This window comes from Yinghuangia soli (assembly GCF_021502675.1).
GTDB lineage: Bacteria > Actinomycetota > Actinomycetes > Streptomycetales > Streptomycetaceae > Yinghuangia > Yinghuangia soli.
The window spans coordinates 57,672-115,342 of sequence record NZ_JAKFHA010000021.1 but is presented as its reverse complement, the minus strand read 5'-3'; the positions used below and the strand labels follow the sequence as shown (position 1 = coordinate 115,342).

The 57,671-nt window shown below is 68.7% G+C and carries 44 protein-coding genes and 2 pseudogenes (2 of these 46 cut by a window edge); 10 read left to right on the top strand and 36 right to left on the bottom strand.

The genetic code is table 11. The features are described from left to right. From LZ495_RS28670 to LZ495_RS28625, 10 genes are all read right to left on the bottom strand, one after another. On the bottom strand, nucleotides 1-1,326 hold the 5' portion of the coding sequence (locus tag LZ495_RS28670) for an AfsR/SARP family transcriptional regulator (protein ID WP_235055832.1). Its footprint begins 1,437 nt before the window's first position; 1,326 of the gene's 2,763 nt are visible here — the first part of the coding sequence; the start codon lies at nucleotides 1,324-1,326; the stop codon falls past the left edge of the window. A 2-nt stretch (nucleotides 1,327-1,328) separates the two neighbouring features. Next, nucleotides 1,329-1,736: a pilus assembly protein TadG-related protein gene (locus LZ495_RS28665; protein ID WP_235055831.1), complete on the bottom strand. Its 408-nt coding sequence runs from the start codon at nucleotides 1,734-1,736 to the stop codon at nucleotides 1,329-1,331. 65 nt (nucleotides 1,737-1,801) lie between these two features. Continuing rightward, entirely contained in the window at nucleotides 1,802-2,266 is a 465-nt protein-coding gene (locus LZ495_RS28660; RefSeq protein ID WP_308268654.1) for a TadE/TadG family type IV pilus assembly protein, read from the bottom strand. 40 nt (nucleotides 2,267-2,306) lie between these two features. Beyond that, nucleotides 2,307-2,747: a TadE/TadG family type IV pilus assembly protein gene (locus tag LZ495_RS28655; RefSeq protein WP_372498657.1), complete on the bottom strand. Its 441-nt coding sequence runs from the start codon at nucleotides 2,745-2,747 to the stop codon at nucleotides 2,307-2,309. A gap of 9 nt (nucleotides 2,748-2,756) precedes the next feature. Next, nucleotides 2,757-3,014 (bottom strand): hypothetical protein, encoded by a 258-nt coding sequence (locus LZ495_RS28650; RefSeq protein WP_235055829.1) that lies wholly within the window; start codon nucleotides 3,012-3,014, stop codon nucleotides 2,757-2,759. 12 nt (nucleotides 3,015-3,026) lie between these two features. Continuing rightward, nucleotides 3,027-3,923: a type II secretion system F family protein gene (locus LZ495_RS28645; protein ID WP_235055828.1), complete on the bottom strand. Its 897-nt coding sequence runs from the start codon at nucleotides 3,921-3,923 to the stop codon at nucleotides 3,027-3,029. Beyond that, complete coding sequence (locus LZ495_RS28640; RefSeq protein ID WP_235055827.1) at nucleotides 3,914-4,663, bottom strand: type II secretion system F family protein; 750 nt, start codon at nucleotides 4,661-4,663, stop codon at nucleotides 3,914-3,916. Before LZ495_RS28640 ends, LZ495_RS28645 begins: the two co-directional genes overlap by 10 nt. A 134-nt stretch (nucleotides 4,664-4,797) precedes the next feature. Next, complete coding sequence (locus tag LZ495_RS28635) at nucleotides 4,798-6,168, bottom strand: TadA family conjugal transfer-associated ATPase (protein WP_235055826.1); 1,371 nt, start codon at nucleotides 6,166-6,168, stop codon at nucleotides 4,798-4,800. Between the two features lie 802 nt (nucleotides 6,169-6,970). Next, nucleotides 6,971-7,684 (bottom strand): SAF domain-containing protein, encoded by a 714-nt coding sequence (locus LZ495_RS28630; protein ID WP_235055825.1) that lies wholly within the window; start codon nucleotides 7,682-7,684, stop codon nucleotides 6,971-6,973. Between the two features lie 904 nt (nucleotides 7,685-8,588). After that, nucleotides 8,589-8,963: a hypothetical protein gene (locus LZ495_RS28625; protein WP_235055824.1), complete on the bottom strand. Its 375-nt coding sequence runs from the start codon at nucleotides 8,961-8,963 to the stop codon at nucleotides 8,589-8,591. A 607-nt stretch (nucleotides 8,964-9,570) separates the two neighbouring features. Here LZ495_RS28625 and LZ495_RS28620 point away from each other — a divergent pair. Beyond that, nucleotides 9,571-10,353, top strand: a complete 783-nt coding sequence (locus LZ495_RS28620) for a helix-turn-helix domain-containing protein (protein ID WP_235055860.1) — start codon at nucleotides 9,571-9,573, stop codon at nucleotides 10,351-10,353. An 87-nt stretch (nucleotides 10,354-10,440) separates the two neighbouring features. After that, nucleotides 10,441-10,773: pseudogene (locus LZ495_RS45385) on the top strand (prepilin peptidase); the annotation flags it as partial. 18 nt (nucleotides 10,774-10,791) lie between these two features. Here LZ495_RS45385 and LZ495_RS28615 read toward each other — a convergent pair. The 8 genes and pseudogenes from LZ495_RS28615 to LZ495_RS28585 form a co-directional block, all read right to left on the bottom strand. After that, on the bottom strand, nucleotides 10,792-12,171 hold the full coding sequence (locus LZ495_RS28615; RefSeq protein ID WP_235055823.1) for a hypothetical protein: 1,380 nt from the start codon (nucleotides 12,169-12,171) through the stop codon (nucleotides 10,792-10,794). Nucleotide 12,172: 1 nt separating this feature from the next. Further along, complete coding sequence (gene fxlM, locus LZ495_RS28610; RefSeq protein ID WP_235055822.1) at nucleotides 12,173-14,305, bottom strand: methyltransferase, FxLD system; 2,133 nt, start codon at nucleotides 14,303-14,305, stop codon at nucleotides 12,173-12,175. Nucleotides 14,306-14,332: 27 nt separating this feature from the next. After that, a complete protein-coding gene (locus LZ495_RS28605) occupies nucleotides 14,333-15,580 on the bottom strand; it encodes a lanthionine synthetase C family protein (protein WP_235055859.1) in 1,248 nt (415 codons plus the stop codon). A 5-nt stretch (nucleotides 15,581-15,585) separates the two neighbouring features. Next, nucleotides 15,586-18,681 (bottom strand): lantibiotic dehydratase, encoded by a 3,096-nt coding sequence (locus LZ495_RS28600; protein WP_235055821.1) that lies wholly within the window; start codon nucleotides 18,679-18,681, stop codon nucleotides 15,586-15,588. 105 nt (nucleotides 18,682-18,786) lie between these two features. Then, nucleotides 18,787-18,939 carry an FxLD family lanthipeptide gene (locus LZ495_RS28595; protein ID WP_235055820.1) on the bottom strand — a complete coding sequence of 51 codons (153 nt, stop codon included), beginning with the start codon at nucleotides 18,937-18,939 and terminating at the stop codon, nucleotides 18,787-18,789. Between the two features lie 314 nt (nucleotides 18,940-19,253). Then, complete coding sequence (locus LZ495_RS28590) at nucleotides 19,254-19,799, bottom strand: hypothetical protein (protein WP_235055819.1); 546 nt, start codon at nucleotides 19,797-19,799, stop codon at nucleotides 19,254-19,256. Between the two features lie 109 nt (nucleotides 19,800-19,908). Beyond that, nucleotides 19,909-20,319 (bottom strand): annotated as a pseudogene (locus LZ495_RS45380) (ATP-binding protein); the annotation flags it as partial. Then, the gene (locus LZ495_RS28585; RefSeq protein WP_235055818.1) at nucleotides 20,316-20,927 is read right to left on the bottom strand and encodes a bifunctional DNA primase/polymerase; all 612 of its coding nucleotides are present in this window, start codon (nucleotides 20,925-20,927) and stop codon (nucleotides 20,316-20,318) included. The pseudogene LZ495_RS45380 and the gene LZ495_RS28585, both read right to left, overlap by 4 nt. A gap of 182 nt (nucleotides 20,928-21,109) precedes the next feature. On the opposite strand from LZ495_RS28585, the gene LZ495_RS28580 reads away from it, so the two are divergent. Continuing rightward, nucleotides 21,110-22,477, top strand: a complete 1,368-nt coding sequence (locus LZ495_RS28580) for an NsdA family TPR-like regulatory protein (protein ID WP_235055817.1) — start codon at nucleotides 21,110-21,112, stop codon at nucleotides 22,475-22,477. 7 nt (nucleotides 22,478-22,484) lie between these two features. On the opposite strand, the gene LZ495_RS28575 is transcribed toward LZ495_RS28580, so the two are convergent. From LZ495_RS28575 to xylA, 3 genes are all read right to left on the bottom strand, one after another. Next, nucleotides 22,485-23,396: a phosphotransferase family protein gene (locus tag LZ495_RS28575; protein WP_235055816.1), complete on the bottom strand. Its 912-nt coding sequence runs from the start codon at nucleotides 23,394-23,396 to the stop codon at nucleotides 22,485-22,487. Nucleotides 23,397-23,856: 460 nt separating this feature from the next. Continuing rightward, the gene (gene xylB / locus LZ495_RS28570; RefSeq protein WP_235055815.1) at nucleotides 23,857-25,299 is read right to left on the bottom strand and encodes a xylulokinase; all 1,443 of its coding nucleotides are present in this window, start codon (nucleotides 25,297-25,299) and stop codon (nucleotides 23,857-23,859) included. Between the two features lies 1 nt (nucleotide 25,300). Then, nucleotides 25,301-26,458, bottom strand: coding sequence for a xylose isomerase (xylA, locus tag LZ495_RS28565; protein WP_235055814.1), 1,158 nt, complete (start codon nucleotides 26,456-26,458; stop codon nucleotides 25,301-25,303). Between the two features lie 128 nt (nucleotides 26,459-26,586). Here xylA and LZ495_RS28560 point away from each other — a divergent pair, with 128 nt between their 5' ends. Next, entirely contained in the window at nucleotides 26,587-27,786 is a 1,200-nt protein-coding gene (locus LZ495_RS28560; RefSeq protein WP_235055813.1) for an ROK family transcriptional regulator, read from the top strand. Nucleotides 27,787-27,832: 46 nt separating this feature from the next. On the opposite strand, the gene LZ495_RS28555 is transcribed toward LZ495_RS28560, so the two are convergent. Genes LZ495_RS28555 through LZ495_RS28535 form a run of 5 tightly spaced genes read right to left on the bottom strand, consistent with a single transcriptional unit; the run spans nucleotide 27,833 to nucleotide 32,706 of the window. Then, nucleotides 27,833-28,681, bottom strand: coding sequence for an SMP-30/gluconolactonase/LRE family protein (locus tag LZ495_RS28555; protein WP_235055812.1), 849 nt, complete (start codon nucleotides 28,679-28,681; stop codon nucleotides 27,833-27,835). Next, the gene (locus LZ495_RS28550; RefSeq protein ID WP_235055811.1) at nucleotides 28,678-29,448 is read right to left on the bottom strand and encodes an IclR family transcriptional regulator; all 771 of its coding nucleotides are present in this window, start codon (nucleotides 29,446-29,448) and stop codon (nucleotides 28,678-28,680) included. The genes LZ495_RS28555 and LZ495_RS28550 overlap by 4 nt, the downstream gene beginning before the upstream one ends. Continuing rightward, nucleotides 29,448-30,440: a hypothetical protein gene (locus LZ495_RS28545; protein ID WP_235055810.1), complete on the bottom strand. Its 993-nt coding sequence runs from the start codon at nucleotides 30,438-30,440 to the stop codon at nucleotides 29,448-29,450. The genes LZ495_RS28550 and LZ495_RS28545 overlap by 1 nt, the downstream gene beginning before the upstream one ends. 59 nt (nucleotides 30,441-30,499) lie before the next feature. Continuing rightward, complete coding sequence (locus LZ495_RS28540) at nucleotides 30,500-31,552, bottom strand: zinc-dependent alcohol dehydrogenase (RefSeq protein ID WP_235055809.1); 1,053 nt, start codon at nucleotides 31,550-31,552, stop codon at nucleotides 30,500-30,502. Next, entirely contained in the window at nucleotides 31,549-32,706 is a 1,158-nt protein-coding gene (locus LZ495_RS28535) for a mandelate racemase/muconate lactonizing enzyme family protein (RefSeq protein WP_235055808.1), read from the bottom strand. The genes LZ495_RS28540 and LZ495_RS28535 overlap by 4 nt, the downstream gene beginning before the upstream one ends. A gap of 116 nt (nucleotides 32,707-32,822) precedes the next feature. Here LZ495_RS28535 and LZ495_RS28530 point away from each other — a divergent pair, with 116 nt between their 5' ends. Further along, the gene (locus LZ495_RS28530) at nucleotides 32,823-34,352 is read left to right on the top strand and encodes an aldehyde dehydrogenase (NADP(+)) (RefSeq protein WP_235055807.1); all 1,530 of its coding nucleotides are present in this window, start codon (nucleotides 32,823-32,825) and stop codon (nucleotides 34,350-34,352) included. Nucleotides 34,353-34,409: 57 nt separating this feature from the next. On the opposite strand, the gene LZ495_RS28525 is transcribed toward LZ495_RS28530, so the two are convergent. From LZ495_RS28525 to LZ495_RS28505, 5 genes are all read right to left on the bottom strand, one after another. Continuing rightward, a complete protein-coding gene (locus LZ495_RS28525; protein WP_235055806.1) occupies nucleotides 34,410-35,204 on the bottom strand; it encodes an SDR family NAD(P)-dependent oxidoreductase in 795 nt (264 codons plus the stop codon). A gap of 29 nt (nucleotides 35,205-35,233) precedes the next feature. Beyond that, entirely contained in the window at nucleotides 35,234-36,043 is an 810-nt protein-coding gene (locus LZ495_RS28520) for an SDR family NAD(P)-dependent oxidoreductase (RefSeq protein ID WP_235055805.1), read from the bottom strand. An 86-nt stretch (nucleotides 36,044-36,129) separates the two neighbouring features. Next, nucleotides 36,130-37,335 carry a DegT/DnrJ/EryC1/StrS family aminotransferase gene (locus LZ495_RS28515; protein WP_235055804.1) on the bottom strand — a complete coding sequence of 402 codons (1,206 nt, stop codon included), beginning with the start codon at nucleotides 37,333-37,335 and terminating at the stop codon, nucleotides 36,130-36,132. Nucleotides 37,336-37,715: 380 nt separating this feature from the next. Continuing rightward, entirely contained in the window at nucleotides 37,716-39,020 is a 1,305-nt protein-coding gene (locus LZ495_RS28510; RefSeq protein ID WP_235055803.1) for an ABC transporter substrate-binding protein, read from the bottom strand. 440 nt (nucleotides 39,021-39,460) lie between these two features. Then, complete coding sequence (locus LZ495_RS28505; RefSeq protein ID WP_235055802.1) at nucleotides 39,461-42,115, bottom strand: glycoside hydrolase family 78 protein; 2,655 nt, start codon at nucleotides 42,113-42,115, stop codon at nucleotides 39,461-39,463. Between the two features lie 202 nt (nucleotides 42,116-42,317). Between LZ495_RS28505 and LZ495_RS28500 the strand changes: the two genes are divergently transcribed. Further along, nucleotides 42,318-43,457 carry an SGNH/GDSL hydrolase family protein gene (locus tag LZ495_RS28500; protein ID WP_235055801.1) on the top strand — a complete coding sequence of 380 codons (1,140 nt, stop codon included), beginning with the start codon at nucleotides 42,318-42,320 and terminating at the stop codon, nucleotides 43,455-43,457. A 187-nt stretch (nucleotides 43,458-43,644) separates the two neighbouring features. After that, nucleotides 43,645-45,069, top strand: coding sequence for a family 43 glycosylhydrolase (locus LZ495_RS28495; protein WP_235055800.1), 1,425 nt, complete (start codon nucleotides 43,645-43,647; stop codon nucleotides 45,067-45,069). Between the two features lie 125 nt (nucleotides 45,070-45,194). On the opposite strand, the gene LZ495_RS28490 is transcribed toward LZ495_RS28495, so the two are convergent. After that, the gene (locus tag LZ495_RS28490) at nucleotides 45,195-46,064 is read right to left on the bottom strand and encodes a sugar phosphate isomerase/epimerase family protein (RefSeq protein WP_235055799.1); all 870 of its coding nucleotides are present in this window, start codon (nucleotides 46,062-46,064) and stop codon (nucleotides 45,195-45,197) included. A 63-nt stretch (nucleotides 46,065-46,127) separates the two neighbouring features. Then, nucleotides 46,128-47,600 carry a glycoside hydrolase family 43 protein gene (locus LZ495_RS28485; protein ID WP_235055798.1) on the bottom strand — a complete coding sequence of 491 codons (1,473 nt, stop codon included), beginning with the start codon at nucleotides 47,598-47,600 and terminating at the stop codon, nucleotides 46,128-46,130. A 362-nt stretch (nucleotides 47,601-47,962) separates the two neighbouring features. Here LZ495_RS28485 and LZ495_RS28480 point away from each other — a divergent pair, with 362 nt between their 5' ends. The 3 genes from LZ495_RS28480 to LZ495_RS28470 all read left to right on the top strand — a co-directional run bounded on the left by LZ495_RS28480 (nucleotide 47,963) and on the right by LZ495_RS28470 (nucleotide 52,613). After that, the gene (locus tag LZ495_RS28480) at nucleotides 47,963-50,386 is read left to right on the top strand and encodes a glycoside hydrolase family 2 TIM barrel-domain containing protein (protein WP_235055797.1); all 2,424 of its coding nucleotides are present in this window, start codon (nucleotides 47,963-47,965) and stop codon (nucleotides 50,384-50,386) included. A 47-nt stretch (nucleotides 50,387-50,433) separates the two neighbouring features. Next, nucleotides 50,434-51,432, top strand: a complete 999-nt coding sequence (locus LZ495_RS28475; protein WP_235055796.1) for an alpha/beta hydrolase — start codon at nucleotides 50,434-50,436, stop codon at nucleotides 51,430-51,432. Between the two features lie 134 nt (nucleotides 51,433-51,566). After that, complete coding sequence (locus LZ495_RS28470) at nucleotides 51,567-52,613, top strand: hypothetical protein (RefSeq protein WP_235055795.1); 1,047 nt, start codon at nucleotides 51,567-51,569, stop codon at nucleotides 52,611-52,613. A gap of 138 nt (nucleotides 52,614-52,751) precedes the next feature. Here the strand turns inward: LZ495_RS28470 and LZ495_RS28465 are convergent, their stop codons facing one another. The 3 genes from LZ495_RS28465 to LZ495_RS28455 all read right to left on the bottom strand — a co-directional run. After that, entirely contained in the window at nucleotides 52,752-55,391 is a 2,640-nt protein-coding gene (locus LZ495_RS28465; protein ID WP_235055794.1) for a beta-glucosidase family protein, read from the bottom strand. Between the two features lie 187 nt (nucleotides 55,392-55,578). Further along, nucleotides 55,579-56,961 (bottom strand): ABC transporter substrate-binding protein, encoded by a 1,383-nt coding sequence (locus tag LZ495_RS28460; RefSeq protein ID WP_235055793.1) that lies wholly within the window; start codon nucleotides 56,959-56,961, stop codon nucleotides 55,579-55,581. Next, nucleotides 56,958-57,671, bottom strand: the 3' end of a protein-coding gene (locus tag LZ495_RS28455; RefSeq protein WP_235055792.1) for an ABC transporter permease subunit. Its footprint extends 2,157 nt past the window's final position; only the last 714 of its 2,871 coding nucleotides appear in the window; its start codon lies beyond the right edge, outside the window; it ends in the stop codon at nucleotides 56,958-56,960. The genes LZ495_RS28460 and LZ495_RS28455 overlap by 4 nt, the downstream gene beginning before the upstream one ends.

The following is a 57,671-nucleotide window of genomic DNA, read 5'->3' as shown; positions in this document are numbered from 1 at the left end:
AAGCAGCGCACGGATCGCGTCATGAGCGCCGGGCCCCAGGACGCTCAGGCCGCTCCTACGGGCGATGGTGAGGGCTTCTGAGCGGCCGTCGAGGATGCCTAGTGCCAGGCCAACCTGCGACTCGGTCTGAGCAAGGGTTGCCGTGGCGCGCGCACCACTCGCGACCTGAGGGTCCTGGGAGCGCGCCTTGGCGGCATCCCCCGCTCCGACAGGGCCTGTCGGTGAACTGGCCAGACTGTGAGTGCCAATCATGGCGCGGACGATGGGTTCCATCGCGAGGTCGTCTCGTTTGCCGCTGCCCGGCTTGTACCTGCGGCGGCGTCTGAGTCGTACCGTTGCCGCTGCTGCCGCAACGGCTGCAACAAGTCCAAGACCGACGTAGGCGCCGCCGGGAAGTTCGAACCCGTGGTCGGCCGCGGAAGGTGGTGCGGCCGGCGCCGACGGTGCCGAGGGAGCGGCAGACGGGGCTGAACTGGGCGGGACGAAGGGTTGTGGGACGTTCGGCGGTGGCACGGGCGGCGTCGTTGCTTCCGGTGGTTCGACGGGAGAATCGACCGATGGTGGTGGGTCAGTGGCTGGATCTGCCTGGGGCGTCGGCAAATGGAGTGTCCACCCCGGATAGATCAGGTCCGGATTACGCAGTCGGCTGCCGTCGGGTTGCGTGACTTCCTTGCTGGCTTGGTAGATCTCCGGCCAGCGCCACGGATCCCCAAGTTCTTGCTTGGCGATGTCCCAGAGTGTGTCTCCTCGCTGGACGACGTATGGGGTTGTTGCCGAGGTCGGAGCTGTGCCGCGCCCCTCGAATGACAACTCCGGAGTTCCTGCGTACGCCGTGGAGACGGCGGTGCGCACCACTCCCGGCGCGCGCATCGGTCCGTCCACCGGCATTGCCGATGCACTGCTGGACCGCAGCAGGGTGAGGACCATGCCCCCGACAAGCATCGCGACCATGCTCCGCACTGCGGACAGGCCCTCGACATGCGCCTCATGCGCAGAGCGAGTACCGACTCGACGCGCCAAGTTCGGCATGTGCACGGCGTACCAAGCGAGTTCGCGGAGAACGTTGACGACAATGCCGATCCAGCAGACCCAGGCGACAGCGGCGAGCAGATAGATAAGAGTTGCATCGCCAAGTGGTTGGGAGAGCTGCGCCCATGCGTCTCCAGCTGAGTGCGATCGGTCGAAGGCAGCGATCGGATTCCCGACGAAGTACACCAGCGCCCACGGGATGCCCAGCACGACCAACGCCAGCGCGACAGCTCGCAGCAGGAGGCCGCCGGCGGCCAGTAGGCAGCGAACCGAAGCTCGAACGAGTCTTGTGAACACGATTAACCCCCGCCTTGTGTGCTCGTGGTCACTCCACGCTGGGCCTCGGCAGTGGCGACAGCAGTCACCTGAATGGTTCGTATGCCGGCCAGCGACAGCAGCTGTGTCCGCTGTTCGTGCGTCACTCGCACTGTGACGCGCAGGCCGACTACGTTGACCGTGCCTTGGTAACCCGCGGCTGTCAGCGAGGCGATCGCTGCCTGGCGCGCCTTCGCAGGCTCCAGCGCGAAGGGTGCCGATCCGCGCAGCCCCCGCGGATCGACCGGCTGGGTGCCCGCGCGCGCGGCCTCCTGCGCCGCGTCCATCGCGTCCACCTTGGCGGCGAGAGCCAGCCCTCCGTCCAGCACCAGGCCCGCACACAGGATCAGCGTGCTGACGAGGGCGACGACGAACGCGGTGACCTGGCCCACTTCGTTCCCAAGGGCTGAGCGGATCCGCTGCGGGGTCTCCAGTCCAGCCCAGCGCCACCTACGGATCATCTGCTGTCTCCAGGTTGTCCTGAAGCAATCCCCACGGCGCCTCGATAGGCGTCAACGGGTGAAGTAGCACTGGCGCTAAGCCTCCGCGAGCCAGGCATGCCTGGGACCAATCCGTGGAGCGCCACCTCGCACGAGACCTGGACGTGCACGGTCCCGCCGGGGCGGAAGCGGCTGACGTCCGTCACGACTGTCACTCGCTGGCACGACACCCCCGCGGATGACAGGGCAGCCCGGGCGATGTCACCGGCACGCCGCTGGGCAGATGCCGGATCGCGGGTAGTGGAGGCCGCGCGCGCTGCCTGATGCGCGGCGTCGTGCAACTCCTGCCGATTCCCGGCAAGCCGACTGGAAGCGACGACAAGGAGGAGAACGAGCACCATCAGTGGTGCGACTATTACGAACTCGGCTGCAGCTGACCCAACTTCGGATCGCTCGCGCAGCTGAGCGAAGCGCGTGTGCACTCTCGGGAGGACCCGTTCCGGCGCGGTTGAGCACACGTCATCACCACCCTGCCTCTGATCCGGGGATGCGCGTCCGGGATGCGGCGGTGAACGTGCGGGAGTCCGGCCTGAACTTCTCGACGGGTCCCACAGCGATCGCCTTCACGGACAGGCGGACGCCGGGTACGACCTCGATTGCGGTACCCGTGATCTCGACGCGGACCTGGTCGGCGTCGCGTACGACCGAGACCTTGGTGTTCTTCAGGACTCCACTGCCGAGCGCCTGCAAGATGGCCTCGGCCCGAGCCTGACCGTCATCGCCGCTGCTGCGATCCGCTCGGGCAGCTGCCAACGCCCGCGAAGCGGCCGACTGCGCGATGTGCTGGGCATGGGCGGCCAGAGCGAACTGCACGACGAACATCGCAGTCAGAATCAGCAGCGGCATCACAACGACGAGCGCAGCCGAGACGGCCCCGGATTCATCGCGAAGCAAGCGTCGCATGGCAACCGTCTAGAGCATCGCGACGAGTGCCGACGCTGCTGCCTGCACGCCCTCGAGGACGGGGTGACCCATTCCGAGGTTGAGGCCGTTCACCTTCGCGACGAGCTTCGTCCGGAAGATAGCGAGGACGGCGATGGCGATCGCCACCAGAATCGCGGTCACGACGATGGTCTCCGTCGTGTAGCCCGAATCGTCCCGAGCAACGGCCGTTAGCCGTTGTTTGAGCGACAACCAGCGACGTCTTTGCCGTGTATCGGTGGTAGACACTGCGACACCTTCTTAGAGCCCGGTCATGACGTGGGACAGCGCGGGATAGCCGATGAAGATCAGGAACGCCAGGAACAACATCGCCAACGGCAGCGCCATACGTTCCGTGGCTGCGACGGCCTCTGCCTGGGCCTCCGACTGCAGACGTTCCCTGAGTCCTGCCGCCTTGGCCGAGAGGGACTCCCGGACCCTCGCGCCTTCGGAACCGGCCAGTGCGATTGTGGCGGCGAACTCCTGCAACTCCGTGACGTCCAATTCGTCACCAAGTCGCGCCAGGGCTCCCCACGGAGGGGTGCGGCTCAGGCTGGCGGTGTCCAGGGCCCGCCGGATCTGCGTAGCCGCCCAGCCCTTGGTCACGGCGGAAGCGTCAGCAAGCGACTGCTCGACGCCGGCTCCGCCGGCGAGGGCAACGACGGCAAGGTCGAGAAGCGCTGACAGCGTGTGCCGCATTTCCCGGCGGCGCTCTGCTGCCTCGCGACGGACAGCAGCGTCGGGCAGAACGAACATCGCGAGTCCACACAGCAAGACCACCGCAAGCGGTGCAGCCATTCCGAGGTCTGCAGCACCCATGCCTTGCAACGAGAAGAGCAGCATGGAGGGGATCAGCAGCCCGGCTGCGCCCGCAGCTACCTTCTCGGCGAGATGACGATCGACGTCCCGTCCCAGAGTCTGCAGATCTCGGCGCAGGCGCCCGCCGGGCAGGCCTGTGCTGCGAAGGAGCGGTACTGCGAACCTGCCGACCCGGGACAGCCAACGAGCCTCGCCCTGTTCGGCGATCGGCGCTGGAACGGGCGGACGGTGAAGCGCCGCCAGCGCATCGGCAAGCGACATTCTGGGAGGGAAGAGTCCGCGGACGATCACGACGATTCCGAGGCCGAAGCCCGCTCCCGTCAGCGCAATCAGGACCATGGTCGGCCGACCTCCGCCTCGGCTCGATCCGCGGCGAGAACGCGCACGTTGCCGCGCAGCCGGGCAATGCGCGCCATCCAGGCGAAGGCAGCAGCGAACAAGCTGCCCACAAGCGCCAGGGCGACCTGACCGCCCGCGCTGTCGAACGGCTCCAGGTACGGCCGGTTGAGCAGGACGAGACCGACTGCCATGGACAGCGTGACGGCGATGACCACACGTACTGATGTGCGGACGCGGGCACGTTCGGCATCGATCTTCAAGCGCGCCGCGACCTGGGCGCGCGCGGCCTCAGCCAGGGCCCCGAGGAGTTGACGGAGTTGTCCGGCCTGACGTTCGGCAGCCATGACGAGTGCCGCAGCCACCAGGTCTCCGGTGGCATCGTCGAGTTCGTCGGCGAAGTCGCGAAGCGCATCGGCCAGCCGATCGCCGTGCTCCAAACGAGCGACCAGGTGGGCAACCTCTGAGGCCACTGCCGGCGGAGGGCTGATCGCAGAGGCGCGTAGCGCCTGCTCGATCCCCGCGGCAGCTGCCAGCGTGTCCCGCAGAGCTTCCGTCCAGGCAGCGATTGCTTCGAGCCGTTCAGTTCGTGTGCGGGTAGACCTCTCGGGGCGAAGTACTTGGGGCAAGAGCAAGACGGCGAACCCGGCCAACAGGGCTCCGACCGGCCAGTGGGTCACGATGCCGGTCGTGATTGCCGCAGCGACAGCGCCGAGGACCAAATACTGCTGGTCGAACAACAAGCGAAGGCGCCTTGCCCACCGTTCGGTCCTACGGCTGTCACCTGGTTCAGGGAGCCCCCGCCAGCCGACCATGACCAAGGCCATGCCCAGTCCGGCGCCCGACCCGAGCAATGCGGCGAGCATCGTCGTGGAGGTCACGGGGACCGCCCCCACCAGGCTTGGCGGATGAGTTGCTCGTCGAGGCCTGCCGTGACCAGTTCACCCATGAGCTCGGCCCTGGGCGGTGTGGCGGGAACAGCTCGGCCATCGGGTCCAGGGCGATAGACCTCGTTGGAGATGACCTGGGTTCCGTCGGCTCCGACGACCTCGCGTACGGAATCGACCACGCGCACTCGGTCCGCGGACCAGGCGAGGTGCACCACGACGTCCAGCGCGGCAGCGACCAGGAGGTTTGTTGCCTCCAGCGAGAGCCGTTCCGGGGATTGCGCAGCGTAGGCGGCCAACTTGGCGAAGGTGCCGCTGCTTGTCGACGCATGGATCGTGGACAAGGAGCCATCGCTGCCCTGGCTCATCGCGTTGCACATGGGAACGACCTCAGAGCCCCTGATCTCCCCGACGATCACACGATCGGGCGCCATGCGAAGCCCCCATCGGACCAGCACGTCCTGGTCGATGGCGCCGACACCTTCGATGTTCGCTTCGCGGGCCTGCATCGCCACTACGTCGGGGTGCGCCTCGGGATCCCTGTCGAGGCCGAGTTCGAAAGTGTCCTCGATGGTGATCAGCCGTTCCTTCGCGGGGATTTCGGAGGCAAGTGCGCGGAGCATGGTGGTCTTGCCGACGTTCGGCCCGCCGGCCACGATCACGTTCTTGCGCGCCCGTACGAGTGCCGCGAGGAAAGCGGTGAGGCCCGGATCACACACCCCCAGCCGCTGCAGCTCGCCGAGCGTCACTCGCGGATGTCGATGCCGCCGAATGGAGATCGATACCCGCCCGGTCACCGACATCACGGCGAAGAGTCGACTCCCATCGGGGAGTTGGACGTTCAGTCGAGGTACAGCTCGATCAAAGCGCCGCTCTTCCAGCCCGGAACGCGCGGCAACTGTCCTGACCAGTTCGATCAGGTCGGCATCAGAATCGGCCACGGGCGCCACTTGGTGCTTGGTGCCGTCGGCGTAGCGGACGAAAACCTGGTCATGGCCATTGACGTTGATGTTCTCGACGCGCTGGTCGTCGAGTAGCCGCTGCAGGCCCCCGAGGCCGAGTAGGCCATCGAACACGGTGCGGGCTATTCGTCGGCTCGCCATGATGTCAAGAGGCTTTGCCGTGCTGCCGAGTCGACTGGCCGTCTCCATAGCGAGTTCTTCTTCGACCAGGGCCTCGACCATCTCCCGGAACCGGGTGGACGTCTGCGGCGGCAAGCCTGCGGCGGTGAGGCTCTCCGCGTGGTTTGCCGCCCGTTCGCTCACACGAAGACGCACGCGCGCAGCGAGTTCCTGCTCACCAGAACGATCCGGATCAATGCCCTGGGGCCAAGGCAGGCCTGCAGGGTCTACGGATCCCATGCAGCACCTCCCTCACGGCTCGCTGTCACCGGCGCGGGGTCAGCAGACAGCCCGGGGGCAACAACCTCCGATCTCCTCAGGTCGAGTCGACGTTCGAGATCCCCCACCAGGGCATCAATCGACGTCAACCAACCCGAGCGCCGTTGTCGCCTGCCTGTGCGGAGGGCCAGCGACAACGCCTTCGGGGTACTCGATGGCTCCGAGGGCAGGCGGTGCACCCAGCCCAGCCCGAGTGTCCGGGCTATCTCGCCGACCGGAAAGGGACACGGTCCAACCGTGATCAACCCCAGCCAGTGGTGCTTCGGCCGTAGCAACTCGACTTCGGCCGCAGCATGGGACAGGGAGTCGACGCCGCCGCGGCAGACAATGAGGACTACATCCGCGATCTCCACCAGTTGCTGCGTGCTCGGGTCCAGGCGTCCCACATCGACGAAAGTCACTCCCGTGCTTGTCGCGGGGCCGCGCAGCATGAGTCGGCTGTCGTACTGGTTCAGCATGTCAAGCGCTGCTCGGCACTGCGCAGCGGCCGCAGGAGCTGGCACAAGGATGACGCCGTTCGGCAGAGGCTGGCCACCCAGCACGAGGTGGTCGCGAGTGGACCCAAGCCGGGACGATGCAGCGACCTCGAGTAACCCTGGAGTGTCCGAAGCGCCCAGCCATGCTGATAGATCACCTCCGGCCGGATCTGCCTCCACCAGCACTACGTCCTCTTGCCGTTCGGACCATCGAGCGGATAGCGCCAGCGCAATCGTCGTCACGCCAGGAGACCCCTTCGCTGACGCGATCACCACGACGTTCCTGGTCATGGCGCCTCGCCGCCGGACGGAGACAGAACGGCCAGATGCGGCTCGCGAAGTACGGCGAGGGTGCGCGTGGCCGCGGTGTCGACGAGCAGAGTCACGATGGTGCTGCCGCTGGAATCGGGAACCGCGTCGACACGGACGACCTCGCCCACGACCACGGCAGGAGGTGGGCCAGGACTTGCCGGAGTGCTGACCGCAGGTCCTTCGAGTACGGCCGCACGCTGGCCCTCCCGTACGGCAGGCGGTGCCGCTCCCGGCTTGAGCACGATCGCGATCTCGGCCTTCCCGGCGGGCGGGTACTGGGCAGCGGCTTCGGTGTCGCCAGGTTGCAGCAACTGTCCCGAGACGAGATTGCGCGTAGTGGCCTGACCCGTCACGGACGACCGTTCCGAGCCCAGGACCACGCTTACGTCGGAGCCGACACCGACTCGGGCAACACGAAGGTCGCCCGACTGCAGGGCTTCGCCGCGCGGTACGTCACGCGTGAGTACGAGGACGTCGCGACGATCGTCGAGCTGCCGAGCGAACAGGACGAAGGCGAGTGCGGACAGCACCGCGAGCGCGAGCCCGGCCCAGACCAGGCCGGTGCGGCGACGTCGGCTGCCAGGTGGATTCGGACGACTGGCGGCGTTGCTGCCGCGACTTGTGGCCAGCGGGCGCCCAGAGCGCGAGGTGGCAGGGCCACCGGTCAGCCGCGCGCTGGGGGATGTCATCGGGGGCTCACCTAACCTCCGTTGCCCGGAACGACGACTCCCTGGACCTCGCCGACCCGCACCTGGATTTGCGCTGCGGTCTGCAGACCTGGGAACGCGCCGGACTGTCCGGCACCTGCCCAGGAGACGGTCCAAGTCACCGTCGCGACGACTGAGTAGACGTGACCTGGCCGCGAAGCCGACGACCGGACGTAGGTGTGCCCGCAGTCAGGGGATGAGCCGGCCGGGTCCGCCGCGGCCGAGTAGGGAGTACCGGCACCGCGACAGGTCACGGTCGTCCCGTCTCCCATTGACCAGTCGACCTTCTGCGGCACTGCGGTCGCCGTCACCGACACGCCTGGGACTGACGCAGTGCCGGACACCGGTTGCCACAAAGCAGCCTGGATCCAGAGCCATGTCGGGAAGTTCACCGTCTGCTCGCCGGCTGGGTTCGTGCCGATGCGAGGCGCGGGCAGGCTCAGCCTCGACACGGCCTGGAGCGCCAGCTCGGCGGGGGTCACCACAGGAGCAACGCCGGCAGGAAGGGGGGCTTGGTCGCGGCCAAAGTTCGGAAACCCTGGGAGGTACCAGTTGGGACCGTTCTCGGTGAGGCGGTAGATCGGCCCCGGGCCCGAAGCGAGCAGGAGCTCCAGGAATGAGACCTCGGACACGCCACCGCTCCCAGGCGCTACGGGACGCGTCGCTGTGCCGGCTGAACCAGCGGGGCGGCTCGGGCCGGCGGTGCTCGGGTTCCGCCCCGGGCTGGTTGCCGTAATTGTGCAGAACTGGCCAGAACAGACGACCGGTTCCGGTTTGTCGCCGCCGGGGTCGCCGGCACCGCGGGCTACGGAGAGGGATCCGAGGGTGAGTAGGGCGGCGAGTCCTACCCCGTTGGCAAACCGATGCAACGGCGACCGAAAGAGCGTCAGCATGTGCCGGCTCCGTCCACCCGAAGCTGCGTGATCTTCCAGAGCCCGTCTGCGAGCGTTGCTACTGCTTCGGCATGGTGCTTGGACCCGGGAATGTTGTCCTTCAAGGAGCCGTCGGCCTTGTACTTGAGCCACTGAGTGTCGTCCAAGCAGTCATTGATAGTTGCGGTCGTCCCCGAGGTCAGCGTCGCTTGTGCCGAGATGTGCAGGGGCCCCTTGGTCGTGAGCCCGTTCTGTTGGTCGACGGTGAGTGAGTAACGAAGTTTGGCGAGAGCCTCACCAGCAGCGAAGCGCTCCAGGTCGGCGAATGTCGGGTCCGACGTGAGTGCCGCAGTGAGCATCGCAGCCCACATCTGGCGGTAGGCAGCCAACGGCGCGTCCTCGGGTGCGCTCGGAGTAGACGGTGGACTGACGGGCGGACTGGCCGGGGTGCTCCGTGTCTCGGAAGGTCCGGACGGTGGAGCGGTGCTGCCGATCAACGGCGAGGTGACTGTCGGGCTTGCCTGTTGCTTCTCTGAGCCAGAGCCATTGCACGCCGGAACCGCGAGCAAGCACACGGCCAGCAGAACGGCGGGCGGTCGCCGTAGCTGACGACTCACTCGGCTTCACCCCATCCCGTGAGGGCATGCTGGCGTCCGTCGATTGCCGGCCGTGTGCGGCACGGCCACGTCGCCCATGCTGGTGTGAATCCCAACCATTAGTAAGGCGACATCTGTTCATGCATCCCGAGTTCATGCATGCTGCTGTCCTGAACTCGGGCCTCCGGCGACTTCGCCGCCCGGTGCGGCACCCCGACACTCGGGAGCCCGAAGAGCCCGACACGATGCCGCGGCGACCCTCCGTCGAGCATCGACCGCCGGGTGCGGCAAGGCTTGCGGACACCTCACGCGAGCCTGCCACTGTCCCGCCTCGGTCGGCGCGGCGTACCGCAGGTCCCGGCTTCGTACGTCGCCTCACCGCAACTTCACGGGGGTGGAGATGTACGAGGAAATTCGAAAAGAGAGCCTCAAAACCCTGCTCAGGTCCTGCCGGAAAGGGCTTGAGCCCCAAAGAATGGGCCTTCCGCCCAAGCAGCACCGACGCTCCGAAGGCCTCAGCCAGGAGGATGCCGCGCATCTGGCCGGAGTGTCCGTTCGATGGTGGTCGGATCTCGAGAACGGCTTGCAGACGCCGCATCCGGAGATGCTCGACGCCGTCGCGACCGCGCTGCGCATGAGTACAGACCAGCGCGCCGACTTGTACTTCCTCGCGGTCGGCCACACGACGACGGCTATCTCAACGGCGCCCGTACAGGCCGAACCTCAGGACCACGAACTGGTCCTGAGAGCTCATCCATTGCCGGCGATCGTTACGGACCACGTCGGCAATGTGCTCGCCCGCAACACGGCCGCGGTCGCCTATTTCCCCGACCTGGAGAACTCCCACGACACCCCGAACATCACGTTGTGCCTCTTCGAACCCGAAGCCGCCGAGCGGATCCTGAATCTGGGAGAACTCCGTGCGCTGAGAATCGCCCACCTGAAAGCGATGTTCCTGCGCCACGGCGCCGGTCCTACCGCGGTGGACGTGATCCAACGAGTACTTGCCCTGCCCGAAGCGGCCCTCCACTGGAAGACCGAGCGGGCCACCGTGAACCACACCGTGTTCACGACACACGTCCGGACCGCTGAGGGAGCTGTCGAAGAACTCACCTGGGCCATCGCCGAGTTCACCAACGGCAAGCAATTCTTGATCGGATTCCCGCCGCGCGCCCTGAGTTGAGCCAGGCGCGGTGCCGACGCAACAGGAGGTGCACTCACGATCCGGGGGACAGACGAAGGCCGTCGATCGCTGGCCATAGCTGCGCTAGTGGCTGTCGGTGCTGCGCTCAGCGGTGGCGTCGTTCTCTGCCGCGGCTGGAACCCTTGGCTGGGACCGCAGTTGGTGATCGTGGCCGTCGCACCGGCTCTCACCTACACGGACGTCACGGCGCGCAGGCTCCCGAATCGGATCCTGGCTCCTGCAGGAGGCGCGAGTCTCATGCTGCTCGCTTCGGCAGCCGTGTGCTCTGGTTCGGCGACGCGCATGGTGACTTCGTCCATCATCGGGATGTTCGTCCTGCTGGTGTTCGCATTGATCGCAGTCTTCGGCGACCTCGGAGGCGGAGACGCAAAGTTGGCAGGTCTCATCGCGCTGTGCCTTGGACCACTCGGATGGCGTTCAGCTTTGGGGGCTCTGTTGCTCGGCTTCGTATTTGCCGCTTCCGGGGTAGCACTGCTGGCCGTCAGCTCCTTCCTGCGAAGACGGCCCAGGCCTCGAACCATCGCTCTGGGGCCGTTCTTGCTCGCAGGCGCGCTGGCAGCGGTGATGCTGATTCCGGCCGCATAGCAAACGGAGCTCACAACTTTGCGGTTGCGTGCTTCTTCGACCAGCGGTGCTGTTGCCTGCCAGAGTGTCCGAGTTCGTGGCGACGTTCGGTTGGCGGTCCTCCTCAACGCCACGGCCAAGTAGCCCCCGCAGGTGGCATTCGGCCAATTCCACTGCAGCGATCAGCCTGTTGTGGAACGGGACGGCGATTGCCCTGGTGTCGAATCCGGCAGCTTGGCAGACCGTGGCCAGGTTGAGCCTTTGGTCGGCCGTCAGTGCTGTGTGCAGGTGCGGATGCCCGAGTACATCGCGCGCGGTGTAGGCGTCGTTCGAGGCAGCGGTGATCAGTGCGTCGCGCACTTGGTTTGTCAGCGGGCCATCGATGGCGTCGCTGAGGGCAAGTGCGGTAAGGGCGACCCGAGTGCGGAAGACGGCCGTCGCGGGTGCGTGCTCCTGAAGCAGCGTGTGCGCGGCGTAGAGCATCCGCTGTGCGTTGGGCTGGGTTGTGCCTCCGGCCATCCTCTGACAGAAGATGTGGAGCAGGCCCTGGACGGCGTGTTCCCAGGGCTCGGTGATGGCGCTCTGTTCCAACAAGGCGGCGGCCAAGTCGAGTTGCTTGTCGTAGGCCAGCGCCAAGATGGTGACTTGTCGGCCGTCGAGGAGCCGTGCACCGACTCCCTTGAAGATTGCTGCGTGTGTGGCCGCATCGTGCCAGCGGCCGGCTGCCGCGAGGGCGCGGGTGCCGTCTGCCAACAGGACCGTCCAAAGCCACCGGCAGAGGGTCTGGTGGTCTTGGTCTGTGGCGGTGAGGTCGTGGAAGGACAGCCGTCGGCTGTCGATCGTTGCCGCGGTTCGGGCTCGGACGGCGCGGGCAAGCGCGTCGAGCAGTTGGTAAGCATCATCGCCGTCGCCATTGCGGATCCGCAGGCGGGCGAGGTTGACCAGGGGCTCGAGGGCGCAGCGGGCCTGCTGCGCGCCCAGAGGCTGGGCGCGCAGGAAGATTTCGGCTTGGCGCCAGCACAGCGAGCGGGCCAGTTCGGGCATCCCGCAGTCGCTCGCGATTAACGCTGCCTTGTTGTGAGTGGCCGCGGCACGCGCCAGGGCGTCGCCACCAGCGGTTGCCGCGGAGCGCGCGAGCTCGCAGACTTCGTCGATTCGCGTGGTCAGTGGCGGGCAGGTCGGCCGCGGGCGGGCGACGAGCGGGAACCAGCGGGCTACTTGGCCGGCGTCCATGTCACAGCCACTCGATGACGATCCGGTTGATCGCATTGGCGAAGGCGAACCGTCCAGGACGCGGTGATGGGGGTACCGCGTCGAGCGCCTGGATCTCGAAGCGGACTTCCTGGCCGCGGTGCTCGTGGTCCCAGGCACGGATCGCCTCCGTGACGCGTTCCGCGAGTTCGTCGCTGCCCGGGCCGTGTCCGACGACGCCGAACTCGTGCAGTGCAGCGCCGTCCTGCGCGACCTGGTCGGCCTTACGCCGGGTGAGGTAGGTCAGCGCGCCCTTGTCGAACGACGCGGTGGCGCTGGGGTAGGGGTTGGTGAGCACGCCGCTTTCCAGGGCCCGCTTGTTGGCGGGCATGCGGCTCAGGCCGTTGGGCAGCAGGCACGTCAGCCACAGCTCCAGCCACTCGGCCGACTCCGGTCCGCGGAAGGTGACTCCGGTCCAGGTCTGTGCTCGGGGGTGGTCCAGGACGTCGGCGAGCGCGGCCGCGTCCACGACCTGGTCGCTGTTGGTCACCAGGGTCACCGTGCGGTCGGCGGTGAGCGGGATGGTGGTGCGCGGGTCGTCGGCGATTCCGCGCCGGAGGGGCATGAAGGTGTTCATCTCGCTGCCGACGCTTCGCCAGACTCCGTTGTGCTGCTCGAACGCGATCGACCGCGAAACGCTGCCACGCAGTCGCAACGGCGCCAGGAGGCGTCCGTCGGGGACGAGTTGGTCCAGCCATGCTTGGGGGACGCCGTGCGCGCCGACGGTGGCGATGATGCGGTCGTATGGTGCGTTCACGGCGTGGCCGATGGCTCCGTCGGCGAGGACTACGGTCACGTTGTCGAAGCCTGCGGCGGCCAGGCCAGCGCGGGCATCGTCCACGATGTCAGCGTCGACGTCGACGGTGGTGACGTGGCCTTCGGGACCGACCAGGTGGGCGAGCAGTCCCGCGTTGTAGCCGGTGCCGGCACCGAGCTCCAACACCCGGTGGCCCGGTTGGACATCGAGCTGCTCGAGCATCATGGCGACGATGCCGGGCTGGGACGCGCAGCTGATCGGAGCTCCGGCATCGTCGAACTTGGTGTCCACAGTGCTGTTCGCGTAGGCGGCTTCCAACGGGGCCTGGGGTACGAACAGGTGACGAGGTACGTTCCTCAGCGCGTGCTCGACGCGGGACGAGCGCACGTGCCCGTCAGCGAGGAGTTGGTCGACCAGCGTGTTCCGCAGGTTCTCGGCGTGGGGTGCGGCGTTGTCGATCAGGTCGGTGTTCACCTTCCCGAGGCTATGGTCGGCATCCGTCTGGACAGGGGCTGACGTGCTCGGTGATGCGTGAGATTCACTCGTTCCCATGACGGCTTCTTTCGTGAGGGTGGACAGGATGTGCTGGTCCGCGCGGGGCAGTCCAAGCCGGTTCCAGTGGAAGATCACGTGGTGGGCGATCACCGCCCGCAGGCCCCGCCCCAGCCGCCCCCGCCCGGCCAGTTCTGCCAGACGGCTCCCGGCGTGATCGAATGCGGCGACCCAGGCGGCCAGGTGGGTGAGCGCACCGGAGGTGACCAAGGCGCTGCTGGGGCCGGCGTCGATGGTCATGAGCCGCTGGACGGAACTGCGTTGCCGCGCCGAGGTGCGCGGGCCGTCAGGACCAGGACGTTGGTGGGCGACCTTGGCCCAGACGTCGCCTTGCTCGTACCAGTCCAGGCGGGCGGCGCGCATGAGCACACTGGGCAGTAGGACGGCGAGTTCGCGGCGCCCCAGGCTCGGGGAGTTTGCGCCTCCTGCGCGCTGCCGGGCGCCGTGGGCCAGGACGGCTCCGCTGTCGTGGTGGAACAGGTCGTGCGCCACCTCGATGCCCTCGGGGCCGCCGAACGCGGTGGTCTCGGGTTCGTGGATGCTGGGCGTGCAGCGGGTGGCCAGGCCTTCGGTGACCAGGGAGTCGAGGGCCTGCCGCAGGAGCGCGGACCCAGCAGACGCGGTCTGATGAGGCGAGTGGTAGCGCAGTCGCCAGTGCGGGTGCTTGCGCAGGAAGGACCACCGCGTGATGTCACCGGCCGCCGTCGCCGCGTTCAGAACGGGCAGGAGACGTGCCGCGGTTGTGGCTTCGGCACCGTTCCAGTCGGTGAACTCAACGAGGTACTGCGGCCATTCGTCCGGTCCCACGGGCTACCTCTTCTCGTCGCGGTGCGTTCAGGTGATCAGGAGACAGGCGTCCCAACCGGATATCGGCGGCGTAGCTGCGGCGACGGAGTGCATGGCCAAGGCGACGCCTGCAGCGCCGTCGAGGAACCCGATGTCCCCGGGCCGGTCCGACGGGTGCAGCAACTGCCTGAACAGTGCTTCGGGGCTGATGTCGGTCATCGGCGCGAGGAGGCGGGGCAGGCAGCCGGCGAGGTTAGAGGTCCCGGCGTCGTTGGCGGCGAGGCGGGTGATGTGGGCCAGTCCGGCGTAGCCGTGGCACAGCGACAGGTCGGCGGTCTGCTGGAGTTGTCCGGGGTCGGTCATCGCTTGCGCAAGGGCGGCTTCGGCGGCGAGCTGGCGCGCCGTGTCTCCGGCGGCGAGTGCGGCGATCTGCTGGGCACGGGCCAGCCCCGCGGTGCCGTAACACCACGATGGTCGGGATGGCCCGTTGCCGATCTTGCCGGTGCGCAGTTGCCCACGGGTGACCCAGTAGGGCCACCATGGTCCGGTGGGTCCGTCCTGGCGCCACTCGTCGAGCCAGGCGAAGATCCGAGCGATAGCCGCGTCTTGCCCGTCTACGGTGATGCCGCGCCGGGCCGCAGAGCCCAGCAGGGCGAGAACGGCGCCGATGCCGTGGGCGATCCCGGAGTTCGCATGCCCTCCAGGGAAGTCCGGTGACGACTTGCCGGACGGAGCGAGCAGGCTCCACCAGCCGGGCAGGGCCTCGCCGTGGACCGTGACCGGTTCGGTAAGCCGTACCAGGCAGTCCAAGACCGCGCGGGCCGATACTGCGTGTACGTCACGGCGCAGAAGCAAGCTGCCCAGGCCGGTCAGTCCGCGGATCGCGTCGAACTCCGCGAGCGCGGGCAGTTCGCTGCGATCCATACGAGCGTGAGCGCGCTGGACGCGCTCACGGACGATGCCGCCGATCCGGTGGTCGAGGGCGTCCAAGGCTCGGGTGTAGCGGCCAGGGCCTGCGGCGTCGAGGGCGAAGGCCAGTGCGGGTACCCCGAAGAACAGGTGGCTCGCGTCGATGCCGACGAGTGGCTGGTGGGTGGCGCAGGACAGCCAGTCGTGGGCGCGCTGCCAGGGGCCGTCACCGGTGAGGGCGCGTTCGATGTGCAGCAGGGCGACGCCGACGGCTCCGTAGGCGAGGGACTGCGGCACCCAGCCGTTCTTCAGGACCAAGCGGCGGGCATCGTCCGGCGAAGCTAGCCGTTCGGCGATCAGGTCGGCCGCGTTCCGGGCGGCCGTCATCGTGGTCACCCCTGTTCCGCGCGGTGGGTCCACGCCAGCGCGGCAGCGCGGGCCAGGCGCACGCACACGCGCTCATCGTCCTTGGCGATGCCTGCGGCCCGGATGTGGTGAGCGTGCAGCAGGGAATCCAGGATGAGGTCGGGGCCGAGGCCGTCTTCGTCCCTCAGGAGTCCGCGATAGCGTCGCAACGCTCGTTCCCGAGGCCCCCAGGCCTGCACGATCGCCGGTCCCGTCGGTGTCGTGCGCAGCGCCGCCCAGTCGTCGCTCGGGTCGGCCAGCCGGATCGCCTCACGATGAACGGCACGGTCGATGGGCCCCGGTGCGTCGGCGGCTGCGAAGCGGACCAGCCACTGCATCCCCGCCTCGGGGCTGCCCGTGAAGGCGCACGCGATGGCCACGAAGTTCGCCGCGGTCAACGCCTGCCAATGCGAACGGGAGCGCTGGGCGAATTGGACGGCGAGTACCCGAGAGTCCGCGGCGAAGACGTCGTCGGCCGCGCGCATCAGCACTCCGGAGCCCCACCGCCCGGTTTCCGGATAGGAGGTGGCGAACTGGAGGTCGTTCAGCAGCCCGTTGTTGCGCAGCCGCGTTGCCCAGGCGCCGACGTGTGCGGCTGCTTCCCCGAACGCGGTGGGATCGGGCAGCGCGATCCGCAGCCGCAGGTGCGGTCGTGGATCCTTGTAGCGCATGAACCACCACACCGGAGGCTCGTCCCAGAGCGTCCAGAGACCGGGTAGGTGGTCGGCGACGATCTCCGCCTGGCGGCCCGGGTGACCGTAGAGCTTGGCCAGTAGCCACGGCGAATCCCCGGGGATGTGGCCGTGGTCGCGGCTCAGCACTCGAGTTGCTGTCACCGGAGGCGCGGCAGGCCAGGTTGCCGGCTCCGCGACGGTCAGAGGTGCGACGATCTCGTGCGCGTGCCCAGCGAACCAGCCGCGTGCGTCCGAGGTACCGGCCTCAACCAGGAAGGCATGCCCAGTACGGTCCAGCGCCGTGCGCAGAAGCACCAGGTGGGCGTCGATGTCCAGGTCGAGCCGCAACTGTTGGTCGCCTTCGGCCAGGAGCACACACCTGGGCAGGCGGCGGCGTTCCCGCCACGCGTGGATCGCCTGATGCCAGTCGCGCCAGGCAGCCTCCGGGCCCGGCAGGTCGGTTGCATCCAGCCGCCAGCGGGCGGCGGACACGACGATGCGGCCCTGGCGCAGGCGCGGGAGGAACGGCAACCGGGCGGCTGCGCCCCAGTCGAACGCGGCCACCACCGCTGTCTGGGCGCGGCCGATATCGGCCAGGAATCGTGCCAGCGGCGGGGTGTGTGCACGCAGGTCCAGAGCGTGCAGTGTCGTCGCTTCCACACGGCATCCGCGGGCGATCGAGGCCAGAAAGAGCCGTCGTCGGTCGCAGCCCACTGCCAAGTCGTCGATGGGGATGACGTCATCAGCAGGAGCGCGGTGCTCGCCGAGGCTGATCACAGCACGCAGCAGTTCGGGAACACGGATGACGTGACCGTCCTTGCGTGCCAGCGGGGGAAAGCAGAGCTGGACTGGGAGCGTTCCCGGGTCGGCGGTGGGGAGGTCGTCAAGGACAGCGGCCATCTCGTGGTCGGCCGGGTCCAGGAGGCCCAGGAAGCGCCCGGTGGTCGTCCCGATGCCGCGCGATGCGCTGACGACCTCGATTTGGAAGTCCCCGCGATCTACGGCTTCTTGGGAGGCCGCACTGACGTGGAACCGGAGTTCGAGGTGCTGCGCGAGCTGCATCCGTGCGGTGGCTTGGTCGTCGATGAGTTCACCGAGCAGCGCATCGTCGAGGACGACTTCCCGGGCGCCGTCCAAGGCCGCGGATTGGGCCATGGAGAGGAGCCGTCGGTCGCGGTCCGACAGTGACGGAGGCCGCGGCGAGTCCGTGTCGAGGTAGCCGGCGGGGAATCCGAGGCCGACGTCCGGGTCGATGGCGTCCTGGACCGGGACCACCGATCCGACCCCGTAGCGTTCGAAGAACCGGTTGTGCCACTCCTGCCACGCCGCGGTACCAAATGGGTAGGGCGTCAGCCGCGCCAGTAACGTCGCAGCCCGTTCGACCTCTCGGGCCACCGATTGGGGCAGCGTGAGCGAGCAGTCCGTGATCAGGTCCACGGCCACGGGCTGTTCGGCGACGGCACTGACCGCCGTCATCGTGCGACGAAGGCCAGCGCGGACAGTGCGTCGTACGGCCGCTTCCTGCGCGCGCTCGTGTTCCACCAATAGGTCCTGCACGTCGGCGAGCTGGTTCACCAACTCCTTCACTGCCGGAATCTCTGCGGCTTTTGCGGCGTGCAACTCGGCCATGAGATGGCCGAACGCGGACATGACGGTGGACGGGGCGTGCAGGCTGCTCAGGAGCGCCCCGCGGCCGACGAGGTCGGACAGCAGCCCGGCGACTTTGGAGGGTTTGGCGGCGGGGAACTCCGCGCCAAGCTTGTCCTGCAGGTCACCGCACAGGATTGGTGTCTGGGCCGTATCCAATGCTGTCCGCAGCGGCGCAGTCAGGCGCATCGACACCCCGGTGCGGCGGGCGCTTCCAGTCTGTGCGGGGTATGGGACGATCAGCAGGTTCCCCCGGACGAACGCCGTGTTGTTGACCATCAGCGGCAGCCTGGCCAGCAGTACCGGACACGCCTCCAACTGCTCGACGACGTCGCCGAGCCATGCAGCGCCGACGCGGGCCACAGCACGGTGCCCAGTGCCCCAGCGCACCGTCAGCGACGACCCGAACGCTGCCGGACAGACCCCGGCGAAGAGGCCGAACGGTGTCGGCCGATGTTCGAGACGCAGCAGGTACCGGGTCAACGACAGGGCCACACGACGGACCTTCCCGTTCTCCGGGGCAGATGCAGCACACACGGCTGCCACCGCATCCGCTAGTGCGGGACTGGCGTGTTCGACCGCCTCTGCGACCGCCTCCACAGCCCATACCGTGCGCAGCCACGCACATAGGCGCCGAACGTCGGCCGGCGATTCGGCCATCAGGTCCGGCCAGGAGGCCACCGGCGGCGTCGTGTTCGCGGTCGCGCGGACGAGCAGCGTGTTGGCGGTGTGGTAGAGCGTGCGACGGCGCGCGGCGGGCATGTGGCTCCCTCCTCAGGATGGCGATGCTCCGCAGGCGACCGGTACCGGCCCGTACGCGGTTCATTCCGGTGTACGGGCACGGCACCAGCCGCTACTGCGGATCGGTCAGGCGACGTTGGTGGCACACGGGCTCGCGCACGTGCTGCCGCAGTTGTCGTCCGTGATGGTGATCAGGTCGGCACCGTCGTCACCGGATTCGATGACGCGGATGTCGAGGTCGAACTCGTCGACCTCGGGCGTGATCTCGTCGTCGAGCATGAAGGAGGTCCTTTCGCAGTGGGCTGATCAGGAATCTCCGGCCTTTCGGAGCCAGAGAGCGCCGCCGTCGGCGGCCCCGGAACCCGGGTGAGAAGGCCAGCTTCCGGGAGTTCTGGGTGCAGCGCCGGAACTGTCCATCAGGCGCACGGCACTTGTCCCCGAAGTCACCCTGTTGCCTGCTTCCGCCTTGCGGGCGGGTGAGTCGAAGCGCTGTCCACGGCCTCGAACCAGCCCCGAACCGGCGGCAACGCCGGACGAGGGCACGCGTCCCGAGCAAGGGCGGACTCGTTGCCCGCCTGCAGAGTCCGCCGGTATCAGCCGGATCGCTCGCGAGTGGGTGCGCAACCAAGCGCCTCGGCGACTTGCGACGCGAGGGCCTCGCGGTCCCGTAGGTCGAGTTCGTCGGCCAAGCGGGTGCTGCTCTCGATGAGCAACGCGATGCGTGACTCCGTGCCAGGCAAGGGCGGGGCGGCCGGCGGTGCGGCCTGCTCCTGCTCGTTCTGGGAAGGTGCGTGCGCAGACTCGTCGGCGTACAGGTCGGCCAGCACCGCGTCTAGGCTCTTCTCGAGTTCGCTCTCGGGAACGCCGTACTCGGTGACCAGCAGATTCTGGAAAATGGTGGCGATCCGACCCAGCTGGACGCTCGACCGCTCGAAATCCGCGGCAGCCTGGAACAGTTCCTTGGCGTTGCGGTACGTCGTGGGCACGACGTTGGTGCGGGTCGAGCCAGGGGTCTTGTGGCGCACCAGCAAGATGGTCTCGCGGCTTGCCGTGTCGTGCCTGACCTTGAACGGCTCGTCCTCCGGAAGCTGGGGCTCGACGACGTGGACGTTTCCGCCCGGTAGGAACAAGCGGCTCATCAAGGCCTCCGACACCGACAGCTGCGGCGCATCGAGCTCTGTCTGTTGGTTGTGCCTCGGCAGCACGGACCGGACTCGGACCGACCTCGCCGTATCCGTCCAACGGCAAGCGCAGGGTGACCGCCTTACCTACTCCGTGGTGGTCCTGGATGACGCGGATGTCCCCACCGGCTTCGGTGCAGAGCGCAGCAAGAATCGCCAGTCCGCGCCCTCCCAAGCTCTCAGGATGCGGCTGCGCAAGCAGCTTTGGCAGCTGAGGGTGCCGGTCATGGACGCGCAGTTCGAGAAGGTGGTCGTCGAGGTACAGAGTCAGGTCTGCGAAGGGCGAACACGAGGCGGCGTGCTGCACGACATTGGTGACCAGTTCGCTCACCCCGAGCACCACGACATCTGTGAGTGTGGCGTTGCCGCCGAGGCCCCAGACGTTGAGCTGGTCGGTGACCATGCGGCGTGCAACCGCCACCGACTCCGGCACGGAGGGCACACGTGCCTCGAAGGCAACCGGCTGCCGGGGACTCATGGGCTTGCCGTTCGCCGGCGTCGGGGCGACCGGACGATCAGCCCCAGTACGTTCGCCGGGTCCGGCAGGCGCACCGTGTTGGCGGAGGTCGGCGGCACCACCCACCGCACGGGTGCAGAAGCGCGCCCGGCCGGCGGCAGTACGAGGAACTCGGTCTGCGGGAGCCACCGGCCGATGCCCGTTTCATCCGTACCCGAAGAACGCAGCGCGGTGAAGACCAACAGATGCCCAGTCAACGCGAGCACCGGCCCGGTGAGGAACTCCGCGAACTCCCAGCGCCTCATGAGCTGGAGACCAGTGGCCCTCGGCAGCTCGAGGACGTCGAAGCACTCGCCGGCTGGCGTTCCCATGCATGCCCGGCGGTGCCGTCGCAGCCACGCTCTTACGAACTGCGGATCACTGCTCGCCGTCTGAGTCCAGTCCGCATCCGCTGCGTGCAGGCCTGGGGCAGCGCACTGCGGGTTCCGACACGAGCAACCGTCGTATGTGCGGTAGGTCCCACGAGCCAGACGCCACCCGAACGAGGCGTACAGGTCCGCGGTGCGCTGGGGCGTCCAAGTGGTCGCCACAGGAAGCGAGTTCCGTGTTCGCGGTGTCGGTGAGGTCATAGGCACCACGCAACCGCTTGTAAGGCGGTCGTGGCAGCGTGCACAACCCGTGCACTTGGCATCGCCCCGTGCACTTCCCGTGCACACCAGCCCGATCGGATGACTCGAATGCCCTAACTGAATTGCGTCGGCGTAGCTACGGTGAGTGCATCCCCACCGAATGGCACGGACCGGAGCAGCACATGGCCGGCACCCCGAACGACGACTTGGCCGCGTTGATGGACGAGGCCCAGTACTCACGCTCTGCCCTCGCCCGCGACGTGCGGGCAATGGCCGCCGCACGCGGACTGACCGACGTGCGGTGCGACCACGTGGACGTGGGTCGCTGGCTGTCGGGCATGCGGCCCCGCGGAGAGAAGCCCGAACTGCTCGCCGCCGCTTTGGGGCGGCGCCTCGGTCGGCCGCTCACGCTTGCGGAGGTTGGCATGTCCGGACGCGGTGGCCCGCCGATCAACCTCGCGCTTGACTTCGCGGAGGACCGAACCGCCGTACTACGCACGGCCCGCACCCTGTGGAACGAAGACTTGAAGCGAACCGACTTCCTGCGCCACGGCGTGGTCTCCGCCGCGATGCTCGCAACACCTATGACACGCTGGCTCTTGGCGCCGCCGGCCGAACCCGCTTACAGGCCGGGCCGCACCGTCAAAGTCGGCGACCGGGACGTAGACGCCGTCCGCGCCACTACCCGCATGTTCGAGGACCTCGACCACCAGTACGGCGGTGGGCACGCCCGGACCGCCGCGGTGCAGTACCTCGCCGATCACGTCGTGCCTCTGCTGCACGGTGCCTACACCGATGGCGTCGGGCGACGACTGTTCGCGGTCGCTGCCCAGTTCACCTACAAGACCGGCGCGATGGCCTACGACATCGGCCTGCACGGCCTCGCGCGTCGGTACTTCGTCCAAGCCCTCAACTTCGCCCACGCCTCGGGTGACCGCGCACTCGGGGGCAAGGCTCTGGCCCTGATGAGCCACCAGGCCAACTTCCTCGGCGAGTACCAGCAGGCTCTCGATTTCGCTCGCGCCGCCAAGCTCGGTGCCGCTGGGCACGCGACGCCAACCGTCCACGCCATGTACTGCGCCATGGAGGCCCGCGCGTTGGCCAGCATCGGCGACAAGCGCGGGTGCATCCGCGTGATGCGCGAAGCCGAGACCTCCTTCGACCGCGGCGTGGTCGGAGAGAACCCGGACTGGATCGCCTACTTCGACGCCGCCGAACTCCACGACGAACTCGGTCACTGCTTCACCGGGCTCCGCGCCAGGGCCGACGCCGAGTACCACGCAGGCCTCTCGCTCGGCGGACTCTCGGACGCCTACCCGCGCAGCCGCGTGTTCTGCCGCGTCTCGCTCGCCACCGCCCAACTCCACGGCAAGGACGTCGAACAGGCCTGTGCCACCGCTGCCGAGGGCCTGGCGATGGCCGGCCGGATCGAGTCGGCGCGTGTGCGGTCCTATCTGACGGCGTTCAACCGCGAACTGCAGCCGTATGCGTGCCTCACTGCGGTCTCCGAGTTCCGCGAGCGGGCGCGGGAGGCTTTTGACGCTGCGTGAGTGCTGGTCAATCGCCCGGTGTCCAAGTTCGTCGCGCATCGGGGGCACGTAACGAAGCGATCCGCTTCTCCGCCTCGGACCGCAGCGCGGGTTCCCGGCCGACGCGGGACGCCAGCCACGCGGTCATCCGGAACTCTCGGATGGCCACCAGGATCGGCAGGCCATCCCACCCACGGACATCCCACCCGTACGCGTCCACGAAGTCGTCGTACTCGGCCTCGGTGTACCAGCCGAGCCGCCGGTACACCTCGGACACTGTGAGGTCCCACTGGCGCGGCCCGACGCTGAACCGCTCCAAGTCCAGCAGCACCGCCCGCCCGTCCGAGCCCCGCACGGCGTTCTTCCGGTTCGCGTCGCCGTGGATGAGCCCGACCGGATGGTCGAAATCGAGTGCGTCGTATGCGATGTGCAGCTCGGCCAGGTGCTGGGCAAGAAAGGCGACGTCGTGGTCGGCGAGGTGAGGGGCCGCAGCCTCGAGATGAGCGTCGATCCTGACGAAAGGCTGCAACGGCTCGATGTCCACGTCGGGTGGCACCGCCATGCTGTGCAAGTGGTGGAGCAGTGATCCGAGTTCGCGCGTGGACGCCATGACGGCGTCCGGGACTTCGTGCCAGAACGTGACCACGCGCCCCTGGCTCACCACGGGCTGCACGACGCCTTCCACGGGCGCCACAGCGGGAAAGCCCTTGTTGTTGAGCCATCGTCCGATCTGCACGTCGCGGGCAGCCCGTGCCAAGGTGCGGTCTGTGGACGACACCCGACCGACGACGTTGTCGGGCAAGCGGAACAGGGCGTTGTCGGCGACAGGACTGATCAGCACGGCCGGTCTGTATGGGACGCCGCATTTTTCGGCCGCAGTGCTGAGGGCGGAACGTGCCGTCGACTCGTCGAATGGCCTTCTGCGCTGATCGTCGCTCACGGGCGAAGTCTTCTGACCCGCTCGGATAGTCGCAAGCCACCTGGCTTACTCCTGGACTACCTGTGATCGATGGCTGCTCACTCGGCACACGGGGCTGGTTGTGCTGGGTCTCACCAGGCGCGTTGGCTCGGAGCGTCTTGGGTGAAGGTGCGAGACCGCCCTCCGGCGGGCGTGTCCCGGTCGATTTCCGCGTGGGGCGACTGGCCCGGCACCCCGGCCAAAAGGGTGGTGATGCGATATCCGAGCCCACAGAGAACCCGCGGATGAGGACGGTCCCGACCCACACAACGAATCGCCCGGACTCGGCCTTGGCCAAGGTGCAGTAACTGCTGCACCTGCTCGACGCGATGGCCGTGATCGGCAAGAGCATGGACTACCTGGCGACGGCGGCGGGCCCGGCTGATAGCCGCCAGCCAGGCCCGCTTATGACCCATGGTGGGCGAACCGGAGCGAGGCCCGGCTAGTTCTTCACCAAGGCAGCGTTGCCGAGCCCGGGCCTTGCCAGGTGGAGGGTGCGCGCTGACGCGTACCGGGCACGGACCGACGTTTCGGGGAATTGACCGGGGAGTCCGCTGCGGCTGGTTCGCCAAGTGGGTGGGGGGCTGCCGGGTGACTGCAGAATCCAGGCGGCCTGGCGGGCAGCGCCGACCGCGACGTATTCGGCTGGTTCAGGTCGTACGACCGGAAGCTCGAACAAGCTGGGGGCGATCGCGGTGACGGCGGGGGAGCGGGCCGCGCCGCCGGTGAGGAGTACGCGTTCGGCGGTCAGGCCGGTCGCGGTGAGTGCGGTAAGGGCGTCGGCGAGGCCGCAGAGCATGCCTTCGACGGCGGCGCGGGCGAAATGGGCGGGGGTGGCATTGCGGCCGGTGAGGCCGTGTACGGCTCCGGTGGCGTGGGGAAGGTTGGGTGTGCGTTCGCCGTCGAGATAGGGGACGAGGACGAGGCCGTCCGCGCCCGCGGGTGCGGACAGGGCGAGTTCGGCGAGGCGGTCGTGGGTGACGCCGAGCATGTGGGCGGCGGCGTCCAGGACGCGCGCGGCGTTGAGGGTGCACGCCAGCGGTAGGAACTCACCGGTGGCGTCGGCGAATCCGGCGACGGAGCCAGTGGCGTCGGCAGGCGGGGTGGTGGTCGTGCCGTATGCGGTCCCGGACGTGCCCAGGGAAACGACGACGTCGCCGGCAGTGATGCCCAGGCCTAGGGCGGCGGCCATGTTGTCGCCGGTTCCCGGTCCGACGCTCAGGCCTTCTGGGGTGACGCCTGCTGCTTCGCGCGGTCCCAGCACCTTCGGGAGGGCGGGGGCACGGCCGAAGGCAAGGCGCAGGATGTCCTCGCGGTACGCCTCGTCGGTGGGCGACCAGTAGCCGGTGCCGGATGCGTCGCCCCGGTCGGTGGTCAGGTCGGAGATGTCGCAGGTGCCGCGTAGACGCCAGGTGAGGTAGTCGTGGGGGAGGCAGACGGCTGCGACTCGTGCTGCGGTTTCGGGCTCATGTTCTGCGAGCCAGCGCAGCTTGGTGACGGTGAAGGACGCGACGGGGACACTGCCGACCGCGTCTGCCCACGCCTGCGGTCCGCCGAGCTCGGCGACCAGGTCGTCGGCGGCTTGGGCGGAGCGGGTGTCGTTCCACAGGAGGGCGTCGCGGACGACCCGGCCGTCCTCGTCGAGGCAGACCAGGCCGTGCTGCTGGCCGGCGACGGCGACCGCCGCCACGTCGGCGAGTCCGCCAGCGTCGTCGATCGCGCGATGGAGGGCCTGCCACCAGGCGTCGGGAGCGACCTCGGTTCCGTCCGGGTGCGGCGCGCGCCCGTGGCGTACAACGGCGCCTGTGCGCGCGTCGCACACCACGACTTTGCAGGACTGGGTCGAGGAGTCGACGCCCGCGACCAGATGGGGTGCGGCGGCCATGTCAGCGTGCGCCGAGGATGTGCTCGATGGCCAGCTGGTCCAGCCGCTCGTAGCCCAGCCCGGGAGCCGCGGCCGTCTCCGGGTCGAAGTCGTCCTTGGTGAGGTCGGCGCACGTCTCGCCGGGGGCGAGCGTCGGCACCGCGAGCTGGTCCAGGCCGGCCGCGATCATGGCCGCCTGGACCTCGGTGTCGGCGCGGAAGGCGCGGGCGCGTTCGCGGAGGAGCAGGTAGGTGCGCATGTTCGCGGCCGCCGAGGCCCAGACCCCGTCCGCGGATTCGGTGCGCAGCGGCTTGTAGTCGAAGTGCCGCGGGCCGTCGTACCCGGCGTGCTCGAGGAGATCGACCAGGAAGAACGCGCTCTTCAGGTCGCCGTGGCCGAAGACCAGGTCTTGGTCGTATTTGGGACCGTGCTGGCCGTTGAGGTCGATGTGGAAGAGCTTCCCGGCCCACAACGCCTGGGCGACGCCGTGCACCATGTTGAGCCCGGCCATCTGCTCGTGCCCGACCTCGGGGTTGAGGCCGACCATCTCGGGGTGCTCGAGACGCTCGATGAAGGCGAGGGCGTGGCCGATCGTGGGCAGGAAGATGTCGCCGCGCGGTTCGTTGGGCTTGGGTTCGAGTGCGAAGCGCATGTCGTAGCCCTGATCGCGGACGTATCCGCACAGCACGTCGAGCGCTTCCTTGAAGCGGTCGAGAGCGACCCGGCCGTCCTTGGCTGCGTCCGTCTCCGCGCCCTCGCGGCCGCCCCAGAACACGTAGGTCCGGGCCCCGAGTTCGGCGGCGAGATCGATGTTGCGGATGACCTTGCGCAGTGCGAACCGGCGTACGGAGCGATCGTTGGCGGTGAACGCGCCGTCCTTGAAGACCGGGTGGGTGAACAGATTCGTGGTCGCCATGGGGACGGTCATGCCGGTCGCGTCGAGCGCAGTGCGGAAGGCGGTGATGCGCTTCGCACGGTCGGCGTCGTCGGCGCCGAAGGGGATCAGGTCGTCGTCGTGGAAGGTGACGCCGTAGGCCCCCAGCTCTGCCAGCCGGTGCACGGCCTCGACGGGGTCCAGGGGCGCTCGGGTCGCGTCGCCGAAGGGGTCGCGCGCCTGCCAGCCGACCGTCCACAAGCCGAAGGTGAATCGGTCCTCGGGGTTGGGGGTCAGGTCAGTCACGGCGCCTCCCGGTCGATTAAGTCTAATGACTGGACTAAAGTGATCGTCAGCTAACCGGGCATGCGACCCGGATGTCAAGGCACCACGTCCCGCAGGACCGGTTCGGGGCCCCTGAAAGGATCGGCGTCATGACCGTGCCACCCAGCCGCCCGACCCGTATCGACACCATGCGCGAGCGGAACCTCGCCCTCGTGTTGCGCGAAGTCGCCCGTGGGCAGCCGGTCACGCGCGCCCGGCTCGCGGAGGTCACCGGGCTGACGAAAACCACGGTCGCCAGCCAGGTGGCGCTTCTGGAGGAACTGCGGCTGGTCACGACCGCGGGCCCGGTACGCGAGGGGGGCCGGGGTCGTCCTGGGGCTCCGGTCTCCTTGGCCGCGGGGCCCGTCGCCGGCCTGGGGCTGGAGATCAACGGGCACTACCTGGCCGCGTGTGTCCTGGATCCGACCGGAGAGGTGCGCCTGAGCCAGACCGTGGCGTGCGACAACCGCGGCCGTGATGCCCGCGAGACTTTGGAAGCGCTGGGCACGTTGGCGCAATGGGTGATCGCCAGAGCGGCCGAAACCGGGCTGGACGTGGTCGGGACGGGCGTCGCGCTGCCAGGGGTGATCACCGAGGGCAACGTCAACGCACCCAATCTGGGGTGGGAGTCGGTGCCCGCCGCGGCGCTGATCAGTGGCGCTCTGCACGGGCAGGTCTTCGGCGTCATCGTGGACAACGAGGCCAACCTCGGGGCGTTGGGAGAACTCTGGTACGGCGCAGGGCAAGGCGCCGGCAGCTATCTCTACCTCTCCGGCGAGACCGGCATCGGCGCCGGCATCGTGGTCGACGGTGAACTCTTCCGAGGAGCCCACGGCTCTGCCGGTGAAATCGGCCACGTCGTCGTCGACCCAAGGGGAACCACGTGCCGTTGCGGTGGCACCGGCTGCCTCGAACTGGTGGCCGGTATCGACGCCGTCCTGCTCGCCGCGGGCCTAGCCGATGACGTGGGCGCATCCGAGCCGGGGCTGGCCGAGCTGTTGCGTCGCCTCGATGACGGCGACCGAGCGGCACGTGGGGCGATCGAGGCGGCGGGGCAAGGACTTGCGACGGCGCTCGTGGGAGCGGTCAATCTGCTGGATCCGGACACCATCGTCCTTGGGGGGCTGCATGCCCACCTTGCGCCGTGGCTGACTCCCGCGATCGAGGCCGCGGTGGCCCACGGCGGCGGCAAGCTGCGGGGCGGCAGGCCTGCCATTCGTGCATCCGCATTGGCGGCGGAGAGTGCGGTACGCGGTGCGGCCGGGACCGTCCTTGCCGCGGTCTTGGCCGACCCGTCTGCGCTCGCCTGACGCCGTCGCGGAGCTTCTGCGTCGAGGAGTTGCCAGATCGTTCGAGTCAGCCCGCGAACGGCGGCTGCGGCAGGCCGTGCCCGGCGTCGCCGATGACCAAAAGCGAGCCGCAGAGGGGATGCGGATCGGCGATCCCGGTGCGGGCGGTCGTGATGTACAGGTCGTTGAGTCCTACGCCGCCGAAGGCACACGCGGTCGGGCGCAGTACGGGAAGGTCGACGGTCCGGTCCAGGCGTCCGTCGGGGGTGTAGCGACGTACCGCGGCCCCATCCCAGAGGGCCACCCACACGGCTCCGTCGGCGTCGACCGTGATGCCATCGGGAAAGCCCGCACCGGGTTCGATCTCGACCCACGGGCGGCGTTCGTACGCGTGCCCGTCGGCGTAGGTGAACACGTCGATGCGGCGCGTGGGGGAGTCGACGTAGTACATGAGGCGGTGGTCGCCGCTCCACGCGATGCCGTTGCTGACTGTGACGCCGTCCAGGACGGTGTCGGCCGAGCCGTCGGCTGTGACGCGGAACAGGCTTCCACCGCCCGGGGCTTCGTCGTAGCGCATGGTCCCCGCCCACAGTGCGCCGTCGGGGCCGATGGCGGCATCGTTGCCGCGTCGGCCTGGGACCGGTCGGTGGAGGAGCCAGGTGAAGTCGCCGTGCACGTCGTAGAGTCCGACCCCGTCGCGCAGGTTGGCCACCAGGCCCCCTGCGGCGCGGGGCTTGACGGCACCGACGTGTTGATCGGTGGTCAGCTCCCCGGTACGCCCTGAGGCGGGATCAAAGGTGTGGATGCGGGAGCCGAGGATGTCGACCCACAGGAGGTGTTGCGCGGCAGGGTCCCAGGTGGGGCCTTCGCCGAGCGCGGCGTCCGCGCGTACCGCTTCGTGGAGGTCGCCGGTCATGGCGCCGCCTGCCGGTGGCCGAGCCGCGCCGACAGGTTGCCGGCGCCGGTGGCGGCGAGGCGTTCGAGTTCGGCGTGGCGGTTGTCGTCCCAGCGGATCGTGGGTGCGGAGATCGACAGGGCCGCCACCACGCGGCCGGTTTCGTCGCGCACCGGGGCGGCCACACACGAGACGTCGGGGTTGGACTCGCGGTTCTCGGACGCTGTGCCGCGGGCGCGGATCTCCGCGAGTGCCGTGTGCAGCGCTGCAGGGTCGGTGATGCTCTGCTGGGTCAGCGCCGCGAGGGGGACGTCCGTGGGCAGCAGCGCGCGCAGCTCGTCCTCGGGCAGTGAGGCGAGCAGCATCTTGCCGACCGCGGTGCAGTGCGCGGGCAGGCGGCGCCCGGCCGCCGAGACCATGCGCACCGCGTGGGTCGAGTCGACCTTGGCGATGTAGATGACATCAGTGCCTTCCAGGATCGCCACGTGCACGGTCTCGCCGCAGGCGTCGGCGACCTGTCGGGCGACCTGTTGGCCCTCCGCGGCGAGGTCCAACTGCTCGGCGTACCGGCTGCCGAGTTGGTACACCCGCACTCCCAGCGCGTAGTGCCCCGCCGGGTCCTGGGCCAGGTACCCGCGCGTCACGAGCGTCGCCAGCAACTCGTGCGCTGTGGTACGGGGCAGTTGGGTCCGTCGCACGATGTCCGGCGCCGACAACGCCGCGTCCTCGTCGAGGAACAGTTCCAGGATGTCGAACGCCCTGGTCACGGCCGGAACGAGTCGTCCCACTAGTGCTTGCCTCCGGTGATCGTGTCCTGCGGGTCGGGCACCGGGAAGCGTACGAGGTCGCCCGGTAGCCGAGCCCCCAGGGGCGACATGCCGCCCGCCGCGCCCAGGCGTTCCAACAGGTCGAGGGCGAGCCGTCCGCGTCGCACGCGTTCGCGTGCGGCCGCTACGACTGTGCTGCGCAAGTGTTCGCCCGAGGGGTAGAGGGCAGGTGCCTTCGACAAGCCGAACTTCAGGTAGAGCGGTGCACCGCGACGGATCAGCTCCGCGGCGTCGTACATCCGTACGTAGCCGCCCAAGTCGTCCGGGGCCTCGAGGTACAGGTCCATGGGCGCGCGGCTCACCCGGCGGATCTCCGTGATGTGCTCCAGCGTCAGATCCGACGGGATGTTGAGCGAGTCCGCGCCGAGGCCTTCGAAGACGGCGTAGGAGGCCGGGTTGACCGGGCCGATGAGTGCGGAGACCTTGAACGTGGTGTCGCCGGGCAGGATGCCGGCGTCCCTGGCGCGGTGCAGCGTCCAGAGCACGCCTTCGTCGGCGACGAGCAGGCACCGAACGCCCAACTCCGTCGCTCGCACGGCGTCTTCGGCGCATCCCGCGAGCGCGTCGTGGCCCCGGGCGCGCAAACCGGCGCCGCCGGAGTTCGTACGCGTACCGGCCCCGATATCCCAGGTACCGCGCGGTCCGGTGAACAGGCACAGTTCGACGCGGCGTTCGGCGCACGCCGCCACCATCTCGGCTATCTCCGCGTCGGTGAGCATCCATACGCCGCTGCCCTGACTGACCCGGTGCACGGGGACTGCTTGCCGCTCCGACTCCTCGAGCACGACGGCAAGTGCCTCGGGGCCCTCCACGGAGGGGAGCTCGGTGCGCCAGGAGCCCCCGTCGGGGAACCGGTGCGGTGAGGCGTCCGCGGGGTCCGGCGCCGGAGCGGCGAGGCCGAGCGCGGCCAGCGGACTTTCGGCAGGACGGCGGTATGCGTGGTGGGCAGTCATGAAGTGAGCCTCAGGGGGTGTTCGGCGATTCCGGCAACGGTGTGGGCGAGTGTGCGGAGTCAGGGGAAGAGCAGGACTTTGCCGACCGCGGGAGACCCGCTGCCCACCAGGTCGAGGGCCTGCGCGAAGTCCGGCAGAGGCAGGCGGTGGGTGATCAGCGGGCTCGGGTCGATCAGCCCTGCGGAGAAGGCCCGTACGGCGTGCGCCCAGGCGGCGGGCGGTGCGCCGAAGACCGTCCGGACGTCGATCCGCCGGACGACCAGGTCTGTCGGGTCGAGGCCGGTCGCGCCGGGCGCCGGGATGCCGGTGAGCACGAGGCGTCCTCCGCGGCGCAGCAGGGAGGCTGCCGTACGGGCGGAATCCGGTGCGCCCGCTGCTTCCACCACCACGTCGAACCCGCCGACGTCTTGCCGATGCCCGGCGTCGATGTAGGCGGTCGCACGGCATGCCTCCGCGCGCGCCCGCTGTTCGGGCCATCGTCCCACCGCGAGCAGTTCGGCCGGCGAGGATGCCGCGAGCAGTTGCAGGGCCAGCAGACCGAGTGTTCCCGTGCCGACCACGGCGACGCGATCGCCGGGCCGTACCTCGCCGCGCAGTGCGGCGGCCGCGGCGCACGCGGCGGGCTCGAGGAGGGCTGCGCAGTCCAGGTCCACATGGTCGGGCAGGACGTGCAGCAGGCGGGCGGGCAGAGTGAGCGTGGGTGCCATCGCACCCGGTTGGGTGAAGCCTGTCTCCTCGTATGCTGCCGCGCACAGTGTGGTCTCGCCTTCGCGGCAGCGTTCGCAGACCTGGCAGTTGCGGAAGCCCTCACCGACCACCTTGCGCCCGACCAGCGAGGTGGCCACTCCGGAGCCGACGGCTTCCACGACGCCGGACCACTCGTGGCCGGGTGTGAGCGGGTAGCGGACGTAGCCGGACGGCCGGGTGCCTTGGTAGACCTCCCGGTCGCTTCCGCAGATGCCGACCGCGCGCACGCGGACCAGCGCCTCTCCGGGGCCGGGGGGCCTGGGCGAGTGCTCGGTCAGCCGGAAGGCACCGGGGCGCTCGATGACGAGAGCCGTTCCGGTGGCGCTGCCAGGCGCCACGACGCCGCTCTCGTGCCCGCCGCTCATCGGCGCGCCTCGGGCTCGCGCTTCTCCCAGCCGTCGGCGAACAGGTCGAAGTGTGCCTGCTGTTGTGGGAACTCCGCCGCGGCGTCGGCGTCGAACTCCACGCCCAGGCCGGGAGCGTCACTGATCTCGAAGTATCCGTCGACGACCTGCGGGGCGTTCTTGACGACTGCCTTGATCTCGGCGTCGGCGAAGTCGTTGAAGTGCTCCAGCACCTTGAAGTTCGGTGTACTGAAGCCGACTTGGAGCGATGCTGCGGTCAGCACCGATCCGCCGACGTTGTGCGGTGCGATGAGCATGTAGTGCGTCTCCGCGGTCGCCGCGAGTTTGCGGGTCTCCGCAATGCCGCCGATGTGTCCCAGGTCGGGTTGGATGATGTCGGCCGCCTGAGATTCGAACAGCTCGCGGAACTCGATCCGGTCATGGATGCGCTCACCGGTCGCGACCGGCATCTCGACCTTCTCGGCGACCTTGGCGAGCGCCTTGAGATTCTCCGGCGGCACCGGTTCCTCCAACCATGCGGGACGGAACGGCGCCATCTCGCGCGCCAGCCGCACCGCGGTGGACGGGTTGAACCGGCCGTGCATCTCCAGCATCAGCTCGGCGTCCGGTCCGATCGCGTCGCGCACCGCCTCGATGAGGGCGACCGCGTCCAGCGTCTCCCGGTGCGAGAGCTCGAATTGGCCGGCCCCGAACGGGTCGATCTTCAGCGCCTGGTACCCGTGCGCCATCACCCCGCGGGCGGCCTCCGCGTACGCCTCGGGCGTGCGCTCGGTGGTGTACCAGCCGTTGGCGTATGCCTTGACCTTGTCGGTCACCTGGCCGCCGAGCAGCTGCCACACCGGTACGCCCAGGGCCTTGCCCTTGATGTCCCAGCACGCCATCTCGACGCACGCGATGCCCGACATCACGATCTCGCCGGCCCGGCCGTAGTCGCCGTACTTCATCCGCCGCACCAGGTCCTCGGTGGCGAATGGGTCGGACCCGAGGATGTGGTTGGCCTGGGCTTCCTTCAGGTAGCCGAGCAGGGCATCGGTGTGGCCAAGCATGCGCGTCTCGCCCAGGCCGGTCAGGCCCTCGTCGGTGTGCACCACGACGTACGTCAGATTCCGCCACGGCGTGCCGACGACGTGCGTATCGACCCGCGTGATCCGCATGGCCAGACTCCCTCGCTGATCGACCTTGTTCGATATTTCGTCACTGGTTCGAAATCCCGTCATGACGCTAGGGTGTCGAAAACGAAGATGTCAACGAGCCGGGAAGGGCTGTTCCGTTGCGTACATCCGTCTGGAGCATCGACCCGCGCACCGCGGCGCGCCGGGTTCAGGTGGCCGTAGAGGCGACCGCCGCCGACGTCGACGCCGCCGTGCGCGCCGCCCACTTGGCCGGCGGCGCCCTCGCCGACCGTGTGGCGCGCGCCGCCTTCCTTCGCGGCTGCGCCGCGGAACTGGAGGCCGCCCGTGATGCGATCGTCGTCACCGGAGATTCGGAGACCGCACTCGGCGAGGCTCGACTCGCGAGTGAACTCGCTCGAACCTGTACGCAGTTGCGCGCCTTCGCCGACGTCGTGGACGAGGGCGGCTTTCTGGACGTCATCATCGACCACCCGGACGACTCCATTGCCCCGCCGGTGCCCGACCTGCGCCGCTACAAGATCCCCCTCGGCGTTGTCGCGGTCTACGCCGCCTCCAACTTCCCCCTCGCCTTTTCCGTCCCAGGCGGCGACACCGCCAGCGCCATTGCCGCCGGCTGCCCGGTCGTGATCAAGGCCCACCCGGACCACCCGGCGACCTCCGAACTCGTCCTCGCCGCCTTGCGGCGGGCCGCCGCCGCGGGGGGCCTGCCGGAAGCCGTTGTCTCCGTGGTGCACGGCTTCGACGCCGGCCTCCATCTGATCCGCCACCCGCTCGTGGCCGCGGCCGGGTTCACCGGCTCGGTCCGCGGGGGCCGCGCGCTCTTCGATGCTGCGGCCGCCCGTCCCACGCCGATCCCGTTCCATGGCGAACTCGGCTCGCTCAACCCGGTCGTCGTCACTGCGGCAGCAGCGGCCGAGCGCGCCGACGAGATCGGCTCGGGCCTCGCGGCGTCCGCGACCCTCGGGCTCGGTCAGTTCTGCGTCAAGCCCGGCCTGGTGCTCGTGCCTGCCGGAGAGCCGGGTGACCGCCTCGTGGCCGCGCTGGCCGAGGCACTCGCCGATGTCACCCCCGGAGCCCTGCTGGACCACCGCATGCGCGATAACTTCCTCGACGGTGTGGCCGAGCGCTCGGGGCTGGCGGGTGTGGAGGCACCGGTGCTCCCTGGGCCGGAAGGAGAACACGCCGTCCGAGCAGGTCTCTTGGTCGTGTCCGGGGGCACTCTGGGGGAAGGGTCGGAGCATGACGCGCTCTTTGAGGAGTGCTTCGGTCCCGTCACCGTCGTCGTCCGTTACGCCCACACGGCCCAGGTCGACGCGGTGCTCGACCGGCTTCCGGGCAACCTGACGGCGACGCTTCACGTGTCCGCCGACGAGGCCCGCGCCGGGGACTCCCAGACCGCGGACCTGCTCACCAGGCTCACCGGACTCGCCGGTCGCGTAGTCGTGAACGGCTGGCCGACCGGTGTCGCGGTCGCCGAGGCACAGCACCACGGCGGGCCCTACCCCGCGACCACATCGACATCCACGTCGGTGGGGGCCACGGCAATCGAGCGTTGGCTGCGTCCGGTCGCCTTCCAGAACACGCCGGACCCGCTGCTCCCGCCGGAACTGCGCGACACCAACCCGATGGGCCTTCCGCGCCGTGTGAACGGACGCCGGGAAGCCTGAACCCGCCTCCGGTCGGCGAGCCACAGCGGACCTCGGGCTTGCGTCGCACGAACGCGTTCACGGCTCCAGGAGGAGGCCGGAGGTCACACGGGTCACGGTGCCGGTGATGCCGCGGGCGGCAGGAGAGGAGAGGAACAGGACGGTCGCGGCGACGTCCTCTGCGGTGGTGATGCGGCGCAGAGCGGCGTCTTCGGCCATCTCCCGACGCACCGCTTCCGCGGATCGGCCTTGCTCCTGGGCGAGGGTTTCGATCCAGGCCGCGAGCTTCTCGTTGTCGGTGCTGCCGGCCGAGACGACGTTGACACGCACGCCGTCCGGACCGACTTCCCGAGCCATGGTGGCCGAGGCGATCTCCATGGCCGCCTTGGTGGCCGAGTAGGCAGCCAGCTCGGGGGCCTTCAGCCGCGGTGCCTCGCTGCTGATCTGCACGATCGACCCGCAGTCCGACTTGCGCAGATGGGGGAGCGCGGCACGGCTGACCTCCAATACTCCGAGGACGTTGACTTCGAACGCGCGACGAAACTCCTCGCGGGCCAGGTGCTCTACAACGCCTCGCGGGCAGTACGTCGCGACGTTGACGACGATGTCCAGGCGTCCGAGTTCGGCCACGCCGGCGTCGATCATTGCGTGCACTGCATCCGGCGCCGCGATGTCGGTGGGCACGGCGAGGACGTATCGCCCGGTGGTCTCTGCGATCTCGTGCGCGAGTGCGCGGAGCGGCTCGGGCCGGCGTGCGGCGAGGACAAGGTCGGCGCCTGCCTCCGCAAGGGCAGCCGCGGTGGCGCGTCCGATGCCCGGGCCGACGCCTGCCACGACGGCGACGCGGCCGTCCAAGACGCCGAGAGGCTGCAAGCCTGCCGAACCCCTCTGAGTGTTCGAGGTCATGCGTCCGCCGCCAAGTCCTCTTCGGGGACAGGCTTCCAGACGACGCCGTTGATGTGACTGCCGCCGCCGACGAAGAGGGTGTTGCCGGTGACGTAGCGGGAGTCGTCGGAGGCGAGGAACAGCGCGGCACCGCCGATGTCGGCCTCCGGGTCGCCCATGCGGCCCATGGGATTGTTCGCCTCGGCAGCAGCCGCCAGCTCGGGATTGGCTGCGGCAAATGCGGCGAAGGCTTCGGTCTTGGCCCCCGGGCAGATCACGTTGGCGCGGATCTGATGGTGCGCCCACTCGCGTGCCGCCGAACGGGTGAGCGCCCGGAGGGCTTCTTTGCCGACGTTGTATTCGGCTGTGTAGAGGTGGGCGTTGACCCCGTTGAGGGAGCAGATGTTGATGATGGAGCCGCCACCGGCGTCGCGCATGGGTTCGAATGCGGCACGCATCGTCCACCAGCCTGCCCACAACCCCATGTCGAGCCCGTGGGCGAACATGGCGTCGGTCTTGTTCTCCAGGCGGTTGGTGTGACCGCCGCCCCACGCGTTGTTGACCAGGACGTCGATGCGCCCCCATCGCTGTACGGCGGAGTCGACCAGGCCGATGGCGAACTCGCGGTCGGTCACATCCCCGACGAGCGTGAGCGTCTCGACGCCGAACTCGTCGCCGAGCTGCCGTGCGACGTCGTGCGCAGGCTGGTCACGAAGGTCGTTCACGACGATCCGGCAGCCTTCGGACGCGAATCGGCGGGCGATGCCCCTTCCGATACCCGCGCCGGAGCCCGTGATCACCGCAACGTGATTCTGGAGGCGTGGCATGGATGCTTCTTCCTGTCCTGGTCGTCGAGTTGCCCCGGGAGTCTTCGGCGGGGGCGCGGTCCCTGTCACAGCGCCCCCGCCGAAGGTCACAGCGTCTTCAGGAAGTCGGAGATGTGGCCGGTGACACGGGCGATGGCGTCGTCGTCGAGGCCATGGTTGCCGGAGACGAGGATGCCCTGCTTCATGACCTGGTCGGCGTTCGGCAGTCCGCCGCCGGCGATGCGGTACGCCGCGTTCTTCAGCATCGGGTGCCGGGTCACGTTGCCGGTCCACACCGTGCGCGTGTCGACGCCGCGCGGCTCCAGGTACTGCTGGAGGTCGCCACGCGTGAACGGGGCGTCCGGGCGGATCTGGAACGTGTAGGTGTGCCAGGCGGTTTCGAGACCCTCCAGTTCGCGCGGGAGGATGAAGTACTCCGGGTACTGCCCGAGGAACTCGGTGTAGAGCTGGAAGTTGCGGCGCCTGCGGGCGAAGTTCACCGGCACCTTCTTCAGCTGCTCGACGCCGAAGGCCGCGCTGATCTCATTGGGCTCGAAGTTCCAGCCCAGCTCGTCGAAGATGAACCCGCTGTCGTACGCGACGCCGTCCAGGTCCTCCCAGTAGCTGCGCTCGCCCTTGCCGCCGAAGACCTGGACCTCGGAGCGGCGCCCCCAGCGGCGCAGCAGCAGGCAGCGCTCGCGCAGTTCGTCGTCGTCGAGCAGGACCATGCCGCCGGTGCCGCCCGCGGTGATGATGTGCGACAGCGCGAAGCTGGTGACCGAGATGTCGGCGCGGGTGGCGGTCGGGGTACCGCGCAGTTTGGGGCCGAGCGAGTCGCAGCCGTCCTCGATGACCTTGAGGCCGTGACGGTCGGCGACTTCGCGTACGACGTCCCAGTCCGGAGCGTTGCCGACAAGGTTGGGAAGCAGGATCGCCTTGGTCTTGTCGGAGACCGCGGCTTCCAGCAGGGAGACGTCGACGTTGAAGGTGTCCGGCTCGACGTCCACGAACACCGGCACCAGCCCGGCACGGACGATCGGTGCGACGTCGGTGGAGAAGGTCAGCGGCGAGGTGATGACCTCGTCGCCGGGCTGGAGGCCGAGCAGTTCGACGGCGAGGTACAGAGCCGAAGAACCGGAGTTGCACATGATGCCGTGCCGCTTGCCGGTCATCTCCGCCACCCGCCGCTCCATCTCCGCGACGTTCGCGCCGATGCCCAGCTTCCCGCTGCGCAGGACGCGGTTGACCGCCTCGATTTCGGCTTCGTCGTAGACGGCGGAGATGTAGAGCACGCGCTTGTCGTCGTCAGTCATGGGACGTCCCTGTCGGATCGAGTGATGAAGGCGGTCAGGGGTGCGCCGAGCTCGAACCTGCCCTGCCCGGACGATCGCCGGCCGCGCTTCGGGGCGGCAGCAGGCCGGGCGCTCACCCGGGGCCGGCCCGTGGTGGCGAAACGACACGCACCCAAGATCTGACGCTGCGTCAGTTCTTGCATGTTAGCCATCATGGCTATGATTGAACAAGGAGCTTGGCCCCGTTTTTGTGTATGCGCTACGCAACAGTGCGGGCGGGGGGTGGGGGGCGCCCCCGGCCGCCGCCCGGGGGCAGGCCCCCGGGACCGGCGCCCTGCTGGCTGCTGCCGGTCGCTCCCGCCCTGGGCCGGATGCTTCTCCGGCGCCTTCGGGGACGACGTTCAGCTGCTGCTGATGACGAACTTCTGGGTCGCGGGATCGTACTTCGACGTTCGGACCGGGATATTGCCGGCGGGTGTCTCCTTCGAGTAAGTCGCCGGCTCCGCGTACGTCGGGATGGGGAAGGACCCGAGAGCGAAGCCCGCGTTCTGGAAGGTCTCGTAGTTGAGGTCCTTCCCGGCCTTCTCGGCGATGGCCTTGAACAGGCCCAGGTTCTGGCAGGCCGTAGAGACGGCGGCGCCCAGGTCAGGCGCACCCGGGGCCAGCGTCGCGGGATCGACGAGCTTCCCCTTGAGCTCCGGGGAGGCTGCCTCCACGGTGGCGACGCACTCGCGGTTGCCGGAGCCCAGCCAGTCGCTGCGGAAGCCGAGCGCCATCGCGTCGGTCAGGGTCGTGAAGTCGTGCTTGCCCTTGTCGCCGGTGTACCCCGCGGCCTGACCCATGTCGGTGAACAACAGGCGCGGTCGGTACTTGGTCTGTTCGAGGACCGGCGGGAAGGAGGCACCCATGTTGCCGACCACGACGATGGTGTCGACGCCCGACGCCTGGAACTTCTGGATGAACACGCCGGTCTGCTGGCCGACCGCTGCCGGGTCCTGCGGAGGCGCGTCCAGGACGGCCGTCTCGACCGGTGTGACGCCGAGCTTTTGGAGCGCGGGGATGACGCTGTCCTTCATCACCGCCTGCTCGTAGACGTTGGAGATGACGGCGACCTTCTTGCCGGCGAGAGAGTTGTTCGCGGCGAGAAGGGGCATGCCTTCGGCGAGTTCGTCGCCGCCCCGGTAGAAGGCGAACCACGGTGCCTGGGCTTGGGCATACCGTTTGGCGGTGAGCGCGCCCCCGATGATCGCGGTCTTGTTGGTCTGCACGTAGCACAGCGGCTCGTCGCCGTTGAAGCTGCCGAGGACCGCGAAGACCTTCTCGTCCTGGGTGAGTTTGACGCAGGTCTCCTGCGCTGCCGCGGGCGAGATCAGGTTGATCTTGGCGTACACCGGGACGATCTTGCGCCCGTTGATCCCGCCGGCGTCGTTGATCTGCTTGATCAGTGCGTTGTATGCCCCTTCTTGGTCGCCGCGGTCGATGTTGACGAACTGCCGAATGCTCTCCAGGTCCGGGTAGGTGATGCCGATCCTGATGGTGTCGTAGCTGACGCCAGGGGAGACCTTGGGCGCCGGCGGTGCTGCGGCGGGGCCGGACGGACCGGTCGCGTCGTCTTTCTTCTCGGCTGTGCAGCCGGCGACGGCGAGGGCGGCGGCCGTCGCGATCGCGATTGCGGCCCGACGTCTGGCGCGGTGCGGAGTGGACATGAGGCGTGGTCCGTTTCTGGTCGTGGCGCGGTACGGAGGACTGCGGAAGGGAAGGCGGCCGCCTTGAGCGGGCGCGGTGATGCCCGGTGGAACGGCCAGGGCGCCGAGGTAGTCCGGCATGACGACGCTGAGTGCGACAGCCCGCCTGTCGATGCCGAAGTCGAGAGGCGCAACGGGATGAATCGACGTACCTGAACGAAGGCGTCTAAATCATCAGAAGTCGTGTCGTACGTATTTACTGCGGGAGTGGGTGGAGCGTAGCCCCTGTAGGTTGCACGCGCTACCACTTGCTGCTGGAATTTCTCGGGGCCGCTGTAGCGGCCGGCGCTGCGGACTCGGCGGTGTGGGCCGATTTTTGTGTAGGCGTTACGCTCGCTGGGTTTGACAGGCTCGTCCGCGTTGACGGTCGGGGCCTCGGGACACGCGCGGCAGAGGGCGCATCAAGAGAACCGGTGCTTCCCGGGCAACGCGCGGAAGGAGCGGCCGTCCGGCAACCGTACGTCGGCTTCGGTGCCTGGCGGGACTGTGACCTCAAGGGCGAAGGCGTTCCCCTCGACCCGCCAACCGGAGGCGATGGTTCCATACGGCGACGCGAACTCTGCCCGGGCACTGGTGAGTCCGCCGCCGGGCGTCGGGGCGATGGTGAACCTCCGATAGCCGGCCGATCCTTGATCGGGATCCTCGGGGGGACGGATGCCGGCGACGCGGGTGTGCAGGAACGAGATCACTGCGCCCTTGCTGTAGTGGTTGAGGGACGCGTGCGCCTTCCCGGCGGCATCGATGCCACCCCATTCCTCCCAGACCGTCGTCGCACCGCGGTCGAGCATCGTCAGCCAGGAGGGCTCCTTGCTCTGCAGGAGGAGCTCGTAGGCGACATCGAGGTGGCCGGTGTCGGCGAGCACCGGCAGAAGCAGCGGAGTGGCGAGAAAGCCAGTGCCCACCGTGGTGCCGGCTGCGCGGATCAACGTGACAAGCCGATCCGCGGTCGCGCCGCGGAGTTCGTCGGGCACCAGGCCGAAGGCAAGGGCCCGGACATGTGTGGCCTGGGTGCCAAGGGTGAGCGTGCCGTCCTCGGTGATGTACTCCGTGCGCCACGCGCGCAGCACGTTCTCGGCCAGGCGATGGAAGCGCGCGGCGTCGTCGATGTGTCCGGTCAGCGTGGAGATGCGGGACAGCAAGTGCGCTGAGCGGTAGAGGTAGGCAGTCGCGACGGCTCCTTGGTCCATCGTGCGGAAGTCGCCCTGCCCACCATCGGGTTCGCACCATTCACCCCAGTGGAAGCCGGCATCCCAGAGGAACTCCTCGTGCGGCTCGGGTTCGGCGCGGTTTGCTGCCCGGTCGGGGTGGCGGCGGGTGCGGGCGCGCTCGGCGGCGAAGTCGACCCAGCGGACCATCATGGGGCGGAATTCGCGCAGGATCTCCAGATCGCCGTACACCCGGTACAGCTCCCACGGGACTATCACCGACGCGTCGCCCCAGCCGGACGAGCCCGCGAACTGGTCGAGCAGTTCGGAAGGCAGGTGCTGGACCGCTCGGCCCCCGGGGTCGGGTGCGAAGTTGGTGAGGCATCCGTCGTCCCACTGGTCGACCGCCAGGTCCCGCAGCCATTTGACGGAGAAGCCAGCGACGTCATACAAGAATGCGGCGGTGGGCACGTACAGCATCCAGTCGCCGGTCCACCCCGCGCGCTCCCGCTGGGGACAGTCGGTCGGGATGTCGCACGCGTTGCCCCGGAAGCTCCAATCGGCGATGTCGTGGAGCCGGTTGACGCGCTCGTCGCTGCACTCGAAGCGCCCGGTGCGGCGCAGGTCGGTGTGCACCACCACGCCGGTCACGTCGTTTGCCGAGAGGTCCCGACTGGCACCGTCGACTTGGACGTAGCGGAATCCGTGGGTCGTGTGCCGGGGCTCGAACACCTCGTCCGGACGACCCGCGCCGATCACTCGGTCCACCTGGCCTCCAGGGAGTAGCACGCCATCGCTCATGAAGTCGACGGCGCGGAAGTGGTCCATGTCGACGCTGCCGCCTTCGCCGAGCGCCTCGCCGTGATGCAGGGTCAGTTCGTCGCCCGCCGGGACGTTCAGGCGGATCCACCCGTTGATGTTCTGGCCGAGGTCGATCACCTGCGCGCCGGACGCCAACCGGGTGGAGGAGATGGGGGTCAGTTCCGTGACCCGCCGCATGCCCGGTGCCGGCGAGGCGGTCAGCCGGGCGAAGTCCGCGTAGAGGCCATCGCCGACCTCGCGTACCTTGGCCCACCCCGAGTCGTCGAAACCCGGCCCGGGCCAACCAGGTCGGGCCAGCCGGAGATCATGCGTCTCGCCGTCCATCAGATCCGCCGCCGTGATTTCTCCGGTGGCGCAGGTCCAGGTGTCGTCCGTCCCGATGACGGTGGTTGTTCCGTCGCCGTGCTCCAGGTGCAGTTGGCAGAGCAGCGCCGTGCGGTTCCCGAAATTGTCGGCAAGGCGCATGGCGCCGGCGCGGCCGCGGAACCAGCCGTCGGACAGGACCGCGCCGAGTGCGTTCGGCCCCGCCGCGACCAGGTCGGTCACGTCGTATGTCTGCACATGAAGGTTGTCGCGGTACGCCGTGAAGCCAGGCGTCAGCTCGAGGTCGCCGACCCTGTGGCCGTTGAGGAACGCCTCGTACACGCCGTGCGCGGTCGCATACAGCCGGGCGCGGACGACCGAGGCCGGGACGGTGAACGCGCGGCGCAGCAGGTAGGCAGGGCGGGACCCGGCGGCAGGCGGCTCTTCGCCTTCGTGCGGTTCGATCCACCGGGACGTCCAGTCCGCCGGATCGAGGAGACCTGTCTCCCACCAGGACAGCTGGGACCAGGCACTCTCGCCGGCATCGGTCCAGACCTTGACCTGCCACTCGGTGCGCTCCGCGGACCGGGCCTCGGGACCCGTGTACGGGACCAGGACGGACTGCTCGGACGTCACGCGGCCGGAGTCCCAGGTGGCGGTGCGAAGTTGATAGGCGATCTGCTTCACCGCCATGCGGGGGAGCCGCCATGACAGGCGGGGACGGCGCAGGTGCAGACCGAGCGGCACCTCAAGGTGCTCGACGCGAAGGTGATCAGGAGCGTGCATTGGCCACTTCCGTTTCGCCAGGCCAGGACCGTCGGGCAGTCGGTACTCGGTCCTGTTCCTCGGGAGATCGTCGCGCGCTGCCGCCCATGGATCCTGCCGCGATGGTTGCGCGCGCTACTTGCGCCGATTACCGTACGACAACCTCAGTAGCACGCGCTACCACTCGTTGTGCCATCGCGCCCTTCGGAAGGGACCCCATCCCGTGCAATCCGTCCTCGCACCGGCACTCGACTGTGTGGTCGGCGCCTTGGAGACCGACGTCGAGGCCACCGGTGTCACCTTCCACCGCACCCGGCACTCCGCACGCGTGCGGTTCGCGGACCCCGCCTTCGACTTCGTGAGTGCCACACCTTCCGGGGTCCGCATCGAGATGCTCACGACGGCCGCTCAGGTGGAACTGGACGTCGTCCTGACCACCCTCGTCCCGCCGGGCCTTCCCGTGGCCGACACTCTCTTCGATCTCGTGGTGGACGGGGTGTTGCGCGCGCCGGCCGGGACGTCCGTGCAGACCGTCGTCCGGGTCGACCCCGACACGGGAGCCGTTGCGGTCGAACCCGCAGGAGTCGCGACATTGCGGTTCGACATCGGCGGCGACGCCGGTGCCGCGGAGCGGCGCGTGGAGATCTGGTTCGCCGCTGCCGCGCACGTCAGACTCCTCGACGTGCGCATTTCGACCGGCGCATCGCTGCGTCCGGCGCCGCCGTCCGGCCCGCTGTGGGTCCATCACGGAAGCTCGATCAGCCAGTGCTCGGAGGCCGACCGCCCCACCGCGACCTGGCCGGCCATCGTCGCCCGCCGGGACGGGATGTCCCTGCTGAATCTCGGACTGGGCGGACAGTGCCACCTCGACCCCTGCATGGCCCGCACCATTCGGGACCTGCCTGCGGCGACCATCAGCCTCTGCATCGGGATCAACATCGTCAATGGCGACACGATGCGCGAACGCGCCTTTGTCGCTGCGTTCCACGGCTTCATCGACACGATCCGCGACAAGCACCCGACCACGCCGATCACGATCATCACGCCGATCTTCTGCCATGCCGTGGAGCACCATCCTGGGCCCACCGTTCCCGCTTCGGTCTCCCAAGTCGGCACGGTCGAACGCGCACCCGCACTTGCTGCGGGCGCACTGTCACTGGGCCGCATTCGCGAACTGCTCCACCACCACGTCGATATCCGACGCACAGAAGGTGATGGCGCCCTGACGATCGTCGACGGACTGACCCTGTTCGGACCAGGCGACAGCGCGGACCTCCCCGACGGTCTCCACCCCAATACGGCGGGCTACCGGCGCATGGCCGAGCGCATGCGCATCCCCGTACCGGCCGAAGCTGCTCGGTAATCGCCAGTCCGGTCCATCTGCGGCCGGTCGATCGTCGGCCCCGTGCCGTCCCGGTCTCCCGAGCCGCCGCCTAAAGCCCGGTCTGCACCGACCGAGCCCGACCCCCCAGGAATGCCGTATGCAGCAGGCCCAGACCTTCAACCCGTACCTCCCCGATTGGGAGTATGTCCCCGACGGGGAACCGCGGGTGTTCGGCGACCGGCTCTACGTGTTCGGCTCGCATGACCAGTTCGCCGGGAGCACATACTGCCCCAACGACTACGTGGGATGGTCGGCGCCGCTGGACGACCTGTCCGCGTGGCGCCACGAAGGAGTTCTGTACCGGGCGACCGAGGATCCGCTCAACCGCGACGGCCGAAAGCAGCTATGGGCACCCGATGTTGTCCAGGGGCCGGACGGCCGCTACTACCTCTTTTACGCACTCAGCTTCGTTCCCCGAATGTCGGTTGCGGTTGCCGACTCGCCGGCAGGCCCATATCGCTTCCACGCGCATGTACGCCACCCCGGTGGCGCAGCGTTGGGCGAGCGCCGCGGTGACGTCTTTCCGTTCGACCCCGGTGTCCTGGTGGACGACGACGGCCGCATATATCTCTACTGCGGCTTCGCGCCCCATACCCCGTTCCTGCGCGCGAGGATCGCCGTCAAGGGCCTACGGCACGATGGTGCGTACGCGATGGAGTTGGAGCCCGACATGTGCACGCTTCGCTCCGCATCCCTCCCGGTGCTACCTGGGGTCCGCCGTGCGGCAGGCACGAGCTTCGAGCAGCACGCCTTCTTCGAAGCCGCCTCTCCCCGGAGGATCGACGGCCGCTACTACCTGGTCTACTCGTCCGCATTGGGGCACGAGCTGTGCTACGCAATCAGCGAGTTCCCTGATCGCGGTTTCGCGTTCGAGGGCACGCTGGTCAGCAACGGCGACATCGGTATCGACGGCCGCAGCGAAGCCGATGCACTCAACTACACGGCGAACAACCACGGCGGGCTCGTCGAACTCGGCGACCGGTGGCACATCTTCTACCACCGGCACACCAACCGCAGCCAACTCAGCCGCCAAGGTTGCGCCGAACCGCTGGAGCGCACCGTCGACGGCGGCTTCCGCCAGGCGGAGATGACCAGTTGCGGCCTGAACGGCGGGCCGCTGGCGGGCAGCGGTACGTACTCGGCACGGATCGCCTGCACCCTGCAAAGCGGGGACGGAGCATTCCCCTACCCGTTCCGGGCGGTCGGATCCCGGCATTGGCGTGCCCAGCCGTACCTCACACAGACCGGGGCGGACCGAGAGGGCGACGGCGACCAGTACATCGCCAACATGCGTGATGGTGCGACTGCCGGATTCCGGTACTTCGATCTCAGCGGGACCGCACGGGTCTCGGTCTCCGTCCGCGGCCCCGGATCAGGAACGATCATCGTCAGCACGGCCCCTGACGGGCCGCCCATCGCCACGATCAAGCTGGCCCCGGCTCCGGCTTCCGCCTCGGCCGTGGAGCCACGCCAGGCGGGCGCAGCACTGGCCGGCGGTGGCGCGTGCAGCGCCCTGTATTTCCGGTTCCGGGGCAGCGACAGCATCGACTTCCTCGACTTCACACTGGAGCCCCAGGCAGTGTCCGCCTAGGCGGCGCCGAGGACTGCCGCAGAAGAAGGCGCCCATGTGCCAGGCCACAGGCATCGCCAGGCAGTACGCGCGGTTTGGCAGCGGTCGGCGAGTCGGGTGTGGCTGATGGTCCATCAGGCCTTGTGTCACCGGTTCCTGGGTGGGCTCGCCCCGTCGATTGCGGCACGAAGTTCCCCCAGTGCGCGGGCGGCGGCGTGGGCGGTGGTGGTGGGCTCCTGGCCGTCTAGAACCGTTGAGAACACCTCGATGCCCCACGGGGCGGTACAGCCGCGTTCGGAGAGGTCGGCGAGCAAGCTCACCAATCGGCTGTCCGACGAGGACGGCAACTCGCGTGCTGTCACAGCTTCGCGTCGGAGGTCGCGCGCGGGTATCTGGGCGGCGCCGCTGACTTGGATACCGAACACGGCTTCGGTGGGTACGTGTGTGGGCAGCCCGTGACGGTCGGGCCCTCGTTGGGCATGCCAGGTGTCGAGGAGGATGCCGCCGTTGTCGTGCCCGGCCCGCTCGACGACTTCGTAGGCTTCGCCGAGGTCCCGGATGCCGGACCAGCCGAACGGCTCGATGTGCGCCAGTGCGCCGGCGTCGCGGGCGATGTCACAGACGCGGGAAAAGGCACGGGCGGCGGCTGCGGGAGCGTCGGAGACCGCGATGCCGGCGACGTCGATGACGGTGAGCGATCGCGCGCCGAGAGCGGCGGCGACCTCGGCGAAACGCTCGGGGGTGTGCAGGCGGTACGCGGTGACGGCCGTGTGCTCGGGCAGCCATGCCATCGGGCCGTCGATCTCGGCGACGCGCAGGCCGAGATCGGCGAGCAGCCCGCGCAGGTCCTCATCGCGCCAGCCTTCGGCGCGGGCCTGGTCGTATTCGCTCACGTAGACGGAGATGCTGCTGAAGCCCGCGGCCGCCGCGGCCCGCGCGGTCTCCGGCAGTCCCGCACTGCGCAGGGTCGCCGAGCACAGCACCGGTTCCCAGACGGGGATCGATGCCTCGGTCACGAGCTGAGCGGCCTTTCGCGTGGGTCGGGGTGCGCCGCGCGTGAACGGGGCTGCGGCCGGACCTCAGCCGGTCGGTTCGGCAATGGCAGTGTAGGTGAACGTGGTGAGCACGGCTTCGACGGCGAGGGCTTCCACGCCGATGACGCGGCCGGTGAAGCCGCTGGCTACCTCGGTCGAGATATAGCGGCCGTCGATGTCGGCAAGGGCCTGGAACCCGTCGTCTGCGAGATAGCCGAGTCGGAGGCGGTCCGGGCCGTTGTGCGGGCTGGGCATGTCCGCGTTGTCGACGCTGCGGATGACCAACGGGCGGTCCTCCGGTATGCCGTGCGCGGCCGCGAAGGTCTGGTCGAAGGGGCCGACGACCGCGCGTGCGGTGACGACGTCGCCGTGCCGTTGTACGCCGGCCCAGTGGTCGTCGTCGATCCGCACGACGAGTGCCACGTCCCCTGAGGAGACGGTTGCCGCAGCCTCCCACCGTGCGTCTCGGGCCCGCACGGCCAGTAGGCGCCGCGCCTCGCGTTCATCGGGCGCGCGGCCTGCGGCGAGGGTCACCCCGTTGCGGCCATGGCGGCGGGCGAATGCGCCGGGGACGGCACCAGGGGAGATCCATCGAGGGTGGAGAACCGGGTCGGCGAAGTCGTCAGTGAAAGAGGTCTGCGTCGCGGGCACGGAGAAGGCGTCTTCGTTCACCGCCGGCCAGTCGTCGATCCAGTCGACGCCGGCGAGGAAGGTCTCGCGTCCGTTGACGTGGAACATGGGGGTGCTGCCGCGCGGGCGGACGCCGAGGTGGACCATCGCCCAGCTACCGTCGAGCAGTTCGACGAGGTCTGCGTGCCCGGTGTTTTGTACGGGATGGCCGGTGCTTCGGTGGGACAGGATCGGGTTGTCCGGATGGGGCTCGAACGGCCCTGTGATGGACCGGGAGCGGGCGACAGATACGGCGTGGCCGCGCTCCGTCCCGCCTTCGGCTATGACCAGGTACCACCACCCGTTCCTGCTGTAGAGGTGGGGCGCTTCCGGGTATGCGAGGCCGGTGCCGCTCCACAGGGATTTGGGCTCGGAGAGCAGTTCACCGGTCTCCGGATCGACCGCGGCCTGGGTGATGCCGCCCGCGCCGGCCCAGGTGAGATGACAGGTTCCGTCCTCGTCCCACGCCAAGTCCGGATCGATGCCTATCGCGCCAGGGGCGTACACCGGGTCCGACCAACCCTTCGCGGGATCGGTGGAGTGCACGATCAACTGCCCCTTGGCGTGCTCCAGCACGTTGGTGGTGACGAGCCAGAACTTCCCCTCCCGGTGGCGGAGTGTCGGGGCGTAGACCCCGGTGCTGGCTGCCGCGAGGCCGCCGAGGACCCGCAGTTGCTCCGGCCGGTCGAGTGCGTTGCCGATCTGCTCCCAGTGGATCAGGTCGGTGCTGTGGAACACCGGGACGCCGGGGAAGTACTCGAACGTGGACGCAGCGAGGTAGTACCCGTCGCCCGCTCGGCAGATCGTGGGATCCGGATAGAAGCCGGGCAGGATGGGGTTCACGTTCATGACGCGTCCTTTCCGGGGCATGCCCCGACGCACGAAGCCAAGCAGGCGGTACCTGCCGCGCCAACCGGGACCCTAGACTGGTCAGGTTGCGCGCGCAACCTGCGTGGCTGGAGGGAGCGCAGAGGGTGCCGTGCGCGGTCGGTCGACTTTGTGCAGGGGTTGCGCGGCATGCGTTGACTGTCCGGAGTCGCATTGCCTAGTGTCGTCAGCGATATTTCGTAAGTCTTACGAAATATCGAACATCGACGTTCTTCGAGGCTGTCCGGGTGGATGGCCCCGTGCCCGAATCGAGCGACGCCGACAGCGCCTATCGCGCGGGCGCGAGCCAGCCCTCGCGATGTACGGCCCCAGGGAGGAATAGCATGATCCGCAGTGCCTTCAACCGGGACTGGGAGTTTCGCCCGAGGTCTGGCCCGTTCGCCGAGTTCATGGGCCCGCCAGGACCGTTCGAGGCTGTCACGCTGCCGCACGACGCGATGTTCGCTCGGGAGCGCCACGCCGGTGGGACGGCCACCCTGGGGTTCTTTCCCGAAGGCGCTTACGAGTACCGCAAGACGTTCCATGTGCCCGAGGAGCACCGCGGGCGGCGGGTTGCGATCGAGTTCGAGGGCGTCTATCGGAGCGCGATGGTCTACATCAACGACGAATTCGCCGGGCAACGGCCTTTCGGCTACTCGTCGTTCGCGGTCGCTGCGGACAACTTCCTCCGGTACGGCGAGGACAACGAGATCCGCGTGGAGTGCCGTACCCACCATGACTCGCGCTGGTACTGCGGTGCGGGGATCTACCGTGACGTCCACCTCGCGGTCGGTGGCATGACCCACATCCCCTTGGACGGCATCCAGGTCACCACGCCGGACGTCGACGAGGAGCGCGCCGTGGTCGACGTTGCCACGGTGGTCGAGCATCACGGCCCCACGCGCGCGACGGTCGACGTGGCGATACAAATCTGCGACGCCGAGGGCGCGGTGGTGGCTACCGACAACACTGTCGTTTCCGTCTTCCCCGGAGAGCCTGCCACCGTCCGCCGGCGGCTCTACGTCACCGACCCGGCACTGTGGAACGTCGACACCCCCGCTCTCTACGCGGTGAACGTCTCCTTGCGCGACAGTGCCGGGGTCGTCGACGAGGACCAGGCCACGTTCGGCATCCGCACACTGCGTCTGGACCCGCAGCACGGTCTCCGCATCAACGGCGAGCCGGTCAAACTGCGGGGCGCCTGTGTGCACCACGACAACGGCGTCATCGGCGCCGCCACCATCGCTCGCGCGGAAGAGCGCCGCGTCCAACTGCTCAAGGCCGCCGGCTTCAACGCGATCCGAAGCGCCCACAACCCGCTGAGCAAGGCGATGCTCGACGCGTGTGACCGCTTGGGCATGCTGGTGATCGACGAAGCGTTCGACATGTGGACGCACAACAAGACCGATCACGACTACGCCCTGGACTTCCCCACGTGGTGGGAGCGCGACCTCGAGGCCCTGGTGCGCAAGGACTTCAACCGCCCCAGCGTCGTCATGTACTCGATCGGCAACGAGATCCTCGAACTGGGAAATCCCAGCGGAGCTGCCTGGGCGCGACGACTCGCCGAGAAGACCCGTCTCCTCGACGGCACCCGCTACGTCACGAACGGCGTCAACTGCCTGCTGCCGCTGCTGCGCGACGTCGTCGCCGAGGTCAACAGCAGCGGAGCGGACCACGCGAACCTCAACGAGATGATGGCCGAGATGGACGACGCGGTGAACACCATCAGCGCGTCCGAACTCGCCACGAGGCGGACCGAGGAGGCCTTCGCGGTCCTGGACGTGGCAGGCATGAACTACGCGGACGCACGCTACGAACTGGATCGCGAGCTGTTCCCCAGCCGGATCATTGTCGGCACCGAAACGCTCGCGAAGTCGATCGACACCAACTGGCGCCTGGTCCTCGACAACGGCCACGTGCTCGGCGACTTCACCTGGACCGGCTGGGACTATCTCGGGGAACCCGGCATCGGCCTCGTCGGCTATGCGGACCAGGCCGCGGCCTTCGCCGAGTCCGGGCAGTTCCCGTTGCTGCTGACCGCGTCGGCCGGAGACATCGACATCACCGGCCACCGGCGCCCCGCCTCGTACTACCGCGAGATTGTCTTCGGACTGCGCAAAGACCCTTACATCGCGGTGCAGCGTCCGTCCGGCTATGGACGAGAGACCATGTCATCGCCGTGGGCCTGGACGGACACGGTGTCGAGTTGGACGTGGGACGATCCTGCAGGCTCCCCGGTCAGGATCGATGTCTACAGTGACGCCGACGAAGTAGAACTCGTGTGCAACGGGGAGACCGTCGGCAGGGCGCCGGCCGGGGAAAAGCACCGCTTCCGCGCCGAGTTCGACACCACCTTCGACCCTGGCGAGCTCATCGCCGTGGCGTACCGCGGTGGACGTGAGCAGGGCAGGCACCGTCTGGTCACCGCCACGGGGCCCCTGGTAATGGTGGCAGCTGCGGACCGCACAGTGGTGCGTGCGGACGATTCCGATCTTGCATACGTCGCAATCGAGTTGCGCGACGCCGATGGGAACGTCCAACGCAACCGTGACCGCCTGGTGGAGGTACAGGTGTCCGGCCCGGCCGTGCTCCAGGGATTCGGCAGCGCCAACCCGGTGACCGAGGAGTCGTTCATCGACCCTGGCCACACCACCTATGAGGGCCGGGCACTCGCCGTCGTCCGTCCGACAGCGCCCGGACGGATCACCGTCACTGCTTCGGCGGCGGATTGCGACGACGTCACCGTCGAGATCCACGCCAGGTGAGCCGTACCGAAGTCGTCCTGCCGAGCTCGCCCCACGCGGGAGTACTCATGTCCCACAGCGGTACGCAGAGTCCATGGCTGATCCCCGAACTGGCCGCGCTCGTCGCCGCAGCGCCGCCGAGCTGGCCGCTGACGCCGGATTCCCTCCCGGAGACGCGGCGGCGCGTCCACAGGCAGATGGTACGCGCGGCCGCGCCGCGTCCGGTGTACGCAGTGATCGACCGCAACCTCCCAGGACCGGCCGGTCCCATCCCGATCCGTGCCTACAAGCCCCGCCGCGAGAACGGCCTTCCCGTCCTGGTGTACGCGCACGGAGGCGGGTGGGTGATGGGCGGTCTGGAGACTCACGACGCGCTGTGCCGCGAGGTTGCCGAGCGCGCCGGCGTCGTCGTGGTCTCGGTCGACTACCGACTGGCCCCGGAAAGCCCCTTCCCCGGACCGCTGGAGGACTTCTACGCCGCGGCGCAATGGGTCGCCGGCAATGCCACTCAGGTCGGTGGCGATTCCGCACGGGTCGCCGTGGGCGGCGACAGCGCGGGCGGCAATCTCGCCGGCGCGGCCTGCCTGCTCGCACGGGATCGCGGCGAGCGCCAGTTCGCGTTCCAGTGGCTGGCCTATCCGGGCCTCGACGGCGCCTCGGAACGCTCGTCCTGGAGCACGTACGCCGACGGTCCCGTCGTGAGTGCGGCCAATGCCCGGGTCATGTGGAAGATGTACGCCGGCGCCGTCGACCTCCGACATCCGCATCTTTCCCCGCTGCATGCCGCCGACCTGTCCGGTCTCCCGCCTGCGCTGATCGTCACTCCGCAGCACGACCACGGACACGACGACGCGGCGGCGTACGCCCAGCGGCTGCACGACAGCGGCGTCCGTGTCACGTTCGCGTCGTTCGACGGCATGTGCCACGGATTCCTGTCGTTCCACGGCCAGGTCTCAGGATGCTTGGACGCACTCGACGAGTGCTGCGGTCACATCCGCAAGGCGCTCGGCCCGCGAGAGCCTGGCGCATCCGTGGATCAGTCGGGAGAGACCACCCCAGATATTTAGCGGATGTCATACACTAAAGCCTCTCGTACATGATCAGCCGTGCAGGGGCGCCCAGGCTCGGTTTGGAGCCTTACCTGTTCATGCGCCCGCCGGCCGTCGGTACCTTTGCAGAGGCAGGCCAGGAGAAAATCGCGATGACCATCGACATTCAGCACCTCAACAACGTGCTCAGGCCCGCATCCGCACCGCGGGTGGTCCAGGACCTCTACTCGGACGACCAGCACGAACGCATACTGGGCGTACTCAAGGAGCGGGGGCCGTGGCCCACGATCACCGCCCACCACTTCGACTCCGTCGAGGAGTTGTTGGCAACCTCGAACGGGGGCGTTCCCGAGCGTATCGACTTCACCCTCGACGACATCGCATCGGCGCACTTCCGCGGATTCTTCGCCGAGAACTCCGTGCTCCACTACCCGGAACTGCACGACTGCTTCTACAACGCCCGGTTCCTCGAACTGGCCAAAGACTACTGGGGTGCGCAGTATGCCCGCCCGACCATGATGCTGTTCAACCTGTGCGGCCCCCACCACAGCGGCCTGTCGTCTCACCTCGACGCGGTCACGTTCCGCGGTGTCCGCTTCGAGAACTCGCCGATCTGGCTGCAGAACGTCATGGGCCGCTCCGGCCTGTTCACCGAGCACGTCGTCAAGATGGCGCAGGTGATCACGTGGTGGTATCTCGGCGAGAACGGGACGTTCACGTACTGGCCCGACGGGCCTCTCGGGGAACCGCAGCGCCTCGAACACCCGCTGTGGAACAAGGGCGTCGTCGTCCAGAACGAGATGATGTTCCACCGCGGCGACCCCGTCGGCCGCCCCGACGAGCGCGATGTCACCGGCATGAAACATCGGTCGCTCATCGGCTACGACGCTGCCCGCGACGAGTGGGCCGTCACCACTGACGGCGCGACCGTGCACACCTACCAGCCGAACCAGATGCGCCTGTTGGTCCACTGGAACGCCGAGGTCTACAAGGACCTCGACGAGGTGAAGAAGAGCATGGATCACTCCGACGACCTCACGCATGACGTCGTGTTCGAGCGCCTGCTCGCCGACATGCACGCCCGCGGCATGAACGTCGCCGAGCCCTCGGACCCGCTGCACGACAAGGAGTTCATCCGCGCGCTGATCTCCGCATACTCCATCAGCCCGGCCACCGACTGGGCCACACCGACCGCCTGACCACCGCAGACAGCCTCGCCCCCGCCGGCATCGGGGGCGAGGCTTTCCGCTGTCACACGGCAAGACGCAGGCGCCACGATCCTGGCGGGGAAGTCGGATCGTGGCGCCTGCAAGCGGGCCGCCGGTTGCGCCGTGGGTTCAGGCTTCGGCGGCGCCGGCCCGAGGGTTGGCCTTGACGAGAAGGTCATCAAGCATCGGCTGCGTGAACCGTCCCGCGCTGTACGTCACCATCTGGGTCAGGGAGACTCCGAAGGCGGCCGCCAGGGCATCTTCGTCCAGCCCGCCGAGCAGCTCCAGAAGCGCGGGGCCCGCGAGGGGGTGATCCAGACACTCCCGCACGGTGCTGTCCGCGGTGATCGGGACGAGGGTGCCGTGGAGCGCAGGGGGGCGGGTCGCGTCTTCGAACTCGTCGACGGCGGTGGCCGCGTCCTGCACCGTCGTGGTGCTGAACAGCGCGCGGTCTCCGCCGAGTCGGACCTCGTCGCCGACCAGTGTCACGGCATGGCGCAGCCGTGCGTCGGTCGACGAACTGCCGATGACGAAACGCACCTCACCGGGCTCGACGACCCAGCCGTCCGGCTCGTCCCACAGTGCGAACATGCTCGCCGGTACCTCGACCGTCACCCGGGCAGCAGCTCCGGCCGCCAGCGGGATCCTGCGGAAGGCCACCAGCACGCGGGCCGGCCGTACGGTGCGGCCGACCACGTCGCGGCCGTACACCTGCACGACCTCTTCCCCGTCCCGATCACCGGTGTTCTCCACAGTGAACGCCAGCCGCACCACGCCGTCGGTCGGGACGTCCAGTGCCTCGACCGCGAGGTCCCGGTAAGCGAACGAGGTGTAGCTGAGCCCGTGGCCGAACGGGAAGACCGCGGCGGTCGACCCGTCCACGTAGGCGAACGGCTGCTGGTTGCGCCAGTAGGGCACCGGCGCGGCTCCCACCGAGCCGAGGAGCGCGATGGGCAAGCGCCCTGCAGGGTTGACGTCGCCGAAGAGCACTGCCGCGGCCGCGCTGCCGGCTTCCTCGCCGCCGAAGAAGGAACTGACGATGGCGGGCACCGAGTCGGCCATCCAGTCCAGCACGAACGCGCGTCCGTGGCTGAGCACCACCACCGTGGGCGTGCCCGTGGCGACGATGGCCTCGACCAGTTCGCGTTGCACACCGGGAAGGGCGCACGTGGCGCTGTCGAGCCCCTCGCCGACGGTGCCGAAGGCGGTGATACCCGCCTGGTCGCCGACCACGACGACGGCCACTTCTGCCGCCGTCGCGGCCCGCACGGCGGCGTCGAAGCCGGAGCGGTCGTCGGTTGCGATGCCACACCCCTGCTCGAACAGCACGGCGGTGTCACGGCCCACACGGGCGCGAATGCCCTCCAGGAACGTCACCACCGGTACGGACTCGACCAACAGGCTGACGTCGTCCGCGCCCGTCTTGCCGGCCAGTTCGGCCACGTCCTCCGGCTTCGCCAGAGGATCGGCCGCGTGCGCGAACCGCCTGACCATGCTGTCCAGGACCTGGTAGCTGTAGTTCCCAAGCTGGCCGAGTGCGCGGTCGGCGTTGGGGCCGATCACCGCAATGGTGCCCACGTCGGGGCTCAGCGGCAGCAGATTCGTGCCGTCGACGGGATCGTTCTTGAGAAGGATCACCGACTTCTCCGCAATCGTGCGGGCGAGCGCGCGCTCGCCCGGGGCGTCCAGGGTCTCGGGAACGAGGTCCAGATCCGCGTACGGGGTGTCGAAGAGGCCCAGCCGGAACTTGGCGCGCAGGACGGCGGCGACCGCCCTGTCCAGATCGGCCTCGGACAGCAAGCCGGACCGGATCGCCTCGGCCACCTGCGCGGCGGAGACCCGGTTGTCCAGATCAGCGTCGACTCCGGCGCGCAGTGCCTGTGCCAGCGCCGCCGGGGTGCCTTCGGCGGTGCCGTGCTTGGTGTACAGCTGGTTGACGGCCCCCAGGTCGCTGATCACGTGCCCGTCGAACCCCAGGTCTTCGCGCAGCAGCTTGCCGAGGTACTGGCCGGATCCGGTGACCGGCACGCCATCGATGTCGTTGTACGACGGCATGACCGCGCTTGCTCCACCGGCCCGGATGGCCATCTCGAAAGGCAGGGCGTGGATTTCGCGGACTTCACGCGGTCCGAGGTGGGCCGGCTCGGTGTTGCGGCCGCCTTCGCTCGCGCTGTATCCGAGGAAGTGCTTGAGGGTGGCGATGACAGGGACCCCGCCGACGGCGTTCTGGAGACCGCGCACGAACGCCGTTGCCATGTTCCCCACCAGGTACGGGTCTTCCCCGTACGTCTCCTCGACCCGGCCCCATCGCGGGTCGCGGGCGACGTCGGCGAGCGGCGACAGGGCCTGACGGACGCCCAACGCCACCATCTGGCGCCCGATCGTCCGCCCCATCTGCTCGACGATCTCCGGCTCCCAGGTGGCGGCCTGCGCGATCGCGTCCGGGAAGGTCGTCGCGTCGCGCACCTTCAATCCGACGAGGGCCTCCTCGGCGATGAGCACCGGAATGCCGAGTCGGGTGCCCTCGACGTGCTTGCGCTGCAACTCGTTCCCCCGCTTGGCCGCTTCGCGAGGCGGCAGATCGAGCGTCGACAACGAGGCGACGACCGTCCCCCACCCGGCCTCCGGCGGCGTGTGGACGTCGACGGCGGAGCCGAACGGTGCCGCCGTCTGCGCGGCCTTCTCCTCGAGGGTCATCCTGCTCAGCAGGTCGCCGACGCGGTCCTCCACAGAGCGTGAAGGGTCGCGGTAGACGGCGTCACTCACCATGTCGTCAGTCCTTTGGAGCGGTTCGTCGCAGGGCGCACGGCGTGCGCGCCGATGAGTCGAAGGGCGGAACGTGTCGCCTGATCGGGCTGATTCGACCATGTCCTTGATCGACCGCCAGGCGTGTTCACGATCGCCAAGGGGGTGATGGCGGCCCGGGCCCCGGTACCGGGCCGCCATCGGCATGAGGTCAGCCGGTCGAAACGGCGAACTTTTGCGTGGCCGGGTCGTACTTCCAGAGACGCACCGGGATGTTGCCGTGCGGGGTCTCACGCGCATAGACGGCCGGATCGCTGTAAGTCGGAATGGGCAGCGAGCCGAGCGTGAAGCCGGCGTTCTGGAATGTCTCGTAGCTGAGGTCCTTGCCGGCCTTGTCGGCGATGGCCTTGAACAGAGCCAGGTTCTGGCAGGCCTGCGAGGCGGAAGCCCCCGGGTTCGGGGCGCCCGGCGGGAGGGTGGCCGCGTCGACGAGCTTTCCCTTGAGGTCTGGTGCGGCCGCCTCGAGGGCGGCCACGCAGTCTTGGTTGCCCGATGCGTCCCAGCCCCCGCGGAACCCGAGTGCCGCCGCGTCGTTCAGTGTGCTGAAGTCGTGCTTTGCCTTGTCCCCGGTGTAGCCGTTGGCCTGGCCGACATCGGTGAAGAGGAGCCGAGGCCGGTACTTGGTCTGTTCGAGCACCTGCGGGAACGAGGCGCCCATGCTGCCGACCACCACGACCGTGTCTGCCCCGGCGGCCTGGAACTTCTGGATGAAGACGCCGGTCTGCTGGCCGACGGCAGCCGGGTCTTGCGGCGGTGCGTCCAGGACGCCGGTCTCGACAGGGGTGACGCCGAGCTTCTGCAGCGCCGGGATGACGGTGTCCTTCATGACGGCCTGCTCGTTGATGTTCGAGACCACGGCCACCTTCTTGCCCGCGAGACTGTTGTTCGCTGCGAGCAGGGACATGCCCTCGGACAGCTCGTCGCCGCCGCGATAGAACGCGAACCACGGGGCTTGCGCTTGTGCGTAGCGCTTGGCGGTGAGTTGCCCGCCGACGGCGGCCGTCTTGTTGGTCTGCACGTAGCACAGCGGCTCGTCGCCGTTGAAGCTGCCGAGGACCGCGAAGACCTTCTCGTCCTGGGTGAGCTTGACGCAGGTCTCCTGAGCGGCGGCCGGCGAGATGAGGTTGATCTTGCCGTAGACCGGGACGATCTTGCGGCCGTTGATGCCACCCGCATCGTTGATCTTCTTGATGAGGGTGTTGTACGCGAGCTCGAAGTCGCCATAGTCGATGTTGACGAACTGCCGAATGCTCGCCATGTCGGGGTACGTGATGCCGATCTTGATGCTGTCCGCGGTCACCCCAGGCGCCACCTTGGGTGCGGGCGGTGCGGCCTGGCTGCCCGGCGAACCCGCGTTGCCGTCCTTCTTCTCGGCGGTGCAGCCGGTGGCGACGAGCGTCACGGCCGCGGCGAGCACGATTGCGGCGCGGTGTCTCGCGCGGTGCGGGGTGTACATGAGGCGTGATCCGTTCCTGGTCGTGGTGGTGCGTGCTGCATCCGGGGAGGGCGGTGGGTTCGCGGGCGGCACGCTCATGCCGGCACGGTGGTGTCCGCCGGAGCGGCCTGGCCGGGGGCCAAGGTGCTCGGCGACTTGCCGCTGCGCTCGATGGCGCGTTCGTCGGTGCCGAGGTAGCTCGCGATGACCTTCGGGTCGTTGCGGACCGTGTCCGGTTCGCCTTCGGCGATGACCCGTCCGGTCTCCAGGCAGTACACCCGGTCGGAGATGCCCATGATCAGCGGCATGTCGTGCTCGATGACCAGCATCGACGCACCGAGCTCGCGGCGGATCTCCTGGATCAGCGGCCCGAAGGCCTCGGTCTCGCGCTGTGCGACGCCGGCAGTCGGCTCATCCAGGCACAACACCCGTGCGTCGAGCGCGAGCAGGCCGGCGAGTTCGACGATCCGGCGCGTGCCGGTGGACAGGTCCCCGATGAATGCGTCGGCGTACCGGCCCAGGCCCAGGAAGTCGATCAGGTCGTCGGCGTCGGACCGCTTGGCCCTTTCCCGCGTGAACGTGTGCGGCAGATGCAGCGCGGTGGACAGCAGTCCCGTGCGGCCGCGGGCCTCCAGGGCGATCTGGACGGTTTCGCGGACGGTCAGTTCAGGGAACAAGGTCGCGGCCTGGAACGTGCGTCCGAGCCCTAGCCGGGCGCGGGCGGCCGGTGCCGACCCCGAGACGTCCCGGCCGAGCAACTCCACGGTGCCCGTTGCGGGAACGAAGCCGCCGATCGCGTTCATCAGTGT

Excerpts from the sequence above, each read along its gene's own strand:
- LZ495_RS28540 (WP_235055809.1), bottom strand. The coding sequence starts at position 31,552 with ATGAGCGGCGGGCACGAGAGCGGCGTCGTGGCGCCTGGCAGCGCCACC.
- LZ495_RS28465 (WP_235055794.1), bottom strand. The coding sequence starts at position 55,391 with ATGGTGAGTGACGCCGTCTACCGCGACCCTTCACGCTCTGTGGAGGAC.
- LZ495_RS28615 (WP_235055823.1), bottom strand. The coding sequence starts at position 12,171 with ATGGACGCCGGCCAAGTAGCCCGCTGGTTCCCGCTCGTCGCCCGCCCG.
- LZ495_RS28520 (WP_235055805.1), bottom strand. The coding sequence starts at position 36,043 with ATGCCACGCCTCCAGAATCACGTTGCGGTGATCACGGGCTCCGGCGCG.
- LZ495_RS28515 (WP_235055804.1), bottom strand. The coding sequence starts at position 37,335 with ATGACTGACGACGACAAGCGCGTGCTCTACATCTCCGCCGTCTACGAC.
- xylB (WP_235055815.1), bottom strand. The coding sequence starts at position 25,299 with ATGGCCGCCGCACCCCATCTGGTCGCGGGCGTCGACTCCTCGACCCAG.
- LZ495_RS28560 (WP_235055813.1), top strand. The coding sequence starts at position 26,587 with ATGACCGTGCCACCCAGCCGCCCGACCCGTATCGACACCATGCGCGAG.
- LZ495_RS28635 (WP_235055826.1), bottom strand. The coding sequence starts at position 6,168 with ATGGGATCCGTAGACCCTGCAGGCCTGCCTTGGCCCCAGGGCATTGAT.
- LZ495_RS28545 (WP_235055810.1), bottom strand. The coding sequence starts at position 30,440 with ATGACTGCCCACCACGCATACCGCCGTCCTGCCGAAAGTCCGCTGGCC.
- LZ495_RS28645 (WP_235055828.1), bottom strand. The coding sequence starts at position 3,923 with ATGGTCCTGATTGCGCTGACGGGAGCGGGCTTCGGCCTCGGAATCGTC.
- LZ495_RS28655 (WP_372498657.1), bottom strand. The coding sequence starts at position 2,747 with ATGCGACGCTTGCTTCGCGATGAATCCGGGGCCGTCTCGGCTGCGCTC.
- LZ495_RS28485 (WP_235055798.1), bottom strand. The coding sequence starts at position 47,600 with ATGAACGTGAACCCCATCCTGCCCGGCTTCTATCCGGATCCCACGATC.
- LZ495_RS28630 (WP_235055825.1), bottom strand. The coding sequence starts at position 7,684 with ATGACATCCCCCAGCGCGCGGCTGACCGGTGGCCCTGCCACCTCGCGC.
- LZ495_RS28460 (WP_235055793.1), bottom strand. The coding sequence starts at position 56,961 with ATGAGCGTGCCGCCCGCGAACCCACCGCCCTCCCCGGATGCAGCACGC.
- LZ495_RS28555 (WP_235055812.1), bottom strand. The coding sequence starts at position 28,681 with ATGACCGGCGACCTCCACGAAGCGGTACGCGCGGACGCCGCGCTCGGC.
- LZ495_RS28605 (WP_235055859.1), bottom strand. The coding sequence starts at position 15,580 with ATGACGGCCGCCCGGAACGCGGCCGACCTGATCGCCGAACGGCTAGCT.
- LZ495_RS28580 (WP_235055817.1), top strand. The coding sequence starts at position 21,110 with ATGGCCGGCACCCCGAACGACGACTTGGCCGCGTTGATGGACGAGGCC.
- LZ495_RS28595 (WP_235055820.1), bottom strand. The coding sequence starts at position 18,939 with ATGCTCGACGACGAGATCACGCCCGAGGTCGACGAGTTCGACCTCGAC.
- LZ495_RS28510 (WP_235055803.1), bottom strand. The coding sequence starts at position 39,020 with ATGTCCACTCCGCACCGCGCCAGACGTCGGGCCGCAATCGCGATCGCG.
- LZ495_RS28470 (WP_235055795.1), top strand. The coding sequence starts at position 51,567 with ATGACCATCGACATTCAGCACCTCAACAACGTGCTCAGGCCCGCATCC.
- LZ495_RS28480 (WP_235055797.1), top strand. The coding sequence starts at position 47,963 with ATGATCCGCAGTGCCTTCAACCGGGACTGGGAGTTTCGCCCGAGGTCT.
- LZ495_RS28535 (WP_235055808.1), bottom strand. The coding sequence starts at position 32,706 with ATGCGGATCACGCGGGTCGATACGCACGTCGTCGGCACGCCGTGGCGG.
- LZ495_RS28600 (WP_235055821.1), bottom strand. The coding sequence starts at position 18,681 with ATGCCCGCCGCGCGCCGTCGCACGCTCTACCACACCGCCAACACGCTG.
- LZ495_RS28620 (WP_235055860.1), top strand. The coding sequence starts at position 9,571 with ATGTACGAGGAAATTCGAAAAGAGAGCCTCAAAACCCTGCTCAGGTCC.
- LZ495_RS28505 (WP_235055802.1), bottom strand. The coding sequence starts at position 42,115 with ATGCACGCTCCTGATCACCTTCGCGTCGAGCACCTTGAGGTGCCGCTC.
- LZ495_RS28585 (WP_235055818.1), bottom strand. The coding sequence starts at position 20,927 with ATGACCTCACCGACACCGCGAACACGGAACTCGCTTCCTGTGGCGACC.
- LZ495_RS28475 (WP_235055796.1), top strand. The coding sequence starts at position 50,434 with ATGTCCCACAGCGGTACGCAGAGTCCATGGCTGATCCCCGAACTGGCC.
- LZ495_RS28590 (WP_235055819.1), bottom strand. The coding sequence starts at position 19,799 with ATGAGCCGCTTGTTCCTACCGGGCGGAAACGTCCACGTCGTCGAGCCC.